Consider the following 46,941-nt stretch of genomic DNA (forward strand, 5'->3'; position numbering starts at 1 on the left):
CGATGATATCGTATTTTTCCGCCAGCTTGAGCGCACCTTGATAGAGCTGCGTGCCGCGTGCCGCCGCGTTCGTCTTCGTGTCTAAACGCAATGTCTCGCTCAGCGTTGCCGTCACAGCCGCCGCGCCAACAGGATGCGCAGAATAGGTATAACCGTGGAAAATTCCGGCCTCGCCCTTGGTGTCTTTCTCAAACACATCCGCCACAGCCTCGCTCATCAAAGCTGCGCCGACAGGGAAATATCCTGAAGTAATCCCCTTCGCCGTGCTCATCATATCGGGCTGCACACCCCAGTGCCGCGCACCGCTCCAGTGGCCTGTTCGCCCGAAGCCCGTGATCACCTCGTCAGAGATCATCAGGATACCATGTCGTGTGCAAATCTCGCGCAAAAGCGGCATCAGGCTTTCATGCGGCACAATAACACCACCCGCGCCCTGAATGGGCTCCATGATAAACGCCGCAATCGTGTTGGCACCCTGAAAGTTGATCTCGTCTTCCATCGCCTGTGCAATGAGTTGCGCCAGAACAGCCGGGTCCGTCTCATTAAACGGATTGCGGTAGGTATAGGGGCTCGGCAAATGGAAACAGCCAGGCAGAAGCGGCTCATAAGCAATGCGGAAGCGATTGTTCCCGTTCACACTCGCGCCGCCAAAATGCGTACCGTGATAGCCCTTCTTGAGGCTGAGGAACTTGGTGCGCGTCGGTTCCCCTTTGATGCGGTGATACTGCCGCGCCAGTCGCAAGCATGTCTCCACAGAGTCAGAGCCGCCCGATGTAAAGAAAACGCGCCCCATCCCGTCGGCCTTAAAGAACTCGCGCACGGCATAAGACGCCTCGATTGCTGTGGGGTTGGATGTGCCCGCAAAGGCCGAATAGTAAGGCAGCTCGTAAAGCTGTTTGGCAATCGCGTCTTTCACCACATCGTTGGAGTAGCCAAGGTTCACACACCAAAGCCCGCCCACAGCGTCCACAACTTCCGCTCCGTCCAGATCAGTGATCTTCACACCGTGCGCACTTTTGATAATCGTCGGCGGATGCTCAAGGCTGTCGCCCGGCGCACCCATCGGATGCCACATATGGCGTGCATTGTTCTCTTTGAGGAAGTTGTCGTCTTTCATCGCGCTCTCCATCGGGCTATTAAAACTGGACTCTACAAGAATTTGATCAAATCTAGCACGCCGCCCGATTCTGTCCAGCGCGATTACGTCCTGTAGCGCTCTACAAATGCTCTCAAGATGCGCTCAGGAACCGTCACGCTCGCTGCATGGCACATTGCAATCAGGCTTTCGGCCTCTTCTGGTGCAAAATACCCCTTATGCTTATAGATATTGATCCGCGCTTCAAACTCGGCCGCATCTGCCTCGGGGTGAAACTACGTCGCATAAACATTCTGCCCATATCGGATCATCTGGAATGGACAGCTTGGCGCCTCAACAAGATGCACACATCCCTCCGGCAAGCTTTGCAGCGCTTCCTTGTGGCCCACAAAAGCCTCAAACCGCTCTGGCAACCCATGACAAAGCGGGTCAGCGCGCCCTGCTTCAGTCAGCCGGCAATCTGCAGTGCCCACAGGCTCGCCATACCGCTCATTGCTGACGTTCTGCGCCAGATGATGACCCAGAACTCCGATTCCATAGCAACATCCCATAAACGGAAAGTCGCGCTCCGTAATCGCTGGCATCAACGACAGCACATCACGCTCGATCTTGGCTTCAATAGAGGTTTTTTCCTCGGGTGAGTCACTTACACATCCGGGCCCACCCCCAACAATCACACCTGAATAGTCACTCAAATTCAGTGTGTCAGGCAAATCTTCACAATCCAACCGCACGCGTCGTACCTCGTCAGGCCCAAGCCCTCCTTTGGCGCAAATCGCAGCAAACTCATTGTCTGCCGCCTCTGCCTCTGGACGCAGTTGCAAGATCAGAAAGGGTTTCATGGGCCATATCCTTTTGCTATGGCTCACTTGCATCGCCTTGACCCCAAAATGCAATCCCTTAGGTTAGTGCGACGCAACACGCAAAGGGGCTGAAAATAGCACAGCGCTGTCTCATAGTCGTAGACTACAAGCGCCACTGCGCACAAGCGCGAGGCCAATAAACTATGAAACCTCTTCTATCAGGTCTCATGGCGCGCCCCCGTCATTCTGGCGGTTCCTCGCGCGAAGAAAAGATTGCTAAGGCACTCACGGTTGATCTTTGGTGTCACGCCACAGAGCCTGCACATGTGCCAGCCTTTGCGCAGCTGCGCCGCAGCATTGCTTTAGAGCGCCCAGACATCACCTGCCTGATAACCACAGATGGCAGCCTCTCAATTCCTGATAGCCTTGATGCGTCGATCAACACAGCCGCGATCCCTCGTGAAGGAAACAGCATCACTGCGTTCTTCGCCCAACACGCGCCACGCCTCTGCCTTTGGGCTGGCGGCTGGATTAATCCAGCTCTCGCGCAAGAAGCTGACAAACGCGGCATCCCTCTTTTTCTGCTCGATGCCCATGCCGAAGGCTTTCAGACCAATGTCTGGCGAGGACAAGGTCTGTCACAGCGCCGCGCGCTCAGACTATTTTCTACTTTTCTCGCCCGCGACAGCGAGGCCGAAACAGCTCTGCGCAAAATGGGCGTAGAAACGGATGATATCTTTGTTGCAGGGCGCATGCAGCAAGGCATCCCAACTCTGCCGTGCAACGAAACGGACCTGAACGACCTCTCCGCAGCACTTAACTCACGCCCCTCATGGCTGGCCGCTTACGTGCGTGCAGAGGAGCTCGACATTGTCCTCCCTGCACATTTCAAAGCCAGCCGAGCAGCTCATAGGCTCTTGCTGATCCTCGTGCCCGATGACGAGAATGAATATGAAGCCTTCAAAGACGCCTTGGAGCAACACCAGCTGCGCTACACCATCTGGCCCGAGACAGACGGGCTAAGCGATGAAACAGCTCAAGTCCTCTTGGCAGAAGATCCGTTTGAGTTGGGCCTCTGGTTTCGCGTGTCTCCAGTGAGCTTCATGGGCGCGTCCCTTGTGTCAGGCCACGGTGGCCACAATCCCTACGCCGCAGCCAACCTTGGCTCAGCGATCCTTTATGGTCCGAATGTCGGCAAACATCTTGAAAGCTATTCCCGCTTTGCTGCAGCAGGCGGTGCGCGTATTGTGCGCGATGTAGATACACTCACAGCTGCTGTCAGTCAGCTTTCCGCTCCTGACCGTGCCGCTCAAATGGCCATGGCTGCTTGGGAAATTGCCACCGAAGGTGCAGATGTCACAGATCGCATCACGTCGCTGGTGCATGACGCCCTAGATCATCTGGAGGAAAGCTGATGCAAACGCCCCGCTTCTGGTTCCGCCCACGCAGCTGGCAGTCGGTGCTTCTTGCCCCTCTGGGAGCTCTTTACGCGCTTGGCACAGCGCGCAGATTGGCGCGTACAGAGACGGTCAATCTGGACACGCCCGTGATATGCGTGGGCAATATAAACGCAGGTGGAACAGGAAAGACCCCGACGGTTATCTACCTTGTTCAAGAGCTTCAGGCACTCGGGCATACCCCGGTTGTTGTCTCGCGCGGCTATGGCGGCGCTCTCCAAGGGCCTGTCTTGGTCGATCCACGCAGCCACACCGCCTCCGATGTCGGCGACGAGCCGCTTTTGCTTGCGGCCTTCTGTACTGTCGTGGTCTCCAAATCACGCCTCCAAGGCGCTGAGCGTGCCGAGCATGAAGGCGCAAGCGTGATCCTCTTTGACGACGGCTTTCAGGATCCTTCCGTTCACAAAGACCTTTCGTTTGTGGTTGTTGATGCCAAGCGCGGCTTTGGCAACGGGCACTGCATTCCTGCAGGCCCTCTGCGCGAACCAGAAAAAATAGGTCTCGCCCGCGCAGACGCCCTCATCACAATCGGCTCAGAGCCCGATCAAGCGCTCTTTGTCGCCCCCAAGTCGCCCCCCCGCTTTCATGCCGCCCTCGAACCCCTTCAAATGGGTATGGACTGGACGGGAACCCGCGTTCTGGCCTTTGCAGGAATCGGCCATCCAGAGAAATTCTTCACAACCTTAAAATACCTCGGCGCCGAGATCATTCACGCGGAAGCTCTGGCTGATCACCAGCCCCTTACGCCCGCCCTGATGAACCGCCTGAGCGCCGACGCCAAACGCCACAACGCCCGCCTCGTCACCACAGAAAAAGATGCCGTCCGCCTGCCCCAAGCCTTCCGACAGGAGGTGCTAACCCTCCCAGTGCGCCTAAAGGTCACAAACGCATCTGCGCTCAAGGGTTTGCTAGAGCAACTGTGCCCCTAGCCTTTTTTTTCTTTCTAAAAATATCCCGGGGAGCGCGAGGGGCTGGCCCCTCGCTTTGGTCGGATTGTGCGCAGCACAATTCGAAGCCGCTTACCCGTCCTCTCCCAGCTTTGGTGAGGGTCGTTTCAAGGCGAGTTCCGCATCTGAAAAAACAAATGGCGAGCGAACACTCGGGATACCATCAAGCTCGATCTGCATCCCACGCGCCTTCACGTGTGGATCATCAAAGACCTCCGCCATGTCATTGATCGGCCCAGCAGGAATCCCCTCTGCCTCACAGCCTGCAAGAAGCTCTGCCTTGGTCCGCTTCGCTGTCTCGGCCATCAATAACGCAATCATCGCGGGCCTATTCTTAACTCGGTCCGCGTTGGTCAAATAGTCCGAATGCTCTTTCATCCAGCCGAGATCCAGGAGATCGCAGAGCCGGCGATACTGCCCATCATTGCCTGTCGCAATAATGATATGCCCATCTGCACAATCAAAAACCTGATAAGGCGTAAGATTAGGGTGATAATTGCCCGTCCGTCCAGGAGGTGTGCCCGTGGTCAAATAGTTCAGCCCTTGATTGGCGGTCACAGAGACAGCCACATCCAGCAAAGCCATATCAAGATGTTGTCCCCGGCCCGTACGTTCGCGCCGATAAAGTGCTGCAAGCACACCAGCAACAGAATAGACTCCTGTAAACACATCGGTGATCGCGACACCCGCACGCTGTGGTTGCCCATCGGGCTCGCCCGTGATCGACATAAGCCCCGACATGCCCTGAATAATATAGTCATATCCCGCGCGGTGCGCATAAGGGCCCGTTTGGCCAAAGCCCGTGATCGAGCAATAGATCATCCGTGGATTGACCTCGGCAAGACTTGCATAGTCGAGCCCATATTTGGCCAAGCCTCCAAGCTTGAAATTCTCGATCAGAATGTCCGCATCCTTCACAAGCTCACGGACCTGCGCCTGCCCCTCGGGCGTGCGAAAGTCGATTACAACGCTCGACTTCCCACGATTACAGGAGTGGAAATACGACGCCGATTTATCCTCGCCACGCTCCACAAATGGAGGCCCCCACTGACGTGTGTCGTCGCCCTGAGGCGCTTCAACCTTGATGACATCTGCACCAAGGTCTGCAAGCGTTTGCCCCGCCCAAGGCCCCGCCAAAATCCGCGCGAGCTCAACAACCTTGAGGCCTTCCAGAGGTGCGCTCATAACTCAGTTACCGAGCTGTGCGTCGATCACTTCACGCAGCTTGGCATAGTTGTTGCCCGCCACACGATCCTCACCAATGATAAATGATGGTGTCGAATCAATCCCGTCAGCTTCTACATTGGCCTGATACCAAGAAATCAGACTCTGCGCCTTGTCCTGATCCTCAAGGCAGGTGTCAATCGTGTCTGATGACAGGCCAGCCACACGTGCAATTTTGCGCAGGCCGTCTGCCATTTGCACAGGATCACCGCCGCCCATCCAGTCGCGCTGGCCTTTATAGATCAGGTCCGTGATTCCGAAGAATTTCTCTTCCCCGCCGCAACGCGCAACCATAGACGCCCAGAGCGCAGCGCGGTCAAAATATACCTCGCGATAGGTAAAGTGGATCTTGCCTGTGTCGATGTAGTTGGCCTTCAGCTCCTTGAAGCCCTCGCGGTGAAAAGCTCCGCAATGGGAGCAGGTAAACGACGCATACTCGACAACCTTCACAGGCGCATCTGGGTTGCCCAAGGTCATTTCAGTGATCTCGGACACCGCCGCGTCACTCGTTTCTGCTACAGTTTCCGTTTCGGCTTCGGCTTGCGCTTGCGGCGCAACATCGACTTGCTTGGCGCCACCGCCGCTCATAGCGAAGAAGGCGGCCCCACCGCCAAGGATTGCAACCAGTGCAATAATAAGAATGTTGCGGTTCATAAAAAAATCTCTCTTCTAGCGTTTGTGTTTGGATAAAACGTTTTGGCCCAGCGCTTCAAGGGCCAGCCGCAAACTCTCGTTACCGACGTCTGCTGCTTGCGCCTTTACCTCTTGCACAACAGCAGGGTCGGGAGCCTTTGACGCAGCCTTGATTTTGCGATGCTCAAAATCCACGCGCCCCTCGGCAAAACCTGTCGCATGGGTCTGAGTGATCCGAATACTAGAGATCGCATTATAGCCGTAAACCGCATTCACCTTCTCGCGCAGCTTGGCTTTTTGCATCTCAAGAACAGGCGCATTTGCCCCCGTCGTGAGCAAACTCAAGGTCGCGCCAAAGCCGCCTTTGCCGTAGCTCATTTCGACAGGGCGGCTCATGCTGGCAATATCTGGGCCGGCAATTTCTTCCCAATGCGTCAAAAGTCGCGATACAGCAAAACCGCGCTGCTGGGACACAGCGTTGATACGCTCTCCCATCAAATTCGCCGCGCGCTTAAAGCCGCGGTTCCGCTTGGTTTGGCTTGCATCTTTGTTCATCAACGCCATGTTACCTGCGCAAAGGCTCCTTGGACAGAGCGATTGGCAAACAGGGAATAAACAATGCGTGAAACGGCGAAAGCCTCAGATCTGCTCGACTGGTATGATACCCACGCGCGCACCCTACCGTGGCGCACAAGCCCGTCTGACAGAGCCGCTGGCATCCTGCCTGATCCCTACGCCGTTTGGCTCTCAGAAATTATGCTCCAGCAGACAACTGTCGCTGCCGTCAAATCCTATTTCACTCGCTTTCTGTTGCTTTGGCCGACGGTTGAGGCGCTCGCCGAAGCGCGCGATGAAGACGTGATGGCCGAATGGGCTGGTCTTGGGTATTACGCCCGCGCGCGCAACCTGCTGAAATGTGCACGCGCCGTCACCGAACTGGGTGGCTTCCCCCGAACACGCGCCGAGCTTGAGGCCCTTCCCGGGATTGGCCCCTACACGTCTGCGGCTATTTCCTCGATCGCCTATGATCATCCCGAGACTGTGCTGGACGGCAATGTTGAGCGCGTGATGTCGCGGCTTTACGCTGTGTTAGAGCCGCTTCCTGATAGCAAAGAGACGCTCCGCGCCCATGCCGCTGGTCTGACGCCTGACCAGCGCGCAGGCGATTATGCCCAAGCTGTTATGGACCTCGGCGCAACGCTCTGCACGCCCAAATCCCCCGCTTGCGGCATCTGCCCGTGGCGTGCGCCCTGCACGGCCCGCGCCGAAGGAATCGCCGATACCTTACCCCGCAAACGCCCCAAGGCGGCCAAGCCCACTCGGCTTGGCATTGCTTATGTCGCTCGTCGCCAAGATGGCGCTTGGTTGATGGAGCGCCGCCCCGACAAAGGCCTCCTCGGCGGAATGCTCGGCTGGCCCGGAGCCGCTTGGGGCGATGAACGCATCGCGGCGCCACCCGTTGAGGCAGACTGGAAAAAGATCAACGCCGAAGCGCTTCACACCTTCACACACTTTCACTTACGCCTTGATATCCATATCGCAACTCTGCCCCAAGACGTCGAAATCGAGGGGCTGGAATTCGTGTCCAAGCATAGCTTTTCACCCAAGGCCCTACCCACTGTCATGCGAAAGGCATTTGACCTCGCGCAAAGCGCGTTCAACACTGCCTCGCAATAATTCTGCCAATTGTCCTGAGTAAAGGTTCGTCAAATGCTCAATGCCCAACAAGTCGCTAGTTTCAGCCGCGCCCTGCCCTTCTGGCTTTCGCTGACTCTCATTCCGCTTGCCTGGATCGGAGCGCTGTATGGCGGTTGGACAGTCGCTCTCCTGCCGCTAGCGACATGGTATCTGTTCTCTGGTCTTGATGCCGTCCTTGGCCTCAACACAGAAAATGCAGACCCTAACATTGGCGAAGAACATCTGACGGCCTACTCTCTCATCACCAAAATCTGGATCCCCCTCCAGTTTCTCACACTCTTCGGCCTGCTTTATTATGTCCCCCGCGCTGAGCACCTCGGGACGCTCGAAACCATCGTGCTGTTCTTTGGTGTCGGGGTGATCACAGGCACGGTCGGGATCAACTACAGCCACGAGCTGATACACCAGAAAAACAAGTTCGAGCGCTGGCTTGGTGATATTCTTCTCTCAATGGTGCTCTACTCGCACTTTCGAACAGAGCACCTGCTTGTGCACCACCGCTATGTCGGGACACCCCGCGACGCTGTAACAGCACGCTACAACGAAGGTTTTTACCGCTATTTCCCCCGTGTGCTTCGCGAGGGCCTAAGCTCTGCGTTCAAAGCCGAAAAAGAAATGCTCGCCCGCAAGGATCTGCCGTGGAGCGATACCTCCAATCCCTTCTTCCGCTACTGGGCGCTCCAAGCGGCGATGCTGCTTCTGGCGCTCATTGTCGGCGGTTGGATGGGTCTTGCGCTCTTTCTGTGGCAAGCTTTTGCCGCTGTCTGGCAGCTTGAGTTGGTCAACTACGTCGAGCACTACGGCCTGACACGCAAACATCTCGGCGATGGCAAATACGAGCACGTGATGCCTCATCACAGCTGGAACGCAGCGCACAAAGCCTCAAACTGGCTTCTGATAAATCTTCAGCGCCACTCCGATCACCACTACAAGCCAGACCGCCGCTTCCCGCTCTTGCAGAACTATGACGCGGCGCAAGCACCCCAGCTGCCCTATGGCTATCCACTGATGACAACGGCCGCGATGGTTCCACCGCTTTGGCGCAAGAAAATGAACCCACGCGTGCGCAAATGGCGCGAAATGTACTACCCCGAAATCACCGAGTGGAAGCCTTATAACAAGGCGACAAACCCGATGCCGCGCTAGGCCTCATTTTGCGGAAGATGCCCTGTCTTCACATAGATCAAACAGCCCTCATCCGACCAAGGCAAATGCTTTGAAAGGTGGGGGCTTCTGATCCAGCTTCCCGTAGGATAGCTACCATGCTCATCCTGAAACGTCCCCTCAATCACAAATATCTCTTCGCCGCCCCAATGCGCATGCTGGTTAAACTGTGTGCCCGCCGCCCAGCGCACCAAAGCAACGTTCTCACTCGCACAAGAATGTAGGGGCAAAACAGAAAGCCCCTCAACCATACCAGGGCGAAACGCGGCCGCGCGCGTATCAATCGCAAATTGCTCTTGGTCGTCGTCATCAAACTGATGCAGCTTCACAAGGATCGTGCAGCCCTCTTTTGTATGCGGTTTATGGCTCGTCCCGATCGGGTTACGCACATATGTGCCAGCAGGATAATCGCCTGTCTCATCCGAAAAAACACCCTCAAGAACAAGAAACTCTTCACCGCCACCATGGGTATGTGTGTCAAACTGCGAATCTGGCGCAAAGCGCACAATCGTCGTCGCCCGCGCGACTTCGTCACCGATGCGATCAAGCATCATCCGTTCGACACCAGCCGCAGGCGAAGATACCCACTCATAGTCCTCAGGACGCACAACCACCCGCTGTGAAAAATCCGCGTTAATATGCATCATGTCTCTCCTCAAAAGGCCTTAGCCATAGCTACCCTTCGAATGCGCCAAGGGGAATAGGTCCGCTCCGTCACATTCCCGTCAGCGCTATTTTTTACCCTTCTTCTTTGGCTGCTTTGAAATGCGTCCAAAGGTTCTGTCTCTCGCACGACGCGGGCTCAGGCTTTCCGAGTTAAACGCGTCTTCCGCGACAAGCTTTTTCCAGCGCTCCAAGCGCGCCTCACCAATCTCACCCGCCGCAAGCGCGCTCTTGATAGCACAGCCCGGCTCGCTCTCGTGCATACAATCCCGAAAGCGACACTGGGTGCTCAACTCTTGCAAATCAGCAAACAATTCGCCGAGCCCCGACGCCGCATCAGTAAGCTGCACCTCTCTCATGCCAGGCGTGTCCAGCACGGTGCAGCCGCTCACCAGCAAGTGGAGCTGACGGCTCGTTGTGGTGTGCCTCCCCCGTGCATCGCCCTCTCGGATGCCTTGGGTCTTGATCTCCTGACCGCCTGACAAAGTGTTGGTCAGCGTCGACTTACCCACACCTGATGACCCGATGAAAGCAACGGTCTTACCAGGTTTGCACCATTCGGCCAGTCTCTCGCGTGGCTCCTCGCCGCGCCCGTCAATAGCGAGCACAGGCACATCCGCCGAGATTGAGCGCGCTTGGTTAAGATAGCTTTCGACATCCTCCGCCAGATCAGCCTTGGTCAGCAAAATGACGGGCGAAGCCTTATCTTCAAGCGCAAGCGCAACATACCGCTCCAGCCGCGCAATGTTGAAATCATCGTTGCAAGACGTAACAATAAAGGTGGTATCAAGGTTCGCACCAATGAGCTGTACCTGCCGCTCAGGCCCCGGTGCGCGCCGCTTGATCAGGTTCTTACGCTCAAGCACCACGCTCTCGGCAGGCTCTTCAGCATTCAACAATATCCAGTCACCCACCGTAGCATCAGGCCGCGGCGGAAGGATCGTATCGATCCCCTCTCCCACGACATGATGACCGCTGCGATGCACTTCCGTTACTCTGACAGGCGGTGTCTCAGCCATCACGGACGCATCAGCTTGCTCTGCAAAGAACGGCCCCCACCCCAACTTTTGCAAAAGCGAAAGAGGCGCATTCTTTGGCCGCAAAGCCTCTGAGTCGTCGTGGGTCATTGAGGAGTGCTTTCCAATAGTGTTGCCGCCCAGTCTATATCAAAATACCGACAAAAAAAGGCCCCGCCTCTGGAGGAGGACGGGGCTTCAGTTAAAGTGCCGTGGAGTCAGGCCACAGGCACCGGCGGTGTTCGGTTACAGATAGAGCTCACCCGCTGGCTCAAATCTGAGCCATGATTTCGGGTGAATTCTCGTTTCAATTTAGTTGCGCATCTCTGCGCGGATCTGTTGGCGGAACAGTTCAATGGGAACTTGTTTGCCGTCCCGCTTGATGCTCCAGTAGGTCCAGCCGTTGCAGCTTGGTGCGCCTTCAAGATGCGCGCCCACTTGGTGAATAGATCCCTTGATATCGTCGCCAATCAGCGTGCCGTCAGCGCGCACTTTTGCCTTGTGGCGGCCATTAAGGGAGTAAAGCTCTTCGCCCGGGCGCAGCATTCCACGCTCCACAAGCTGACCAAAAGGCACGCGTGGCTCGCTGCGTTTGCTCACGCTCACTTCAAGCGCTTCCTTGTCAAACTTACGCACATTGGCGATCCGTTTTTCAGCAACCTTGCGGTAGGCTTCTTCGCGTTCGATCCCGATAAATTCGCGACCCAGCATCTTGGCAACTGCGCCAGTTGTGCCTGTGCCAAAGAACGGGTCCAGAACCACATCACCAACATTGGTCGAGCCAACAATCACACGGTGCAGAAGTGCTTCTGGTTTCTGTGTTGGGTGGGCCTTGTCGCCATTGTCGTCCTTAAGACGCTCGCCGCCATTGCAGATCGGAATGACCCAATCAGAGCGCATCTGAATACCTTCGTTCAAAGCTTTCAGAGCTTCGTAATTGAAAGTGTATTTGCTTGTTTCGGTTTTACCCGCCCAAATCATTGTCTCGTGTGCGTTGGTAAAGCGCTTGCCGCGGAAGTTCGGCATCGGATTTGACTTGCGCCACACCACATCATTGAGGATCCAGAACCCTTGGTTCTGAAGTTCGGCGCCCATGCGGAAAACATTGTGATAGGAGCCAATCACCCAGATCGCGCCATTCGGCTTCAGCAGGCGTCGTGCCGCAGCAAGCCATTCGCGTGTAAATTTGTCATAAACTTTGAAGCTGTCAAACTGGTCCCAGTGGTCATCCACCGCATCCACTTTTGAATTGTCAGGGCGATGCAAGTCGCCCTTGAGCTGCAAGTTATAGGGAGGGTCAGCAAAGATCAGATCAATGCTCTCCGCAGGGAGCGCGTTCATGCGCTCAATGCAGTCTCCGTCCAAAATGGTGTTCAAAGGAAGCGACACCGCGCTCTTTGCGTTCGTTTTCGTTTTCATTTTCTGCCTCATTCACGGTGCGTTTTGCACTCATTGGTTGAGGCCTAAGATGAGTCATTGATGATTCGCGGTCAATTTCTTTTTTGAATCAGTCACTTACATTTTTTTGTTGATACAAGATATTGTGCACTGGTTTGAACGAACGTCTATGGTGTGGGGTCACACCAAGATTTTGCAGCGCCAGTCTGTGACTTTTTGATGGATATCCGGCGTTTGTTTCCCAGCCGTAGCCCGGATACTGTTGCGCCAGTGCCGACATGACACAATCTCGCCTGATTTTGGCCACAATCGAAGCAGCAGAAATGCTCACTGATTTGCTATCGCCCTTCACAATCGCCTCTGCCGAGACGGTGAGGCCCTTTGGAATGAGGTTTCCATCAATCAAACAATGGTCTGGCGGTGTCAAAAGACCCGCGACGGCACGCTCCATCGCAAGATGCGAAGCACGCAAAATGTTGAGCTCGTCAATTTCTTCCACGCTCGCACTCGCCACGCTCACCTCCGCACAAGCCAAAATCGCCTCCGCCAAACTTTCCCTACGCTTCGCGCTCAGCTTCTTACTGTCGTTCAGGCCCTCGGGGATACGCGACATATCAAGCACAACGGCACAGGCTGTCACTGGCCCCGCCAGTGGTCCACGGCCCACCTCGTCAACACCCGCAATACGGGCAAATCCACGGTCCATCGCCGCGCGCTCATAAGAAAAATCTGGGCCTGTCATTCTGCCAGATGACAGAGAGAGCAGGCCCAGATCAAGCAGGTATTATCCGTTCAGGCGGTATCCGTTCCGCTTCAGGCAGCCCGCCTGATAGCCCGTGCGCACACCACGTGGCCCCTTCACTCTGATCTCGCAAGCGCGCGGAAGGCTCTCTGACCAGCGGTAATTGTTCTGCAAACAACGCCCGTTCATATAGCGCAGCCTATCACGGCGCGTCTGAACCGTGGTCAGACACCGCTGCGGCAAAGTCATCTTGCGAACACGCTGGGGCAAAGGCTTCGGATCTACTTGGACATGCCGACGCACACCATGACCATGTTGGTTCTGTGGTTTGGCATGATAACTGTGTTGATCACGACGGTCGTCATTGCGATCACTGATCGCCTTCCCCAGCAACACAAGCGCCGCAATCCCAGCAATAGCGCGTGCAGTATCCCGATCGTCTGCACGGGCGGGTGCAGCACTCAATGATGCGGCAACAAGCGCACTCAGAGCAATCGAAGCAATAAATTTACGTGACATTAGAATATCTCCTTTCGGTTTCAGGGCGGCACGCACTCTCTTGTGCAAACCAGCGATGAAGCCAAAATCAGAAATCCCCCAAAGACAGGCAATAACAGCCCTCTGCTATCAGATAGCATCTGCCTCAAGGGCGCATGGATATTGAATATCAATCCCAAAACGCGCAGTCTGACCGCATGAAAAACATCATACTTGCATCTGCGGCCCTCACGCTCCTCTCCGCCCCGCTTCACGCGGCCGATTGCTATGCCGACTATAAGGCCAAACAAGACAATCCGCTCAAGCTCCACTATGGCGTCGCCCAAATCACAGGCGCCTGCACCGCAGCCTCCGCCCGCTCCCAGCTTACGCCACGCCTTGCCAAAGACGGATGGGTGTTGCTCAATGTTGTTTCGGTGTTTGACGCCAGCGGCCTTAATGAGAGGAAAGAGAGTGCAGGACCCTTCTATCTCCGCTTCTGAGCGTATGAGTAATCCAAACCGCACCGTCTTTATCGGGATCGCGGCAATCGTCGCAATCTTGCTCATCGCCGCCGTCGTGCTGTTCTTCACACTCCCCGATGCTGGCGCTTTCAACGCGCGGGTTGAACAGCTCTTTGTCGAAAACGACAATTTGAGCACACAAGCAGAAATCAAATTGCTCGAAATTCTGGCCCAGTCCGGCACAGCCTTCTCAGACACGCTTTCAAGCTACCGCATGGTGATTTTTGTGCTGCTCGTTTTCGCCGCCGCGATGCTTATCGCCGCGTTCGTCTTTCTCATGATGCTCGCCGCCTTCAGCCGCCGCATGGCCACCATTGAGCGCTCAGGGATTCAAGTCAACTCACTCCTCATCAGTCGTGAAGAAAACACCGTCTATCTGAACAACATGGGGTTCAAGCTCACAGGCGCCGCTATGGAAACCCTAAGTGTCCTCGCCGAAGCCCGTATGGATGACGATGTGCTCAACGGCGCTGAGATAGAGGCCGTCATCTCGGGTCGCCTCGCCTCAGATTGCGACGAAGCGGCAGGCGCCACCCGAATCAAGCGCTTGCGCGATACATTGGGCAATCAACTTGTCTCTGAACTGCTGATCAAAAACATTGCCCGCCGTGGCTATATCCTCAGCATCGACAAAAGCGTGATCCAAGTGCTCTAGACCCCGAAACTGCTCTTTTCTTTCTCTTTCCAAAAGTATCCCAGGGGGTGCGGGGGACTGGTCCCCCGCTTCGGTCGGGTTTTCGCAACACGAAAACCCGAAATCAAATCGCCGCGCGTAGATTAGCCATGAGCGCAGTCAAGTTCTTCACATAGAGCTCGCCCTGCAAACGTCCTTCAGCATCAAACTCACTGTAGCTTGCCGCAACTGTCACTTCAGGACCGGCAACGATTTTGGGCTGAAAGGGTGTCATGCAGCTGTGCAACATAACAAGCCCACGGTCGCCGCCGGAGCGCCCCGCTGCTGATGACATCAGCGCAACAGGCTTACCCGCCCACGCGCTGCCCTCAACACGGCTCACCCAATCCAGCGCATTCTTCAAAACGCCCGAAAGGCCGCGGTTATACTCTGGTGTCGAAATCACGATAGCATCCGCCTCGGCAATCTGCGTCGCAAGCTTTTGCACAGCAGCAGGCACGCCTTCAGCCGCTTCCAGATCCCCGTCATAAAGGGGCAGATTGAGGTCAGCGAGCGTAAGCTCAGCATCGCCCATAAGCCGTGCCGCTTCTTGCAGCAGCAAGGTGTTGGTTGAGCCTTTGCGCAGAGCGCCAGAAAGTCCGAGAAGTTTTACATGAGCCATTGTGGCCTCCATTTATGAAGTCCCCCCGCTCCTAAACTGACGTCGCTCCCACAGCAATTCTCACAAGCGCACAGCCCCTGTGCAAAAAAGAAAAGGCCCCGCCGTTTCTGGCAGGGCCGCTTCATGTCGGTGTCACGAAAGTTATACGCTTGGCGTAATCACAATCTCCACACGACGGTTCAGTTGGCGGCCTTCAGGCGTCAAATTCGTCGCCAAAGGCATGTCTTCGCCGCGGCCCACGGCCTGCATGCGGAAGCTGTTCACACCTTCACTCGCCAAGATAGCCGTAACCGCCTGTGCACGGCGTAAGCTCAGGCTCTGATTATAGCCTGCGTCACCAGTGTTATCGGTATGGCCAACCACTTGCACAGTTGAGTCGCCATAGGTGTTCAGGCTGCTCGCCACCGCGCGAATATCGCTTGTGAGGTCAGGGCGCAGGCTCGCACTGTCTGTCGCAAACAAAATATCCTGCGGCATCGTCACAATCAGGCGCTCGCCCGTGTTCACAATCTTCGCATCATTGCCAAGCTTGGCCCGCAAATCCCGCTCTTGCTGATCCAGCGCTGCACCCGTCAGCCCGCCAAGACCTGCCCCGACAATTGCGCCACGAAAGGCGCCTTTCTTGCCGTCACTCTGGGTCAGTCCACCAATGAGCGCCCCTGCGGCCGCCCCAATCAGCGCGCCTTCCTTGGCTTTGCGGTTGGGATCATCAGGGTTCACAAGTCCAGGGTCCGTACACCCAGCAAGCAATACCATCGCGCTCACAGCGCTCACGCCAATAAATTTTGAAATTATCTTCATATCTGCCTCGTCTTTTTTGCCACACACTCTGTGGCTTGTGGCCTGTATATACGCCTTGCCACCGCCCACAAAGAAGCAACACTCGCGTGATCGGCAGCAATTCGCCCATCCGCTCATGCCTCTTCGCGCGCAGACTCCCAAGCAAGCAGCGCACGTTTCACAGGCAAGCCCCAGTGATAGCCTCCCAGCGCCCCTGATTTTCGAAGCGCACGGTGACACGGGATCAACCAGCTCACAGGGTTGCGCCCCACAGCCGTGCCAACAGCCCGCACAGCCTTGGGATGTCCAATCGCTCCAGCAATCTCGCTGTATGTGGTCACATGACCCGAAGGGACTTGTAACAAAGCCTCCCAGACCTTGATCTGAAAAGGCGCCCCGATAAGGTGCAGCGCCGTTTCGCCGCTTTGCTCCTGTCCCGCCTTGACCCAGCCATGAAGCGCAGCCGGTTTCTCTACAAATCCCGCCTTTGGCCAGCGCTGTGCCAGGTCCTCAAAGCAAGCCTCACGGCCCATCTCTTCGGCAAATCCCATGCCGCAAATTCCGCGCTCTGTACCCATCACAAGCGTTTCGCCAAAAGGCGTGTCAAACCAGCCATAATTTACAGTCAGTCCCGCCCCCTTCTTGGCAAACTCCCCAGGGCTCATTGCTTCCCAACGCAGAAAAAGATCGTGCAGCCGTCCGCCGCCCGACAGTCCGACAGATTGCGCTGTTTCAAGCGTGGTAAACCGCTCGCTCAACATCCGCTTCGCCTGTCCAAGCTGCAAATACTGCTGATAGCGCTTGGGAGAGACACCCACCCATGCGGAAAAGACCCGTTGAAAATGTGCCGCACTCATCTGCATCTCACCCGCCAAAGCCTCAAGCGAAAGCGGTCCCTCAGACGCGTCAATCGCCTCCAAAGCACGGCGCATAAGTTGGTAATGATAGCGGCCTTCGGGCTGATCCATCTTCATCATATGTCTCCTTGGCTGATACCCTAGCGCCCAGAACGCCGCCCCGCGACCCGTTTCCTGCGCAAATCAGTATCTTGCCTGTCGCCCCTCTCGCGGGCATACCTTCCTCATGGCCAAGCAACTCAATTATCAAACGCTCCGAGAGATTTTCACCCGCTTTCACGCAGCAGATCCCGCCCCCGTGGGCGAGCTCGATCATGTGAATGTCTATACCCTTGTCGTCGCCGTGGCGCTCTCCGCTCAAGCCACAGATGTAGGCGTGAACAAAGCCACAAAAGAACTTTTCAAAATTGCCGATACACCCGAAAAGATGTTGGCTCTGGGCGAAGAGGGTCTGATTGAGCATATCAAGACAATCGGCCTCTTCCGCAACAAAGCCAAAAACGTCATCAAGCTCAGCCGTATCTTGGTTGAGGACTATGGCGGCGAGGTCCCCAATTCCCGCGCAGCACTTGTCTCGCTCCCAGGCGTGGGCCGCAAAACGGCCAATGTCGTGCTGAATATGTGGTGGCTCATGCCTGCACAGGCCGTTGATACCCATATCTTCCGCGTCGGCAACCGCTCGGGGATTTGCCCTGGCAAAGATGTCGACGCAGTCGAGCGCGCAATCGAAGACAATATACCCGCGGACTTTCAACTCCACGCACATCACTGGCTCATCCTGCATGGCCGCTACCATTGCAAAGCGCGCAAACCGCTTTGCGCCACCTGTATCATCCGCGATCTCTGTGAATTTGAGGACAAGAACCTATGAAGAAATACCAAGTCGTCGGCATCGGAAACGCAGTCGTTGATGTGATCACCCAATCAACCGATGCTTTCCTCACAGAGATGGGCATCGAAAAAGGCATCATGCAGCTTGTCGAAACAGAGCGCTCAGAAGAGCTCTTTTCTGCAATGGACGAACGCGTCCAGACTCCGGGCGGCTCGGTTGCCAATACAATCGCAGGCATCGGCAGCCTCGGCCTCGCCACCGGCTTCATAGGCCGCGTACGCAACGACGAGCTGGGCCACTTCTACGCTGACGCAATGACACGCGAAGGCATCGACTTTGTAAATGCCCCCGTCGCAGGCGGCGAGTTGCCCACATCGCGCTCGATGATTTTTGTTTCCCCCGATGGCGAGCGCTCGATGAACACCTATCTCGGAATTTCCGCCGAGCTTGGCCCTGATGACGTTGACGAGAGCATTGCCGCTGGCGCTGAGGTTGTGTTCCTTGAGGGCTATCTCTTTGACAAAGACAAAGGCAAAGACGCCTTCATCCGCACAGCCCGCGCCTGCCGTGCCGCTGGCGGTAAAGCAGGTATCGCAATTTCCGATCCCTTCTGCGTCGAGCGCCACCGCGCCGATTTCGTCAACCTTATCGAAAACGAACTTGATTTCGTGATCGGCAACGAAGCCGAAATCCGCTCGCTCTATCAAGACAATGATCTTGAGGCTGATCTTGCCCGCGTCGCCGCCGCATGTCCGCTCGTCGTCTGCACCCGCTCGGGTGATGGCGTCAGCATCATTCACAAGGGCGAGCGCACCGACATCCCCGTGAACAAGATCGTCCCCGTTGATGCCACAGGCGCAGGTGATCAGTTCGCCGCTGGCTTCCTCTTTGGGCTCGTCTCGGGCCACGATATGGCCACGTGCGGCGCCATGGGCAATGTCTGCGCCGCCGAGGTGATCAGCCATGTCGGCCCGCGCCCCGAAGCCGACATGCAGGCGCTGTTCGCCGAGCACGGCCTGCTCTAAAGCCTCACGGGGCTGCAAGTACCAAGTCAAGCAGCCCCGCAAACTCCTGCGCATCCAAAGCATCAAACCGAAGACATAGCGCCCTAATTTTCTCCGCGCGCGCACGGCCCAAAACGGGGTCTGCAAACATATGGTATTTGTCGCGCATCTCATCTTCACTCAAAGGCGCGTCCACATCGCCCCTCGCCGAGCGCGGCTCCGCCTCATATCGAGCGCCGCCTTTGGCGATAATTGTCACAGCCGCCCAGCGTTTCTCCACAGAACGCGCCGTCATCTCATCATCGTCAATAAGTTCTGTCGCTTCACTCACACGGATGATGTCTTGATCTGCCAGAACAGCCGCATCCATCTCGCGCGCGCCAAACCCGCCACGCACAATCATCGTCGCAACAGGAAAAGCGATCGAATATGCGAGCTCGTCCATGCTCGCGGGCCTATGCCCCGCCAGCCGCGTGGCATAGTGAAACGTGCGAATTTCAACCCGCGCCACATCGGCGTGGTGTAGCCCGTTTTCCTCCATCAAAGCCTGCGCCGCATCCATCGAAGGGTGCGCCCAGCGGCAACACGGAAACTTCTTGTAATGCGTGTCCGCGAGCGTCATCCACTCAGAGCCTAAGCCAGCCCAAAACTCTGCCGCCTCCTCACTTTCACACGTGAGCGCAGGTGCGCCTGTGAAGCCGTCCAGCGCCAGATAGGCCGCCGTAATACCACTTGGCGCGCCCCAGCCCACACCGTCGCGCAGCATGGTTGGAAAGTCGATACAGCGCATCATCTGGCTCCTAGGCCCATGATATTCGCCAATCCCCGCCGCGTGTCGCACACGTTCGCCATCAAGCCCAAGCATCCGCGCCACGGCCACAGCCACGCCCACGGCGGTCCAGCTTCCCGAGGTGTGATAATCAGGGCAAGTGGCGTGCTGCGCCTTGCCCGCGCGGCTGCTCACCTCATATCCAATCGCCAGCCAGAGGAGAAAGTCTGCCCCCGTCACGGCACGCCCCTCAGCCCGCATAGCATCAGCAACCGCCAGCAAAGCAGGGAAAACAGCGCTGCCCACATGGCCTTTGTTCGGCGTCGTCCCGTCATGCGCATCGACACTATCAACGGTAAATGCACCAGCCATAGCCGCGCCCACCGGGCTCACAGCCCGCCCATCCATCAGCATGCGTGCAAACCCCGCGCTGCCAGCGCCAAAGAGACGAACAGTGCTCTTGCGGGCCGCCTCGGCCATATCAGTTGTTGCGCCAATCGCAGCCACACCCATCGTGTCGGCAAAGCTCACGCGCAACAAAGCCCGCATCGCCTCTGGCACATCTTCATAGGTCAGCCCCGTGGCAAACTCATGCATCGCTTGTGTCATAAAAAACTCCCCCGCCTTTCAGCGAGAGAGTGACAGAGCTAGCGCGTTTGAGAAGCCCTAAAATGTGGCGTCAGTCACCAAGCTTGGCATGAACCTCATCAAGATCAATCTCGCCAATCGGCATCTTGTTGGACGGATCGTTGAAATCATACTTGAACAGCTCGAAGTCGCGTTTGAAAATCTCGTAGACCAGATGCATCGAAAGATCGTCGAAATAATCTTCAACATTGTGCAGCCGCTTCGGCCCATGGCCTTCACTCTCGTTAAAGCGCGGGATCTTCTTAAGACTGACCCTATGAGGCGTCTCGATTGCGTCGAGTACTTTTTGCATCCCGTCATTGAACTGTTCGGTCCAAAAAATATTGTCATAGCGCCCGCCATTGGCCACAAACGTGCCCACATGTCCCGACATGGCACTCCAGTGAATGTCTGGGTCCATCGGGCGCCGCCATCTGATGGTATCCCGAGCAAACAGCAAAAAGCGCCGGAAGCTCTTGATCTGGTCAAACTCTTCCTTGCCATCGTCCCCACCCACTTCGATCCCGTATTTCTGGATCAGAAGGGGCACAAGGTTGCCGCGATAGCGGCGGCCATTGCGTTGAATCCCACAAATTTTGTCAAAAAAGCTGGAAAGAATGCGCGTATAAAGGTTCCGAACACAGGTAAATGCATATGAATTATGGGTTTTCACATTGGCGTTGATCAGCCCCTGGCTTTCTTCGCGCGCCCATTTGTGCAAACCGTCTGTTGCATCATGGATATCACCATCAAAAAACGCGCCGTGATCAGAATAATACATGATCTGGCCGATGGTCGAGCACGCACACTTTGGTACCACGCGGTACACCACGCTCTCACTTTCGGTCATCCACGTTCCGGGAAAGCCCATATTTCGCCTCCTAAAGCTGCGTTACGCAGCGGTACTCGTTATTTTTAATCGCAAAAAAGCAAATATTTCGTGTTTATTCAACTGCACTTCATCTTTATCAAGTAAACAGTGTGTCTAACTAGGGGTAAATGTTTCGAAAATGGCAAAAATAGCTTTCATACTTCTTTGCCATAAAGACCCAGAGGCTATCATCAAGCAGGCCGAGCGCCTTACAGCTGTGGGCGACTACATGTCGATCCACTTTGATGCGCGCGCCAACCCTGACCATTTCGAAATGATAAAGTCCGCGCTTGAGGGCAATCCAAATGTAGCCTTCGCCAAAAAGCGGATCAAATGTGGTTGGGGCGAATGGTCCTTGGTCCAAGCCACACTTTATGCAGTCGAAGCCGCTGTTGACGCCTTCCCCCGCGCCACGCATTTTTACATGCTGTCAGGGGACTGCATGGCCATCAAATCCGCCGAATACGCCCATGAGTTCCTTGATCGTGCCGATGTCGACTATGTCGAAAGCTTTGACTATTTTGAAAGTGACTGGATCAAGGCCGGCATGAAAGAAGAGCGGCTCATCTATCGCCACTTCTTCAACGAGCGCACACAGAAGCGCCGCTTTTACGCCGCCTTCAATTTTCAGCGCAAACTCGGCCTCACCCGCAAAATCCCCAATGATCTCCAGATCCAGATCGGCTCCCAGTGGTGGTGTCTGCGCCGCCGTACTGTCGAATGGATCCTTGATTTCACAAAAAAGCGCCGCGACGTCATGCGTTTTTTCAAAACAACCTGGATTCCAGACGAGACATTCTTCCAAACGCTGGTGCGCCACCTTGTCCCCGAAAACGAAATCCAGACCCGCACGCTCACCTTCCTTATGTTCACAGACTATGGCCTGCCCGTCACGTTTTATAACGATCACTATGATCTGCTGCTCAGTCAGGACTATATCTTCGCCCGCAAGATCAGCCCCGAGGCCAAATAGCTCAAGCGCCGCCTCGGCCTGCTTTACGCGACCCGCGGATTGGATTTCAAAATCTCCAATGAAGGCGCATCTCTCTTCAAGTACCTGACAGGAAGGGGCCGTGTTGGCCGCCGCTTCGGCCTGCGCTTTTGGGAGAACGAAGGCTCACTTGGCCGCGAGCGCGAAATGCTGATCGTCGTCTGCAAAAAATGGCACGTCGCCAAACGGCTTGTGGAGCGTATCCGCAAGATGACAAACGTGCCTTGCATCGAGTATCTCTTCAACGAAGAAGGGACAGCCCTTCCAGACCTTGGCGGTATCCAGTCCACAATGGACAAGCGCCACCGCCGCGCGCTAGTGCGGATGTTGTTTGACTACTACGAAACCAACCAGCTTGTCGTTTGCATTGATCCGAGCAATCTCGACCTCTTGCAAGACTTCTGCGCCGACCGCTCCAAAACGCGCCTTCTCGAAATCGAGTGCCGCTTCTCTGACGAATACCTGACAGGTCACGCAAGGCGCGTTGGCCTTGCTGGCGAAAAAACCCCTAAGGAAACGCTAGAGCGCCTGCTCCCCACAATCCGCGCAGATATGGTTCACGAAAGCGACGAGCTGCGCGACGCCAATTTCGATGGTCACTTCCGTATTCGCGAAACCGAGAGCATCGAGGCCAATGCCGCAGCCATCGCCCAATTCCTCGCTGCCACGCCCGAGAAAGCTTATGAAATTGCCAATATTGGCTATCTCTTTGCCGATTGATCAGGCCGCACGCTCGCCTTATAGTATCGCCAACATCACGCGCGGTAAGGACAAAGCAGCATGACAACCCAAGCACCAGAAACCAAGCTCGTTGACAGCTACCGCGTGGCCTGCGACGGCGGCGAAGGCGGCCACCCCCGCGTATGGCTCCAAATTCCAGGTGAACACGGCTGGGTCGAATGCCCCTATTGCGATTGCAAATATGTGCACAAAGATTTTGAAGGCAAAATCTGAGTTGACGCTCTTATCGTAAGACACAGGTCGCCCACGGGCGGCCTCTTTGTTTGTCCGCTCAAAAGAGAGGCGCGCATGATCAATTCTTGCAGATTGACCCTAGCCGAAGACTTCGCCCTTTAAGCGCAGCCCGCTTCGTGGCAAACCTTAGGGGCATCCAAGGGGAGACACGCGCATGACATTCGGCAAAGGCTGCCACCTTCATCTGATCGACGGCTCCGCCTTCATCTTCCGCGCCTATCACGCGCTGCCCCCACTCACGCGCAAGTCCGATGGCCTGCCCATCGGCGCGGTCGCGGGCTTTTGCAACATGCTCCACCGCTATGTTGAGGGCAACACAGGCCCCGACGCGCCCACGCATGTCGCCGTAATCTTTGACAAAGGCTCCCATACCTTCCGCAACGATATGTATGAGCTCTACAAAGCCAACCGCGAGGCCATGCCCGAAGACTTGCGCCCGCAAATGCCCCTCACCCGCCGCGCAACCGAAGCGTTCAACATCGCCTGCAAAGAGCTAGAAGGCTATGAAGCCGACGACATGATCGCCACGCTGTCTGTACAAGCCCGCGAAGCTGACGGCCGTGTGACCATTATCTCCTCTGACAAAGATCTGATGCAGCTGGTCGGTGGCGGTGTCGAAATGCTAGACGCAATGAAAAACCGCAGGATCGACCGCGACGGCGTGCATGAAAAATTCGGCGTCTACCCGGAGCGCGTTGTAGATGTGCAGGCCCTTGCGGGCGACGCGGTCGATAACGTCCCCGGCGCGCCCGGCATCGGCATCAAAACCGCCGCGCTCCTGATAAACGAATACGGAACCCTCGAAGAACTCCTCGACCGCGCGGGCGAAATCAAACAGCCCAAGCGCCGCGAAACCCTGATCGAGCACCGCGCCCAGATCGAGCTGTCAAAACGGCTCGTTCAGCTCGATTGCGAAACACCGCTCGACTTTGGCCTTGATGATCTTGAAGTCAAAGACCCTGACCCAGACACGCTCCTGAGCTTCCTTGCCGAAATGGAGTTTCGCACGCTGTCCAAGCGCATCGCCGACCAGCTCGGCGCCGAAGCACCAGAGATCGTCAAGCCCGACGCGCCCAGCGCCCCCGCAGGCACGCCCGAGGCGCCCGATTTTGGCGAAGCAACCTATGAGAAGGTCAGCACAGCAGAAGAGCTGCAGCGCTGGATCGCCCTCGCAAAAGCCCGCGGCTACGTCGCCGTAGATACCGAAACCACAGGCCTAGACGAAATGCGCGCCGATCTTGTTGGCGTCTCGCTCTGCGTTGAGGCGGGACACGCCTGCTATATTCCACTGGCCCATAAAGAGGGCGAAGAAGGTCAGCTCTTTGGCTCTGACGAATTGACAGAAGGCCAGATCGGGCTGGAACAGTGCCTATCCCTGATCAAGCCATTGCTCGAAGATCCGTCCGTGATAAAGATCGGGCAGAACATGAAATACGACGCCAAGATGCTCAAGCGTTACGGCATCGATATCGCACCGATTGATGACACCATGCTCATGTCCTACGCGCTCCACGCAGGTGAGCATAATCACGGCATGGACGCCCTCTCAGAGCGCTACTTGGGCCACAACCCCATCCCCATCAAATCACTCCTCGGCGGGGGCAAATCCGCGATCACATTTGACCGTGTCGGGATCGATGACGCCGTGACATACGCATCCGAGGACGCTGACATCACCCTGCGCCTCTGGCAAATCTTCAAGCCACAGCTTCATGCGCAGAAAGTCACGTCTGTCTACGAACGTCTCGAGCGCCCGCTTGTGCCTGTGCTGGCGCAAATGGAAATGCACGGCATCAAGGTCGACCGCGACACGCTCAGCCGCATGTCCAACGCCTTCGCACAGAAAATGGCGGGGCTTGAGGCGGAAATTCACGAGCTCGCAGGGCGCAGCTTCAATGTCGGCAGCCCGAAGCAGCTTGGCGAAATCCTGTTTGACGAAATGGGCATAGAAGGCGGCAAGAAGGGCAAGACAGGCGCTTACGCCACGGGCGCAGATATCCTGGAGGAGCTCGCCACAGAACACGAGCTTCCCGCCCGTGTTCTCGATTGGCGCCAGCTCTCCAAGCTAAAAAGCACCTACACAGACGCGCTACAGGACCATATCAACCCCGAAACAGGCCGCGTCCACACCTCCTATCTGCAGACAGGAGCCACCACGGGCCGCCTCGCCTCCTCCGATCCAAACCTACAGAATATTCCCATTCGCAGCGAGGAAGGCCGCCGCATCCGTGAGGCCTTTGTGGCCGAAGAAGGAAAAACGCTCATCGCGCTCGACTATTCACAGATCGAGCTGCGCATCCTCGCGCATATCGCAGGAATCGACACTCTGAAGCAGGCCTTTAAAGAGGGCCACGATATTCACGCGATGACCGCCTCGGAAATCTTTGATGTGCCGCTTGAAGATATGACCCCAGATATCCGCCGCCGCGCCAAAGCAATCAACTTCGGAGTGATCTATGGCATCTCGGGCTTCGGCCTCGCGCGCAACCTGCGTATACCGCGCGGCGAAGCGCAGAGCTTCATCGACCGTTACTTCGAGCGCTTCCCAGGTATCCGCACTTATATGGATGAAACGACCGAGTTTGCAAAAAACCATGGTTATGTAGAGACGCTTTTTGGCCGAAAAATCCACACACCCGAGATAGCGGCCAAAGGTCCCCGCGCAGGCTTTGCCAAGCGAGCGGCCATCAACGCGCCCATTCAAGGCACAGCCGCTGACATCATCCGCCGCGCCATGATCCGGATGCCAGAGGCGATTGCCGGCTTGCCTGCGAAGATGCTTTTGCAGGTTCATGACGAGCTTTTGTTTGAGGTTGAAAATGAGGCCGTTGAACAAACGATTGCAGTGGCGCGTGAGATCATGGAAGGCGCAGCAGAGCCTGCTGTGAAAATTGACGTGAAGCTGATTGTCGATGCTGGTCAGGGCGCGAACTGGGCCGACGCGCATTAATCTGTTTAGAATTGTGCTTCGCACAATCCTATCCGTTGAGGGGGACCAGTCCCCCTCAAACTCCCCCTGGGATATTTTTCGAAAGAAAAAGGGCTAGGCCTGTTTAGCTGCGTGTTGGCCAGCCCATTTGCCTGTGGCGAGGCAGGCTGTGATGAGATAGCCGCCAGTGGGCGCTTCCCAGTCGAGCATTTCTCCTGCGGCAAAGACATTGGGCTGGGATTTGAACATAAGGCCCGCATCCAGCACATCAAAGCGCAGGCCACCTGCTGTCGAGATCGCTTCATCCATCGGCCGTGGACCCGCGTGAATGAGCGGTAGATTTTTTAGCGTTCTAGCAACAGAAACGTCTCTATCTTTGCCAAACTCGAAGAACAGAGCGCGCTTCACTGGATCAAGCTTGAGGCGTTTGAGAACATTCGGCAAGCTCTGCTTGCCTGCTTTGGCAAGCCGCGCCTCGACTTCGGCCAAAGACACATCTGGCATCAGGTCAAGCCATAGCGCTGCGCCTTCGCGCATAGCTTTGGAAAGTACATATATGCCGCCGCCCTCCAAGCCGCGCTTAGAGACAACAAACTCGCCACGGTGTTTTATGCCGCCTGCCCGTAACTCAACCTGTTTGACGGGCGCGCCAAAGTGCGACTCCATATGCGCCGACCAGTCCACAGCAAAGCCCATGTTTGCGGGCTTGAATGGCGCGGCAAGGTCGGGCATCTGGGCGGCCCACGCGCCATCGGAGCCAAGCCGCGCCCAGCTCGCTCCACCCATCGCCAAGACAGTCACATTCGGCGCAAAACTAACGCGCCCTTCCGGTGTTTCAAACTCGGTGCCACCGATCCAGCGCCAGCGCGTCTTGAGCTCAACACCTAGCGCATCGAGCCGCCTGAGCCATGCACGCAAAAGGGGTGAGGCCTTCATCGCCTTGGGAAAAACCCGGCCCGAGGAGCCAGTGAAGACTTCCTGCTCAAGTGCCTGCGTCCAACGCTTCACATCCTCTGGCCCAAAGGCTTCAAGCATTGGCCGAAGCGCCGGAGCGTCATAGGCCGCAACAAAATCTTCGAATGCCTCGTCTTTCGTCAGGTTCAGCCCAGACTTTCCCGCCATAAGAAACTTGCGCGCAGGCGAGGGCTTGGCCTCCGCAACAACAACTTTCAGACCCGCCAGCGCAAGCTCTTCGGCCGCCATCAGCCCCGCAGGCCCCGCTCCTATCACCAAGGCTTGCTTCATGGTGCACGCTTGTCATGAAGTTCCACAACGCGGTGGGGATAAGGGATCGTGATGTCGTTGTCTTTCAGCGCGTTCCAAATGAGGAAGAGCACATCTGAGGTAAATTTGTTCTCGCCGTCATCCAGCCCATTGACCCAAAACTCAACCGCAAAATCAACCCCAGACTCACCAAAGCCGCGCAGCTCGCAGTCAGGTGGATAGGGCAACGCGAGTACTTTCGGATGCTTGGCCACTGCCGCTTCAACAATCGCAGGCACAAGATTGATATCGGTGTCATAGCTTACGGAGAAAGGCGCCTCATAACGGTTGGCGCTGCCAGCGTCGGAGTAATTGACCACCCGCGTGGTGATGAAATCTTCGTTAGGAACCATAATCCAGCTGCCATCAAACGTCTCTAATATGGCGGCGCGGGCCGTCATCTTGACAATCTTGCCCGCCTCACCACCGTCAAGTTCGACAAAGTCGCCCACAGTGGCTTGTCCTTCCAACAGAAGGATCACACCCGAGATAAAATTTGATGCAATCTTCTGAAGCCCAAAGCCAAGCCCCACGCCAATCGCGCCGCCAATCACAGCAAGCGAAGTAAGTGAGATGCCCATGATGTTCATCAGAAGCAGGAAGGCGACACCAAAAATCACCAGCTCCGCTGTTTTCGCCGCTATGGTGCGCGTCGCTGCAGGCATTTCTTTTTGCTTTTCGATAAAAGCGTTGGACTGATCATTTGACCAGCGCCCAAACCAAAACAGAAGCGAGCCAGCAATCAGGCCCCGCACAACCGACATGAGCGAGAAGCTGATGTTTCCAAGGCTGATCACTGTTGCGCTCAACTTGGCACTCACAACATCAAGCAGCCCGACTGCATAAATCGCCATGACGGGGATCAGAACATAGCGCCCCAACAGCTTCAGGAAGGGATCGCGCAGCGCCTCATTTACAAATGTGCGTGCCGCTAGAAATAGAAACACCCGCTTGCCAAAAGCAATCACAGCACCCGAGTCAAAGAGTGAGCGGACCACACTTTCGCCAACCGCTGTAAAAACATAGGCTAGAAGTGGCAGGATAAGTGGCACAAAAACCAAGAGCCAGCGCCGTCCGCTGGCCAGTATGTTTTGCTGCGCCGCATCAGGCGTCAATAGCTGCGAAAGCTTTGGACGCAGCCGCTTTGTCACGATCACAGCCAGCACGTAGGCCAAAATCAACAGACCAAACTGAGACCAAGCCGCTGGGCTCAAGAGCCAGCTCTGCGCTAAGACCCAGCCTTGTTCCGCATAAGTTAACGCGGTTTTGATGATCTCCGGCTGCCCGTCCATCTCTACATCCCTTACCAACTGGGTTACGACTTCGTCTAATGCCCCGTTCGGCCCCACTTTACAACTGAGCAACTCACCATGGATGACATCGCCCCGATCTGTCCGCTCTGCCTCCGCCCGATTCCTGCGGGCGTGCCACAGAGCCGGCATCACCTTATCCCGCGTCTACGTGGTGGCAAAGGCGGCGAAACGGTGCTGCTTCACCAGATTTGCCACAATGAAATCCACGTCAGCTTGAGCGAAACAGAACTCGCCCGCAGCTATAACACGCCAGAAGCCCTGCGCGCACATCCACGGCTGGAAAAGTTCATCCGCTGGGTTGCTAAGCGCCCGCCCGATTTCAAATCAAAGACTCCAGGCAAGCGGCGGGGGCGATAAGCGGATTTGCGCTGGCTCAATGCGGATAGAGGCAAATGCGCCTATATTGGAGATTGAAGGGAGGGTCCCATGACACTCACATATTCTGAAGACGACAGTACCAAAACCGCCACAATCGCGGTGTCTGGCAAAATCACCAAAGAAGATTATGATGCAGCTATCACTCCGATGCAGGCCTTCACAGACAAACACGGCAGCGTAAACTTCATCGAGATAGTCGAGAGTTTCGCAGGTTTCGAGCCGTCAATCATCTGGCCGGGCTTCAAGTTTGACATGGCCAATCTCAAGCATATCGGCCGCGTAGCCGTCGTCTCCGATATTGGCTGGATCAGCCCGATAACAAAAGCGGCGGGCTATTTCATGTCCACAAAGCTGCGGATGTTTGACATGTCCGAGCTTGAAGAAGCGCAGGCCTGAGTTAGATCATCCGCTTGATCCCCGATATAATCTCAGGTTTCGCCGCCAGCACATCCGCGGCGAGCTCGCGCGCCTGATCCATAAGCGCGTCTGGCGCAACAATGCGATCAATCAGCCCAAAGGCCAGCGCCTCCTCTGCCATGATTTTCTGTCCGCCCATCAAAACAAGCTTGGTCCGCGCGGGGCCGATCAGCGCGCTCATCCGTGCAGGGTCCGACGGCTGCGGCAAAAAGCCAAGCTTCATCACAGGGTAGAAAAACTTTGCGCTCGGCACAGCAAGTCTGATGTCACACGCCAGCGCCATGCCCATAGCGCCGCCAGCCAGTGTGCCGTTGAGCGCGGCAATGCTCAGGCCTTCAAAAGCCGCAACAGCGCCAGACAGCCGCTCCCACAAAGGAGATGTTGCAAGTCCTGCGCGCGCCTCATCAAGGTCCGCGCCAGCCGAGAAAACTTTCCCCTCGCCAGTCAGCACAAGCACCCGCGCCTCACCCGCGCCCTCGATGATCTCGCAGAGCTCTTCAAGCATAGCCGCTGTCAGCGAATTGGCCTTTTCAGGACGGTTTAGAGACACAACCCAAAACGTGCCGTCTTTTGTAAGCGTAATCATATCAAGCCCACCGTTCTGCGAAGCCCCTCGTCGCGCAAGGCCAGTTCCTGTCCAAGAAACGGGTCCGCTGCAGCGCTGCACATCCAGAGCAGTGTGCGCGCGGGCCATTCCGCAGGAATATGGTCTTCCCAGTTCATTTCACTGACGGGGTTTACACCGCTCGCCTTGATCTCGCGTTGCATCTGCGTCGCCACGGTTCCGGGCGAAAGGCCCATCACGCGCAGCCCTTTCGCTGCGCCTTCCACATGGGCCGCTTTGGTCATCATCGCCGCACCCGCCTTGGAGGCGCAATAGTGGCTCCAGCCTTCGAGCGCATTATGCGCGGCACCAGAGCTGATGGTGATGATTGTGCCATGGCCTTGCTTCAGCATATGAGGCATCGCCGCGCGCATCCCATGATAAACCCCCTTGAGGTTGATATCGATTGCGTCGCCCCATGCCTCTGGATCGCTCTCTGCCAGCATCGCCACAGGCTCAATCACGCCCGCGTTGCCAATCAGGATATCAAGGCGACCAAACCGCCCAATGGCGTGCTCCACAGCGTCGCGCATATGGCCGTATTTAGAGACATCACACGGGATGGACATAGCGTTTTCGCCAATATCTAGCGCAATCTCGTCAATCACCGCTTCACTTCGCGCGGTCAAAACCACATTCGCCCCCTCACGCGCAAAAAGCCGCGCCGTGGCTTCGCCAATCCCGCGGCTCGCGCCCGTAATAAGCACAGTTTTGCCCGTTACATCACCCATGTCATCCTCCTGTTTTCAATTATTGGTAATCTGCTGATATGCTAAGGTCCAGCAGGATCACCTCTTGACCCCGCTCCATGCGCACCGACATTAAGACCAACACATTCCCCGAAAGGTTTTTCCATGTTTACCCGTTCCTTGCTTCTCGGAAGCACCGCTCTCGTCTTCACAGCCACATCCGCTCTCGCTGACCTAAAGGCGCAAGATGTCTGGATGGATTGGAAAGATTACATTCAAGGGTTCGGCTATACTGTCCAAGGATCAGAAGCCACATCAGGCGATACCCTTACAATATCAGACCTGAAGCTTTCTGTACCAATCCCCGAACAAGGCGGCAGCGTTGGTCTTGGCATGGGCGAAATGTTTTTCTCAAACCTCTCGGACGGCACAGTCGAAATCAGCCTGCCCGACACGTTTCTAATCACCTTTGATGTGGTCTCAGGTGGCGAAACAGAGATCGCGGGAACACTCAATTATGACACAACGGATCTGTCCATCATCGTCTCGGGCAGTCCCGACGACATGAACTACGCTACCACAGCGTCCACGCTTGATATGAGCCTCGCCGACCTCGTGGTTGAAGGGAAGCCACTCGACATCGGCACAGTGGCCTTCAACATGACGGGCCTCGCAGGCACCTCCAATATGAAGCTCGGCAATATCCGCAATATTATGCAGTCCTTTTCTGTCGATAAACTGAGCTACACTCTCGATATCAATAGCCCCGAAGAAGCGGACGGGCTTGAGGCTTTCAAAATGATCGGCGCGCTCAATGCCTTGTCTTTTAATGGCACAGGCGCATACCCGAACGCTGGCGGTTTTGACGCGCAGAACGTCTCGGCCATGCTCAAAGCGGGCTTCGCGTTTGACGGCGGCTTTGCCTATACTGACGGTAGCACCACTTTCGAAATCACAGAAAACGGCGGGCAAACAGTTGGCGTCTCATCCTCCGAGACAGGCCTCCTCAAAGTCGCAATCAGCGAAGCGGGCCTGCACTACGGCGCCGAGGCCACAGGGCTCAAATCCAACATGACGGGCACCCAAGTTCCATTTCCCATTGAGTTGACCGCTGAAAAAAGTGCCCTCTCTCTGACCATGCCCATCAGCGCATCTGAAAACGCGCAAGACTTTGGCCTTACGGTCCAGCTCGCCAATTTCACCACTTCCGAAATGCTCTGGGCCATGGTTGACCCGACAGGCCAGCTCCCGCGCGATCCTGCCACGCTTCATCTGGACGTCTCAGGAAAAGCGACACTCTTGTTCGATATGATGGACCCCGAGAGCATAACAGGCGTTGGAACAGGAACGCAAAAGCCAGGTGAAGTGAACTCTATCGATATCAACGCAGTTGAGCTCACCGCAGCCGGCGCATCCCTGACTGGCACAGGCGCGTTTCAGATAGACAACTCTGACACCCAGACATTTTCAGGCATGCCAAAACCTGTGGGCGCTGTTGATCTGAAGCTCGTCGGCGGCAACGGCCTCATCGACAAGCTCGTCGCCATGGGCCTGCTCCCCGAAGACCAAGCCATGGGCGCACGCATGATGATGGGCCTCTTTACCATCCCAAGTGGGACACCCGACACCCTAACCTCAAAGATCGAGGTGAATGATCAAGGCCACGTCCTCGCAAACGGCCAGCGCCTGCGCTGACGCACGCTAAAATTGATCCTAACAAGGCGCGCCCCTGTATAGCTTGCAACAGCAACTGACAGGGGCAAGCAAATGCCTGACAAACCCGTCCTCATTATGGGCAGCGCCCCAAATGTCACCGCCTGCGCCGCTTGGCCAAGCTCGCGCTTTTCAGCCATCGTAGCGATCAACAATGCATGGCAAGTCCGCCCCGATTGGACTCACCATATTGCCCCGGATGATTTCCCTCTCGATCGCGCGCCCAAAGCGCTTGAAACAGGCCAGATACGGGTGACTTCCTCCTCCTATGTCCCCGCCAACAACCGCTACGGCGGTATTCTCTATGCGGGCGGCACAATGGCCTTCACGGCGGGCTACTGGGCCCTTGCCGCTCTAAAGCCCTCTGCCATGATCTTTGTCGGTTGTGATATGATCTACCCACAAGACAAGCGCACACACTTCTACGGCACAGGTACAGCCGATCCCCTGCGGGATGACATTTCACTGCGCAATCTTGAGGCAAAATCAGCCCGCCTCATGCTCCACGCCGTCGCCCAAGGCTGCATCTGCCTGCGCGCCGACACGCCCGAAAGCCGCCTGCTTTTTCCAATTAAAACACCCGAAGCCCTCGAAGAAACGGCCTCTCTGCCAGATGCCAAAGCCTTCAACTTCGTGAAAGCCCAAGAAAAAGAACTCGCCTATCATGTTGCCTCAGGCCGCTACTGGGAAAGCGAAACACCTTTCTCTCCCGCAAAGCTCGATGCCATCGATGATCTCTGGCTCGCCGCCCTCGCAGCCTGAGAAACGCAGTCGTGACTTGAACGCACCGTGCTTATGGCCCACAACAGTCTCATGAAAAACACGCTTGAAGCTCTCGCCCAATCCGCTCTCGCCGCCGCGCTCAAAGCTGGCGCAGACAGCGCCGATGTGATCACCCTGGAGGGCCGCTCTGTCTCTCTCGATATTCGCCAAGGCAAGCTGGAACAAGCCGAGCGCGCCGAAGGCACAGACCTTGGCCTGCGCGTCATGGTCGGACAACGCCAGGCAATGGTCTCCTCTTCCGACATACGGCCCGAGTCGATCGCCCAAGTCGCCGAGCGCGCCGTTGCCATGGCGCATGAAGCGCCCGAAGATCCCTATATCGGCCTTGCCGCGCACGAAGAGCTGGCCACATCGTGGGATATCTGTGCATTCGAGCTTTATGACGACACACCCGAGCCAAGCCCCGAAACGCTCCAAGAAGACGCGCGCCGCGCCGAAGCGGCCGCCCTCGCCAACCCGGGTGTTTCTCAGGTCCAATCGGCCAGCGCAAGCTATTCCCAAACCACAGTCCAGCTCGCCACAAGCACCGGCTTCTCTGGTGGCTACCAACGCTCTTCCCGCTCGCTCTCTTGCGTGGCCATCGCGGGCACAGGCCTTGGCATGGAGCGCGATTATGATGGCGACGGCCGTATCTTTCAGGCTGATCTGCGCTCCGCTGACGAGATCGGAGCACTCGCTGCCGCCCGCGCCATCGCGCGGCTCAACCCCAAAAAGCCCAAGACAGGCAGCTACCCGATCCTCTTTGACGAGCGCATCTCAAGCACGCTCGTGGGCCACCTGCTCGCCGCTGTCAACGGTGCTATGGTGGCGCGCGGCTCCTCGTGGCTGCGGGACGCTCTGGGCGAAGAAGTCCTCCCCAAACACCTTTCAATCGTAGAAGACCCACACCGCCCCCGCACCTCTGCGTCGCGCCCGTTTGACGCCGAGGGTCTGCCCACAGCCCCTCGTCACATCGTCCGCGACGGCGTGCTTGAGGGCTGGACACTTGACCTCGCCAACGCGCGTAAGCTCGGGATGAAAAGCACAGCCAACGCCGCACGAGGCACAGGCAGCGCACCCTCGCCAAGCGTCTGGAACATTGCTCTCACCCAAGGCACGCAAACACACGCCGAGCTTCTGCGCGACATGGACACAGGCTTCCTCGTCACCTCGCTGATCGGCTCCACAATCAACCCGAACACAGGCGACTATTCTCGAGGCGCATCGGGATTCTGGGTCGAAAACGGCGAAATCACCCATGCCGTCAACGAAGTCACCATCGCAGGTAATCTGCGCGATATGCTGCGCACCATCGTCCCCGCCAATGATGCCCGCACACATCTCTCGCGCGTTGTGCCCTCCCTGCTTCTAGAAGGCCTGACTCTTGCAGGATCCTGACCTAGAGCTGCTCATAAAAGCCGCGCAAAGCTCAGGCAAAATCGCCACAGGCTTTGCCATGGACCGCCTCAAAAAGTGGGACAAAGACGAAGGCGCAGGCCCCGTCACAGAAGCAGACCTCGCCGTCAACGCCTACCTAGAAAATACACTTCAAGCCGCACGCCCAGACTATGGCTGGCTGTCTGAAGAAACCGAAGATTCAGAGGCACGCCTCAAAAAATCGCGCGCTTTCGTAATTGATCCCATCGACGGAACCCGCAGCTTCATTGAGGGTTCAACAACATGGGCGCATTCCATCGCCGTGGTGGAAGACGGCCGGCCCATCGCCGCCGTAGTCTATTTGCCCTTGCGTCAAAAACTCTATGCTGCCGCCCTTGGCCAAGGCGCAACGCTCAATGGCAAAGCCATCATGGCGTCCCGGCGCAGTAAACTTGAAGGGTCCGAGCTTCTGGCCGCCCGCCCCGCCTTTGAGCCACATCACTGGAAAAGCGCACCCCCCGATCTCAAGCGCGCTTACCGCCCATCACTGGCCTACCGCCTCGCGTTGGTTGCCGAAGGCCGCTATGACGGAATGCTCACCCTGCGCCGCTCTTGGGAGTGGGATATCGCCGCCGGCGCCCTTCTCATCACAGAAGCAGGCGCACAGGTTAGCGACCGAAAAGGCGCAGACCTACGCTTCAACAAAAGTGATCCCGCCTCAAACGGAGTTGTCGCTTCAAGCGCAAATATTCACGCCGAGCTGATCAAAGCTCTGGCCTGACCCGTCCTTCTTCTTTTCAAAAATATCCCGGGGAGCGCGAGGGGCTGGCCCCTCGCACCGGTCGGATTTTCGCACAGCGAAAATTCGAGCCTAAATACCCGCCTCGACAATTGCTTTCGCCAGAAGCGGAACAGTCTCTTTGTTCAAGCCGGCAATATTCATCCGGCTGTCAGGGATCATATAAATGCCGTTCTTCTCGCGCATGAGTTCAACCATATCTGGCCCTGTTCCAAGCAGCGAAAACATCCCGCGATGTTCACGCAAAAAGTTGAAACGGTCCGAGTTGGTGAGCCGTGCCAGTTCGCCCGCAAGCTGCTCGCGCAGACCGAGCATTCCAAGGCGTACCTCTTCCAGCTCACTCATCCACTCCGCTTTCAGCGCATCATCGTTCAGGATCATGCTGACAAGCCGCGCGCCGTGATCAGGCGGAAAGCTGTAGTTCTGACGGTTGAGAAAGGCGAGGTTCTCCTGCGTTAGCGGCGTTTTGGCAGCGTCTTGAGAGACACACATCAAAAGCCCAGTGCGTTCGCGGTAGATCCCAAAGTTCTTGGAGCAGCTTGCCGCAATCAAACACTCGGGCACGCTCGACGCAACAAGCCGTGTCGCCGCCGCATCTTCCTCCAGCCCGCCGCCAAAGCCTTGGTACGCAATATCCACCATCGGGATCGCGCCCTTGGCATTCATCACCTCGATAACGGCTCCGAACTGTTCCAAAGTCAGGTTTGCGCCGGTCGGGTTGTGGCAGCAACCGTGCAACAGCACGATATCGCCTGCGCGCAGCCCGTCCAGGTCCGCCATCATACCGGCAAAGTCCACAGAGCGCGTCTCGGCGTCAAAGTAGCGATACTGCACACATTCCAGCCCGACATAGTCCAGAATACTGATGTGGTTCGGCCATGTCGGATTGCTCACAAAGACTCGCGCCTCAGGTGTCGCCATCTTGATCATTTCAAACGCCTGCCGCACAGCTCCAGTGCCGCCCGGTGTCGCTGCTGCACCAATGTTTTCGCGCGCCACTGCGTCGCCCAAGACCAACTTGATCATCGCATCACTATACGCAGGATCACCCACAAGCCCGACATAGGCCTTGGTTTCCTGCTCCTCCCAGAGCTTATGCTCCGCCTGCTTGATCGCACGCATCACAGGCGTAACGCCCAGCGCGTTTTTGTAAACACCAACACCAAGATCAATCTTATTGGGCCGTGGATCAGCCCTAAATTTGGCCATCACTTGCATGATCTTATCGACAGGTTGGTTTTTTAGGTTTGAAAACATCAGGCTTCTCCCGTTTTCACTGGCAACGTTCCAAACGCGCCCCACTCGGCCCATGAGCCATCATATACTGCGTGGTCTGTCTTGCCGATCCGCTCAAGCGCGAGTGAGAGGATCGCCGCTGTGATCCCCGATCCGCAAGAGGTGATCACAGGCTTGCTGAGGTCGACACCTGCCGCTTCAAAAACACTGCGCAGCTCGTCTGGTGACTTCAAAGTTTTCTGCTCTGTCAAAAGCTCGCCAAACGGAACGTTCTTTGATTTCGGAATATGCCCGCCGCGCAACCCCGCGCGTGGCTCTGGCTCTGTCCCCGCAAAGCGTCCGCGCGAGCGCGCGTCAACGATCTCGTAATCGCCAAGTTTGCTCGCCGAAGAGACCTGCGTCACATCCTTCACCAGATGGTTTTGAACGCGCACTGTCATATGCCTGTCGCGCACCATCGGCGGAAGGTCTTCGGTATTGCGGCCTTCAGCCACCCACTTGGGCAAGCCACCATCCAGCACCGCAATATTCTCCTGTCCCATGAGTTTGAAGAGCCACCAAACCCGCGGCGCCGAACTCACGCCCACTTGGTCATAAACGACAACCTGATGCCCATCGCCGACACCCATGGCACGCATCCGGCTCATAAACTTCTCAACCGGCGGAACCATGTGCGGCAACTCGCTGCGATGATCGCTGATTTCGTCAATATCAAAGAACCGTGCACCTGGAATATGCGCCGCGTTATAGCCCGCCACAGCGTCAAGCTCGACATGTGGCAAAACCCAGGTTGCATCCAAAATCCTCAGATCAGGATTTTTCAAATGTGCGGCCAGCCACTCTGTGCTCACCAACGTCTTGGGATCATCTTGCGCCATCTTCACCCTCATCTTTCATCTCCCAAATCTCTAGCGCGCAAGGTCAAAAGGAGCAAGGCCGAGCACAGTTTCCTGTACCCGGCCCTCGTTTTGTTTCTCTGAAAAGAGACTTATTTGCTCATCATGTTGCGCACGACACCAACAATCGCCAGCACAGCGCCACCACCAACGCCGCCGCCAGCAACTTGGCCAATGATCGCGCCAATATCGAGGCCTGCCGCTTCGCCAGCAACACCCGCCATGTCAGGCGCGCCCAACATACCAAGGATGGAGCCACCAAGCCCGCCGCCCACAACGCCCGCCAGCGAGTTGATCAGCGTACCTTGGTTGAGGTTCTTCAAAACGCCGCCGGCGACGTTGCCGCCCACAGCACCTGAAATCAAACCGATAATAAGTTCCATACGAAAGTCCTTCCCTACCCTTTAAAATCCAAGCAATTCACTCTGCTTTGGTGGGGTCAGACTAGCGCAAAGACTGAAAATGTCAGAATGGGAAATACCACACGGATTTCCCATGTTAGGGCGGCTCAGTCGCCGTGGCGCAAGAGGCGTTGTTTCTGGCGGCCCCAATCGCGCTTGGCGTCAGAGGCGCGCTTGTCGTGATTCTTCTTGCCTTTGGCGATCCCGATCTTGAGCTTCACCATGCCCCGATGGTTGAAATACATCACCAGTGGAACAAGCGTCATACCCTTGCGGTTGGTCGCGCTCCAGAGGTTGGCAAGTTCCTTACGGCTGACCAGAAGTTTACGGCGGCGGCGCTCTTCGTGCTTGAACTGTCGTGCCTGTTTGTAGGGCGCAATATAGCCGTTCACGAGCCAGAGTTCGCCGTCTTCGACAGTCGCGTAGCTTTCGGCAATATTCGAGCCACCCTCGCGGAGCGACTTCACTTCCGATCCCTCAAGCATGATCCCGCATTCGAGATCATCCTCGATCGCATAATCATAGCGCGCCCGCCGGTTCTCGGCGATCACCTTGTAGTTCGGATCAGATTTTCCATTGCCTTGTGCCATGATCGCCAGATAATCACCTGCGCCGCAAAAGTCGAGAGCGCTTGATGCCCGCTCACAGGATCCGCCTTTACAAAGCGCTGATCCTGCCGATGCCTGAACATTTCGTTAAAATATCTATTTTTGTGTTAACGGGAGTGAAAACCTGATTCAGCCGGTGCACGGGTTGTGCACGCAGTGTGCACGGGTTTCACCCCCCCCCAAATCAGGAATTAACCTGACCGTCCGCTGCGTTCATATCTACGATTTCTGCATCGTCGATTTCGGCGATCGCCTCCTCCGATTTATCCTCAATCGCTCCGACAATCAGCGGCAACATCGCAGCGCTCGAAAGGGCCTGCAATTCGCTCTGTGGCGGGCGCTTCCAAGACAGCGTATCGAGTGCGCCGCAATTGTCACAAGTCGGCGTCCACTCTGCATGAATATGCTGGCAGTTATCACAGACCCACTGTGGCCCGCGCGGTGCGCTCAAAGCTCTGGCAAGCCAGCCTTTGACCACAGTGTCAGACGCTCCCTCGCCCCGCTCGACAGCCGCCATTATCGTCAGTGCACGAGCGTCGGCGTTTGTCTCCACAAGGTCGCCCAGAGCGCGCCGCGCATCAGGAAAGTTTTCGGCCGCAATGTTCAGCTCGGCGAGCAGCATTTTTGTCTCGGGATCATTCGGGTTGGTCTTCGTCAAAGCACGGAAGCGCTTGATACGTTTGTCTGGTGTTTCGTCAGGAACAATTTCAGCAAATGCGCCCGCAAGTTCAGGGTGTGGGCGCGCAGCCCAAGCTTTAGAAATAACGCGCGCCGCGTATTTTGGCTTGCCCTGCTCAATATAGCTTTTCGCCGCCATAACAGCCGCAGGAATTAGGTCTGGCGAAAGCTTATTGGCCTCAATCGCGCGCTCTTGCCCGTCAATGCCACTGTCCTCAGATAGCACGCCTTTCGCCTCACTCAGCGCCAATACAGCATCACGGCGCTTATGGACATCACGCGGCAAAGAGCCGTGCTTGAGCTTGGCTTTCAGTGTTTCGCGCGCACCCTTCCAATCAGCCCCTTGAGCCTGAAGTTTAAGGAGCACATCCTGTGTTTCTTCATGTGCGGGCTTAAGGGCAAACGCCGTCTTCGCCAGCGCAAGCGCTTTATCCGTATCGCCTGCAGTGAGGCGTTGTTTCATGATACCACGCACGCCAACAAACCGCGTACGATCCTCCGTGAGTAGCCGCTTGTAAGCCTCCTCGGCCTTGCCTTTGTCTCCCGCCATTTCCGCAGCTTGCGCTGTCAAAAGATCGGTAAGATCAGGTCGGTCGAGATACTTGTTTGCTCTCGCTGCCTTGGCCATCGCCAGACGCCCCTCACCAGAGGCTAACGCCAACATTCCATCCGCCAAAGCCTGAAAGCCCTTGCGCTCTCGGTTGCGAACAAAATACCGCGAAATCGCAGTTTCATCCCCATTGAGAAAACGGAATGTTGCCAGCAAAAGGCCCATCAGCTTTAGGAAAATCCAAACTGCGATAACAAGCAAAACCAATACGATAACAGCTTGCAATGGCGTCAGGCTATATTCCTGCCCCGCTATAGCGATGCGGATACCGCCCTCCAGGGCAAGCAATTCAAGTGCGCCAAAACTGGCCCCCGCGATAAGGGCAAAAAACAGAAAAATCTTTATCAATGACCAAAGCATGTCTTTACCCTCAATTCGTATTCATCTTCTGGTTCAGCGCCTCAGCAGCCTCTGTCGCAGCTTGCCGCGCTTTCGCCGAATCTAGCCAGTCCTGAAGCGGCGCTTGGGCCTCTTCAGGCAGGCCTTCTGCCTCAGCCATAACATCTCCCAAGCGGCCTTCACGCGCCGCAGCTTCCATCCGTGAAAGCACAGCGTCAGGGTCGGTGCCCTCGCGCGGCTCAAGCGAACGTGCGCCCAGTTGTGACTTCAAGAAAGCGCCAAAACCTCCGCTCTCGCTGCCCTCTGCGGTTCTTGCCGCAGCCAAAGCCTCTCGCGCAGCCTCTGGAAAGTCCGCGCTCAACCCCGCAACCGTGGGCACACCCGCCGCTTGCGCGACAAGAGCTTCAGGCACATTCACACCCGTCGCACTCAGGCTCTCGATAGCCTCCGCAAAGCCCGAACCCGTCTCAAGCGATGTCAAAACTTGACTCATCGCAGAGCGCCGCAAAGCCTCTTGCGCAGTCATCTCTGCCGAGGCCCGCTTGGCTTCCGCTTCAACCGTCATCGCGCCAATCTCCGCGCGCAACTCATCCATCTCACGCTGATACGCCTCAACCGCGACGGGCGACGCATTGGCGACCGGTGCTTTTTCCAAGGCGTCAAGGCGCACACCAAGCTCGGCAATCGCCTCAACAGAGGCTTTCAACGTCGCGATCTCGCCTGCGAGCCCAGAGACCTGCCCACTCACATCGGTAACACGCGCTTCGAGCGCCTCATTCACGCCGGCATCGGCCAGCTCGGCTTTCATGTTGGCAATCTCTTGGCTCTGCGCTTCAAACTTTTGCGCCAATGCTTCCGTCGGGTTTTCGCCCTGCGAGGGCAGCCAAGCGGCTGGCAAATTAGGCAATAAGTACAGCGCAGATCCAAATCCGATCCCAGCAGCGACAACACCACCAAGAACCATCGGCACAAACCCTCCCTTGCGTACAACTGTGGTCTGCTGGGTAGAGGGTTGCGTCTCTGCTAAAGTTGCATCTAGCTCAATCGCACCTACGATTTCTTCAGACGGCTCTTCCAGAGTTTCAAGCGCGGGCTCTATAGCCTCGAACGCCTCTGCAGATGTCTCAACATCCGCCGCCTCGATCACTGCGTCTTCAGTCTCGGGTTTGGCCTCTAGGGTTGGTCTTTTGGTTTTAGTTGTCTTGCGTGCCACGGCGCACGGCCCTCCCGAATCTCACCAGATCTACTATACCAAACCGAGCTTAAACGCCCCTTGCACGAGCCTCAAGCAATCAAACCTTATCAATAAGCTTCAAGGTCGCGGCAACCATACCCTGCGCATCGGGCGTTTCGGCCGTTTCGGCCGCTATAGAAGGCAGTTCCCCCGCCGCTTTCGCCGCCTCGCTGATATATGCGGCATATAGCCCATCAGGCCGCACTGCCTCGGCCGCGAAGGCTCGCACACTGCGCTGCGAAAAGAGCGGTACAACCACAGGCCGACCGCTTGCCAGTGCACCTTTTGCGGCGGCACTCAGCCCAACGCTCGGCTGATCATAAACAATTACACGCGTCACATGGCCAAACTCCGCCACAAGATCAGATGTCGCATGGACACCGCGAACCTGCAAAAGGCTACGTACTTCCTGCCCCAAAACAGGCTTCAAACGCTCAAGATCAGGCGCAATCTGCAAAACATCAAATCCAGCGGCATAAGCACACTCACCTGTCGCAACACCGATACAATATGCCTGCGCAGGTGCGCCACCCGCCGCAATGTAGCCCTTTACCCCATGCGTAGAGCTAAAAATAAGCACTTCTGCCTGCGGCAAGACCTTGGGCTTGAGATACACAATCTCCATAATCGGGCTTATCATTATCTCAATATCAGGCCGCTCAGCCCAAAGCATCGCCGCAAAGCGCTCCGCCGCCGCACGCGGGCGTGTCAGAAGAACGAGAGGCAAACTTGTTTTAACCATGGCTAAGGTGTTACCTGCAGCAAAGCACCCATGCAACGAAAAGACCCATGCAAAAGACACTGACCCTTCTCGGTATAGAAAGCAGCTGTGACGACACGGCCGCAGCCGTAGTGCGCGGCACATCGGGCGCAGCGTCAGTGCTTTCTTCGGTGGTCGAAGGCCAGACAAGCCTGCATGCCGACTTCGGCGGAGTCGTTCCCGAGATCGCCGCGCGCGCGCATGCCGAAAGGCTCGATGGCTGCGTGGCTCAAGCACTCTCTCATGCCAGTCTGACACTCGCCGATATTGACGCAATCGCCGTTACAGCTGGCCCTGGCCTCATCGGCGGAGTTATGTCTGGCGTGGCGCTTGCCAAGGGCCTCTCCGCTGGCTCAGGAAAGCCCTTGATCGGCGTCAATCACCTTGCTGGCCATGCACTCACACCGCGCCTCACAGACGCGCCAAGTTACCCTTACCTCATGCTGCTGGTTTCAGGCGGACATTGCCAATTTCTCGTCGTGCGCGGCCCCCAAGATTTCACCCGTCTCGGCGGCACAATTGATGACGCCCCAGGCGAAGCATTTGACAAAACCGCGCGTCTCCTTGGCTTGCCCCAGCCCGGCGGACCCATTGTCGAAACCGAAGCGTTGAAAGGCGACCCAAAGCGCTTCTGCCTGCCCCGCCCTCTGCTTGACCGCGCAGGGTGTGATATGTCTTTTTCTGGACTCAAAACAGCACTTCTGCGCGCACGTGATACTATCGTTGCCGAGAAAGACGGGATCACGCGCCAAGACCGCGCTGATCTCTGCGCTGGCTTTCAGGCTGCAGTTGGCGATGTCATGGCCGAAAAGGCTCGTCGCGCCATGGCGCTCTACAGTGAGCTGGGCCCTATTCAGCCTGTACTCACCGTCGCAGGCGGTGTTGCCGCCAACAAGAGCATCCGCGCCGCGCTAGAAACTGTTGCCGCAGAGTTTGGCGCCCAGTTTCTCAGCCCGCCTCTTGCGCTCTGCACAGACAATGCCGCAATGATCGCCTACGCGGGCCTTGAGCTTTTTGAAATGGGCCAGCAAAATGACCTAACACTTGCCGCACGCCCGCGCTGGCCGCTTGATACAAGTAGCCCTTCAATGCTCGGCTCAGGCAAGAAAGGAGCCAAAGCATGATCACCATTCTAGGCGCAGGCGCTTTTGGCACATCCTTGGCGATCTCGCTCGCGCGTTCAGGCCAGCCCGTGACCCTCTGGGCGCGCAATGGCGGGGCCGATATGCAAGCAAGCCGCCAGAATGCACGCCGGCTGCCAAAAGCACCCTTCCCAGAGAGCCTCACCGTCATTGAAGTGCTGTCAGACATTTCTCATGACGGGCCAATCATTCTCGCCGTGCCAATGCAGCAGCTGCGGCACTTTTTGACCGAAAACGCAAAGCCCTTTGCAGACCGTACCTTGATCGCTGCCTGCAAAGGCCTTGATCTTGAGACACACTTCGGTCCTGTCGAGACAATCCGCGCATGCCTTCCTCGTGCCAGCGCTGCCCTTCTTACAGGACCAAGCTTTGCGGCCGATATTGCGCGCGGCCTGCCAACCGCGCTCACCCTCGCTTGCAAAACCACACAGCTTGGCAAAACATTGCAACTGGCCCTTACGACGCCCAATTTACGGATCTATCGCACCGCCGACACAACAGGCGCAGAGCTTGGTGGGGCTTTAAAAAACGTGATCGCTATCGCCTGCGGAGCCTGTATCGGAAAAGGTATGGGCGACAGCGCCCGCGCCGCCTTGATGACTCGTGGCTTCGCTGAAATGCAGCGCTTGGCCCTTCGCCGTGGCGCGCAACCGGATACGCTTACAGGCCTCTCAGGCTTCGGTGATCTCGCTCTCACCTGCACGTCTGAGCTCTCGCGCAACTATCGTTTCGGCCTCGCTCTCGGCCGCGAAGAGCCTTTCGATACATCTGTCACAGTCGAAGGCGTGCCCACAGCCAACGCCGTTGTTGCATGGGCCGAAGAACTTCAAATCGACATGCCTATTTGTACAGCCGTTGCAGCCCTCAGCAACGATGACTATAGCGTCTCCGAAGCTCTACAAACGCTCCTTTCACGCCCACTCAAGGAAGAATAACATGCTCATCGCCCTTATCTGCACAGACAAAAAAGGCGGGCTCGATACCCGCAAAGCCAACCGCGACGCGCACCTTGCCTATATTGCCGAGACTGGCGTTGTCGCCATGGCTGGGCCCCTTCTTGACGAGGTTGGCGAAATGGTCGGTTCCCTCGTGATCCTCGATGTGGCCGATGCCTCCGCCGCACAAAGCTGGGCTGACAATGACCCATACGCCAAAGCAGGTCTCTTCTCTGACGTGCGCATCCAACCTTGGAAAAAAGTAATCGGATAATGCGCTATTGGCTCTTCAAGTCAGAGCCCGACACATGGGGCTGGCCCGCCCAAGTCGCCAAGGGCGACGCAGGCGAGGAATGGGACGGTGTGCGCAACTACCAAGCGCGCAACTTCATGCGTGAAATGCGTCTGGGCGATCTTGGTTTCTTCTATCATTCTCAGTCTGACAAAGCTGTCGTCGGGATTGTTGAAGTGATCAAAGAAGCTCACCCGGATAGCAGCACAGAAGACCCCCGGTGGGAGTGTGTCGATATCAAAGCGCTGCGCCCCTTTTTGCAGCCCGTCACACTCGCGATGATCAAATCTGATCCGCGCCTTGCAGAGATGCCACTTGTCAAAAGTCCGCGTCTTTCAGTTCAGCCCGTCGCCAAAGATGAATGGGACATCATCTGCGCGATGGGTAAAACGAAAAGCTAAAATGAAAAGAGGGTTCAAGCCGGACAAACTCTAGCTGAACCCTCTTTCTCCCCACGTGCTCCCGAACCACCACACGCGAATATCAATCTGGGTTCGGCCGTACTGACTCGAACAAGTTATGATTATCGCAAGTTTGGTCCAGACCCAAACCCCAACTGTCTAAAACATAACTCAAATAGCAAACGCCCGCCAAATTGGCAGGCGTTATCTTCTCTGGCGTGTCTGCTTACTTGTAGACAGACTCTTTGCCAAAATGCTTGGTGAGCATGTAGTACACAACAGCGCGATACTTGTTCCGCTCTGATTTTCCATATGTCTCCAAGACAGAGTCGATGGCTTCCATAAGCTTGGGGCTGTCCGCCAATCCAAGCTTTTTCATCAAGAAGTTTACTTTCACAGTCTTAAGTTCGCTCGCTTGCGACCCTGCCACTGTTGAGGCATCTGCGTTATAAATCGCGGGTCCGCACCCAATAGTCACCTTTGTCAAAAGGTCCATTTCTGGCGTCATGCCGCATTTTTTTTCAGATCGTCCGCGTACTTTGCGATCAAATCGTCTCTCTTACCCATCGTAATCTCCCACCAGTTATTTTCACTACAGTCGTAGGGCCCCGATCAGGGCGCTGAAAAAAGCCTAGCGCGCCTCTCGCTTATAAAAAAGAAAAATCTGGGGGAAGGGCGGCCCTCTGTTCCCCTACAGTTCCCGTACCGAGCACATCTTGATTTCAAAACGTTCCCTCACCATCTCAATTCCAAGATGCGTAAAAGTTTGTCTTTTTTGATAGGGTCACAGATGAAAAAGAAGGTTTATACCAAACCAGGCAGCGCCTCCCTCACAATGCCTTGCGGGAACACAGTTGATCTCGCCCGCCCTCGCAGCGACGGTATCATGACGGAACAAGAGCTTGCGTTCTGCCGCGCCAAAGGCGTGTCTCTCGCCTATGATCCTGTGCAGATCGGATGGATTTCCGCTTTGGCAGAAGATGACTTTTCGCCCATATTCCGCAAAAACGAGCGCACCCCGCGCAACACGGTCGCCTATAAGCCTCAGGTTAATGCGCTGCACCCTCAGTACAGCCTAAGACCCTGGAGCAGTGGTGATTTGCCTGTCTACATGTCCCTCCTAGATGATCCAGGCGTCTGGACCTACATGACAGAGGAATACCCAGACCCGCTCACAGAAGAAGAGGCCGCCGCTTTAATCGAGCTGTCCAATGCGAGCAATCATCATCAGGTGTTTGCAGTGTTGCGCGATGCCAAACCAGTGGGGCAAGTGCGCCTCCTGTTTGATGTCGATCCGCTCAATCCTGCCACAGCAGAAATCAGTTATTGGCTTGGCCGTGAGCACTGGGGAAAGGGTATTGGCTCCGACATCGTTCGCCTCTTCACAAAGCGCTGCTTTGCAGACAACATCGGGATCACCAAACTGATCGCTCGCGTCCATCGCAACAATGGCGCCTCAAGCGCGATCCTTACAAAGGCGGGTTACCTGCTCCAAGGCCATGACCCAAAAGGCCAAGGCTGTACCCTCTTCGCCAAGCATCGCACCACATAAAAAAGCCCCACGAGTCTCAAGACGTCGCGGGGCTTAAGTGTCTCGTTCTGTAACGCTTAGTATCGGTAGTGCTCGGGCTTGAACGGCCCTTCTGTGCTCACACCAATATAATCAGCTTGCTCTTTGTCGAGTTTTGAGAGCTTCACGCCGATACGATCGAGGTGCAGACGCGCAACTTTTTCGTCCAGATGCTTGGGCAAAATGTAGACACCGGGCTGATACTCTTCGCCTTTCAACCAAAGTTCCATTTGCGCCAAAACTTGGTTTGTGAACGAAGCAGACATCACAAACGAAGGATGTCCCGTCGCATTGCCAAGATTCAAAAGGCGGCCCTCAGACAGGAGGATCAGGCGGTTACCGTTGGGCATCTCGATCATATCGACCTGCTCTTTAATATTGGTCCACTTGTGGTTCTTCAGGCTGGCAACTTGAATCTCGTTGTCAAAGTGGCCGATGTTCCCGACAATCGCCATGTCCTTCATTTCGCGCATATGCTCAATGCGGATCACGTCTTTGTTGCCTGTCGTGGTCACAAAGATATCAGCAGTCGCCACAACATCTTCCAATGTCGTCACCTGATAGCCGTCCATGGCAGCTTGAAGCGCACAGATCGGATCAACTTCTGTCACAATCACACGCGCACCAGCGCCGCTCAGGCTTGCCGCAGAGCCTTTGCCAACATCTCCATAGCCCATAACAACCGCTACTTTACCCGCCATCATCGTGTCGGTCGCGCGGCGGATACCGTCAACAAGGCTCTCTTTACAGCC

General features: G+C 56.4%; 47 protein-coding genes and 3 pseudogenes. 22 read left to right on the forward strand and 28 right to left on the reverse strand.

Features of this window, described 5'->3' with window-relative positions; all coding sequences use genetic code 11:
* Window positions 1–1,117: aminotransferase class III-fold pyridoxal phosphate-dependent enzyme (locus P8O11_RS01740; RefSeq protein ID WP_300291004.1), on the reverse strand; the 1,117-nt coding region annotated here is incomplete at its 3' end.
* A gap of 83 nt (window positions 1,118–1,200) precedes the next feature.
* Window positions 1,201–1,938 (reverse strand): annotated as a pseudogene (locus P8O11_RS01745) (glutamine amidotransferase).
* A gap of 164 nt (window positions 1,939–2,102) precedes the next feature.
* Here P8O11_RS01745 and P8O11_RS01750 point away from each other — a divergent pair.
* The gene (locus P8O11_RS01750) at window positions 2,103–3,314 is read left to right on the forward strand and encodes a glycosyltransferase N-terminal domain-containing protein (RefSeq protein WP_300291006.1); all 1,212 of its coding nucleotides are present in this window, start codon (window positions 2,103–2,105) and stop codon (window positions 3,312–3,314) included.
* Complete coding sequence (gene lpxK, locus P8O11_RS01755) at window positions 3,314–4,285, forward strand: tetraacyldisaccharide 4'-kinase (protein ID WP_300291008.1); 972 nt, start codon at window positions 3,314–3,316, stop codon at window positions 4,283–4,285. Before P8O11_RS01750 ends, lpxK begins: the two co-directional genes overlap by 1 nt.
* A 90-nt stretch (window positions 4,286–4,375) precedes the next feature.
* Here the strand turns inward: lpxK and P8O11_RS01760 are convergent, their stop codons facing one another.
* Genes P8O11_RS01760 through P8O11_RS01770 form a run of 3 tightly spaced genes read right to left on the reverse strand, consistent with a single transcriptional unit; the run spans window position 4,376 to window position 6,715 of the window.
* Window positions 4,376–5,488: a CaiB/BaiF CoA-transferase family protein gene (locus tag P8O11_RS01760; RefSeq protein WP_300291010.1), complete on the reverse strand. Its 1,113-nt coding sequence runs from the start codon at window positions 5,486–5,488 to the stop codon at window positions 4,376–4,378.
* A gap of 3 nt (window positions 5,489–5,491) precedes the next feature.
* Complete coding sequence (locus P8O11_RS01765) at window positions 5,492–6,181, reverse strand: thioredoxin domain-containing protein (RefSeq protein ID WP_300291012.1); 690 nt, start codon at window positions 6,179–6,181, stop codon at window positions 5,492–5,494.
* Window positions 6,182–6,196: 15 nt separating this feature from the next.
* Window positions 6,197–6,715, reverse strand: coding sequence for a DUF721 domain-containing protein (locus P8O11_RS01770; protein WP_300291014.1), 519 nt, complete (start codon window positions 6,713–6,715; stop codon window positions 6,197–6,199).
* Between the two features lie 63 nt (window positions 6,716–6,778).
* Here P8O11_RS01770 and mutY point away from each other — a divergent pair, with 63 nt between their 5' ends.
* Both mutY and P8O11_RS01780 read left to right on the forward strand, forming a co-directional pair.
* The gene (gene mutY, locus P8O11_RS01775; protein WP_300291016.1) at window positions 6,779–7,837 is read left to right on the forward strand and encodes an A/G-specific adenine glycosylase; all 1,059 of its coding nucleotides are present in this window, start codon (window positions 6,779–6,781) and stop codon (window positions 7,835–7,837) included.
* 33 nt (window positions 7,838–7,870) lie between these two features.
* Window positions 7,871–9,004 (forward strand): alkane 1-monooxygenase, encoded by a 1,134-nt coding sequence (locus tag P8O11_RS01780; protein ID WP_300291018.1) that lies wholly within the window; start codon window positions 7,871–7,873, stop codon window positions 9,002–9,004.
* On the opposite strand, the gene P8O11_RS01785 is transcribed toward P8O11_RS01780, so the two are convergent.
* The 5 genes from P8O11_RS01785 to P8O11_RS01805 form a co-directional block, all read right to left on the reverse strand.
* Window positions 9,001–9,666, reverse strand: coding sequence for a cupin domain-containing protein (locus tag P8O11_RS01785; RefSeq protein WP_300291091.1), 666 nt, complete (start codon window positions 9,664–9,666; stop codon window positions 9,001–9,003). The genes P8O11_RS01780 and P8O11_RS01785 overlap by 4 nt on opposite strands.
* A gap of 87 nt (window positions 9,667–9,753) precedes the next feature.
* Entirely contained in the window at window positions 9,754–10,812 is a 1,059-nt protein-coding gene (gene rsgA, locus P8O11_RS01790) for a ribosome small subunit-dependent GTPase A (RefSeq protein WP_300291020.1), read from the reverse strand.
* Window positions 10,813–11,013: 201 nt separating this feature from the next.
* The gene (locus tag P8O11_RS01795) at window positions 11,014–12,120 is read right to left on the reverse strand and encodes a site-specific DNA-methyltransferase (RefSeq protein WP_300291022.1); all 1,107 of its coding nucleotides are present in this window, start codon (window positions 12,118–12,120) and stop codon (window positions 11,014–11,016) included.
* Window positions 12,121–12,208: 88 nt separating this feature from the next.
* A complete protein-coding gene (locus P8O11_RS01800) occupies window positions 12,209–12,841 on the reverse strand; it encodes a ribonuclease HII (RefSeq protein ID WP_300291024.1) in 633 nt (210 codons plus the stop codon).
* 42 nt (window positions 12,842–12,883) lie between these two features.
* Window positions 12,884–13,360 (reverse strand): hypothetical protein, encoded by a 477-nt coding sequence (locus tag P8O11_RS01805; RefSeq protein ID WP_300291026.1) that lies wholly within the window; start codon window positions 13,358–13,360, stop codon window positions 12,884–12,886.
* A 176-nt stretch (window positions 13,361–13,536) separates the two neighbouring features.
* Here P8O11_RS01805 and P8O11_RS01810 point away from each other — a divergent pair, with 176 nt between their 5' ends.
* Both P8O11_RS01810 and P8O11_RS01815 read left to right on the forward strand, forming a co-directional pair.
* A complete protein-coding gene (locus P8O11_RS01810; protein ID WP_300291093.1) occupies window positions 13,537–13,821 on the forward strand; it encodes a hypothetical protein in 285 nt (94 codons plus the stop codon).
* On the forward strand, window positions 13,793–14,497 hold the full coding sequence (locus tag P8O11_RS01815) for a helix-turn-helix domain-containing protein (protein WP_089893310.1): 705 nt from the start codon (window positions 13,793–13,795) through the stop codon (window positions 14,495–14,497). Before P8O11_RS01810 ends, P8O11_RS01815 begins: the two co-directional genes overlap by 29 nt.
* Window positions 14,498–14,600: 103 nt before the next feature.
* On the opposite strand, the gene P8O11_RS01820 is transcribed toward P8O11_RS01815, so the two are convergent.
* The 3 genes from P8O11_RS01820 to P8O11_RS01830 form a co-directional block, all read right to left on the reverse strand.
* Window positions 14,601–15,137 carry an NADPH-dependent FMN reductase gene (locus P8O11_RS01820; protein ID WP_300291030.1) on the reverse strand — a complete coding sequence of 179 codons (537 nt, stop codon included), beginning with the start codon at window positions 15,135–15,137 and terminating at the stop codon, window positions 14,601–14,603.
* Between the two features lie 141 nt (window positions 15,138–15,278).
* Complete coding sequence (locus P8O11_RS01825; protein ID WP_300291032.1) at window positions 15,279–15,938, reverse strand: OmpA family protein; 660 nt, start codon at window positions 15,936–15,938, stop codon at window positions 15,279–15,281.
* 113 nt (window positions 15,939–16,051) lie between these two features.
* Window positions 16,052–16,885, reverse strand: a complete 834-nt coding sequence (locus tag P8O11_RS01830; protein WP_300291095.1) for a bifunctional helix-turn-helix domain-containing protein/methylated-DNA--[protein]-cysteine S-methyltransferase — start codon at window positions 16,883–16,885, stop codon at window positions 16,052–16,054.
* Between the two features lie 115 nt (window positions 16,886–17,000).
* Between P8O11_RS01830 and nth the strand changes: the two genes are divergently transcribed.
* Together nth and P8O11_RS01840 are read left to right on the forward strand one after the other, a co-directional pair.
* Entirely contained in the window at window positions 17,001–17,645 is a 645-nt protein-coding gene (gene nth, locus P8O11_RS01835) for an endonuclease III (protein ID WP_300291034.1), read from the forward strand.
* Complete coding sequence (locus P8O11_RS01840; RefSeq protein ID WP_300291036.1) at window positions 17,642–18,631, forward strand: adenosine kinase; 990 nt, start codon at window positions 17,642–17,644, stop codon at window positions 18,629–18,631. The genes nth and P8O11_RS01840 overlap by 4 nt, the downstream gene beginning before the upstream one ends.
* Before the next feature lie 4 nt (window positions 18,632–18,635).
* Here the strand turns inward: P8O11_RS01840 and P8O11_RS01845 are convergent, their stop codons facing one another.
* Together P8O11_RS01845 and P8O11_RS01850 are read right to left on the reverse strand one after the other, a co-directional pair.
* Window positions 18,636–19,988: an MmgE/PrpD family protein gene (locus P8O11_RS01845; protein ID WP_300291038.1), complete on the reverse strand. Its 1,353-nt coding sequence runs from the start codon at window positions 19,986–19,988 to the stop codon at window positions 18,636–18,638.
* Window positions 19,989–20,058: 70 nt separating this feature from the next.
* Entirely contained in the window at window positions 20,059–20,877 is an 819-nt protein-coding gene (locus P8O11_RS01850; protein ID WP_300291040.1) for a sulfotransferase family protein, read from the reverse strand.
* Between the two features lie 139 nt (window positions 20,878–21,016).
* Here P8O11_RS01850 and P8O11_RS01855 point away from each other — a divergent pair.
* From P8O11_RS01855 to polA, 3 genes and pseudogenes are all read left to right on the forward strand, one after another.
* Window positions 21,017–22,588: pseudogene (locus tag P8O11_RS01855) on the forward strand (DUF5928 domain-containing protein).
* A gap of 60 nt (window positions 22,589–22,648) precedes the next feature.
* The gene (locus P8O11_RS01860) at window positions 22,649–22,822 is read left to right on the forward strand and encodes a zinc-finger domain-containing protein (protein ID WP_300291043.1); all 174 of its coding nucleotides are present in this window, start codon (window positions 22,649–22,651) and stop codon (window positions 22,820–22,822) included.
* A gap of 175 nt (window positions 22,823–22,997) precedes the next feature.
* On the forward strand, window positions 22,998–25,793 hold the full coding sequence (gene polA, locus P8O11_RS01865) for a DNA polymerase I (protein ID WP_300291045.1): 2,796 nt from the start codon (window positions 22,998–23,000) through the stop codon (window positions 25,791–25,793).
* A 93-nt stretch (window positions 25,794–25,886) separates the two neighbouring features.
* Here the strand turns inward: polA and P8O11_RS01870 are convergent, their stop codons facing one another.
* Entirely contained in the window at window positions 25,887–27,017 is a 1,131-nt protein-coding gene (locus P8O11_RS01870) for a TIGR03862 family flavoprotein (protein ID WP_300291047.1), read from the reverse strand.
* Entirely contained in the window at window positions 27,014–28,327 is a 1,314-nt protein-coding gene (locus P8O11_RS01875; RefSeq protein ID WP_300291050.1) for a mechanosensitive ion channel domain-containing protein, read from the reverse strand. Before P8O11_RS01875 ends, P8O11_RS01870 begins: the two co-directional genes overlap by 4 nt.
* Window positions 28,328–28,405: 78 nt before the next feature.
* Between P8O11_RS01875 and P8O11_RS01880 the strand changes: the two genes are divergently transcribed.
* Both P8O11_RS01880 and P8O11_RS01885 read left to right on the forward strand, forming a co-directional pair.
* Window positions 28,406–28,705, forward strand: a complete 300-nt coding sequence (locus tag P8O11_RS01880; RefSeq protein WP_300291052.1) for an HNH endonuclease — start codon at window positions 28,406–28,408, stop codon at window positions 28,703–28,705.
* A gap of 69 nt (window positions 28,706–28,774) precedes the next feature.
* The gene (locus tag P8O11_RS01885) at window positions 28,775–29,122 is read left to right on the forward strand and encodes an STAS/SEC14 domain-containing protein (protein ID WP_300291054.1); all 348 of its coding nucleotides are present in this window, start codon (window positions 28,775–28,777) and stop codon (window positions 29,120–29,122) included.
* A gap of 1 nt (window position 29,123) precedes the next feature.
* Here P8O11_RS01885 and P8O11_RS01890 read toward each other — a convergent pair whose 3' ends face one another.
* Together P8O11_RS01890 and P8O11_RS01895 are read right to left on the reverse strand one after the other, a co-directional pair.
* Window positions 29,124–29,729: an enoyl-CoA hydratase/isomerase family protein gene (locus P8O11_RS01890; protein WP_300291056.1), complete on the reverse strand. Its 606-nt coding sequence runs from the start codon at window positions 29,727–29,729 to the stop codon at window positions 29,124–29,126.
* Window positions 29,726–30,478, reverse strand: coding sequence for an SDR family oxidoreductase (locus tag P8O11_RS01895; RefSeq protein WP_300291058.1), 753 nt, complete (start codon window positions 30,476–30,478; stop codon window positions 29,726–29,728). The genes P8O11_RS01890 and P8O11_RS01895 overlap by 4 nt, the downstream gene beginning before the upstream one ends.
* A gap of 123 nt (window positions 30,479–30,601) precedes the next feature.
* Between P8O11_RS01895 and P8O11_RS01900 the strand changes: the two genes are divergently transcribed.
* The 4 genes from P8O11_RS01900 to P8O11_RS01915 all read left to right on the forward strand — a co-directional run bounded on the left by P8O11_RS01900 (window position 30,602) and on the right by P8O11_RS01915 (window position 35,069).
* Entirely contained in the window at window positions 30,602–32,131 is a 1,530-nt protein-coding gene (locus P8O11_RS01900; protein ID WP_300291060.1) for a DUF2125 domain-containing protein, read from the forward strand.
* Between the two features lie 72 nt (window positions 32,132–32,203).
* A complete protein-coding gene (locus P8O11_RS01905) occupies window positions 32,204–32,911 on the forward strand; it encodes a hypothetical protein (protein WP_300291062.1) in 708 nt (235 codons plus the stop codon).
* A gap of 51 nt (window positions 32,912–32,962) precedes the next feature.
* Window positions 32,963–34,309 carry a TldD/PmbA family protein gene (locus P8O11_RS01910; protein WP_300291097.1) on the forward strand — a complete coding sequence of 449 codons (1,347 nt, stop codon included), beginning with the start codon at window positions 32,963–32,965 and terminating at the stop codon, window positions 34,307–34,309.
* Window positions 34,296–35,069 (forward strand): 3'(2'),5'-bisphosphate nucleotidase CysQ, encoded by a 774-nt coding sequence (locus P8O11_RS01915; protein WP_300291064.1) that lies wholly within the window; start codon window positions 34,296–34,298, stop codon window positions 35,067–35,069. The genes P8O11_RS01910 and P8O11_RS01915 overlap by 14 nt, the downstream gene beginning before the upstream one ends.
* Before the next feature lie 90 nt (window positions 35,070–35,159).
* On the opposite strand, the gene P8O11_RS01920 is transcribed toward P8O11_RS01915, so the two are convergent.
* From P8O11_RS01920 to P8O11_RS01950, 7 genes are all read right to left on the reverse strand, one after another.
* On the reverse strand, window positions 35,160–36,344 hold the full coding sequence (locus tag P8O11_RS01920; protein ID WP_300291066.1) for an amino acid aminotransferase: 1,185 nt from the start codon (window positions 36,342–36,344) through the stop codon (window positions 35,160–35,162).
* Window positions 36,344–37,213, reverse strand: coding sequence for a 3-mercaptopyruvate sulfurtransferase (gene sseA / locus P8O11_RS01925; RefSeq protein WP_300291068.1), 870 nt, complete (start codon window positions 37,211–37,213; stop codon window positions 36,344–36,346). Before sseA ends, P8O11_RS01920 begins: the two co-directional genes overlap by 1 nt.
* Before the next feature lie 98 nt (window positions 37,214–37,311).
* Window positions 37,312–37,602 (reverse strand): hypothetical protein, encoded by a 291-nt coding sequence (locus P8O11_RS01930; RefSeq protein ID WP_300291070.1) that lies wholly within the window; start codon window positions 37,600–37,602, stop codon window positions 37,312–37,314.
* A 125-nt stretch (window positions 37,603–37,727) separates the two neighbouring features.
* Complete coding sequence (gene smpB, locus P8O11_RS01935) at window positions 37,728–38,210, reverse strand: SsrA-binding protein SmpB (RefSeq protein ID WP_089893373.1); 483 nt, start codon at window positions 38,208–38,210, stop codon at window positions 37,728–37,730.
* Window positions 38,211–38,412: 202 nt separating this feature from the next.
* Window positions 38,413–39,876: a heme biosynthesis HemY N-terminal domain-containing protein gene (locus tag P8O11_RS01940; protein ID WP_300291073.1), complete on the reverse strand. Its 1,464-nt coding sequence runs from the start codon at window positions 39,874–39,876 to the stop codon at window positions 38,413–38,415.
* Window positions 39,877–39,886: 10 nt separating this feature from the next.
* Window positions 39,887–41,068: a hypothetical protein gene (locus P8O11_RS01945; protein ID WP_300291075.1), complete on the reverse strand. Its 1,182-nt coding sequence runs from the start codon at window positions 41,066–41,068 to the stop codon at window positions 39,887–39,889.
* A gap of 79 nt (window positions 41,069–41,147) precedes the next feature.
* Entirely contained in the window at window positions 41,148–41,831 is a 684-nt protein-coding gene (locus P8O11_RS01950; protein ID WP_300291077.1) for a uroporphyrinogen-III synthase, read from the reverse strand.
* Window positions 41,832–41,878: 47 nt separating this feature from the next.
* Here P8O11_RS01950 and tsaD point away from each other — a divergent pair, with 47 nt between their 5' ends.
* Genes tsaD through P8O11_RS01970 form a run of 4 tightly spaced genes read left to right on the forward strand, consistent with a single transcriptional unit; the run spans window position 41,879 to window position 44,619 of the window.
* Complete coding sequence (gene tsaD, locus P8O11_RS01955) at window positions 41,879–42,973, forward strand: tRNA (adenosine(37)-N6)-threonylcarbamoyltransferase complex transferase subunit TsaD (RefSeq protein ID WP_300291079.1); 1,095 nt, start codon at window positions 41,879–41,881, stop codon at window positions 42,971–42,973.
* Window positions 42,970–43,926, forward strand: a complete 957-nt coding sequence (locus P8O11_RS01960; RefSeq protein ID WP_300291081.1) for an NAD(P)H-dependent glycerol-3-phosphate dehydrogenase — start codon at window positions 42,970–42,972, stop codon at window positions 43,924–43,926. Before tsaD ends, P8O11_RS01960 begins: the two co-directional genes overlap by 4 nt.
* Window position 43,927: 1 nt before the next feature.
* Window positions 43,928–44,200, forward strand: a complete 273-nt coding sequence (locus P8O11_RS01965; protein ID WP_300291083.1) for a YciI family protein — start codon at window positions 43,928–43,930, stop codon at window positions 44,198–44,200.
* On the forward strand, window positions 44,200–44,619 hold the full coding sequence (locus P8O11_RS01970) for an EVE domain-containing protein (RefSeq protein ID WP_300291085.1): 420 nt from the start codon (window positions 44,200–44,202) through the stop codon (window positions 44,617–44,619). Before P8O11_RS01965 ends, P8O11_RS01970 begins: the two co-directional genes overlap by 1 nt.
* 226 nt (window positions 44,620–44,845) lie before the next feature.
* Here the strand turns inward: P8O11_RS01970 and P8O11_RS01975 are convergent.
* A pseudogene (locus P8O11_RS01975) lies at window positions 44,846–45,186 on the reverse strand (DUF2853 family protein).
* A gap of 223 nt (window positions 45,187–45,409) precedes the next feature.
* On the opposite strand from P8O11_RS01975, the gene P8O11_RS01980 reads away from it, so the two are divergent.
* Window positions 45,410–46,171 (forward strand): GNAT family N-acetyltransferase, encoded by a 762-nt coding sequence (locus P8O11_RS01980; RefSeq protein ID WP_300291087.1) that lies wholly within the window; start codon window positions 45,410–45,412, stop codon window positions 46,169–46,171.
* A gap of 56 nt (window positions 46,172–46,227) precedes the next feature.
* Here P8O11_RS01980 and P8O11_RS01985 read toward each other — a convergent pair.
* Window positions 46,228–46,941: adenosylhomocysteinase (locus tag P8O11_RS01985; RefSeq protein ID WP_300291089.1), on the reverse strand; the 714-nt coding region annotated here is incomplete at its 5' end.

Origin of the sequence: Lentibacter sp. (genome assembly GCF_029254145.1) — a bacterium.
Taxonomy (GTDB): domain Bacteria; phylum Pseudomonadota; class Alphaproteobacteria; order Rhodobacterales; family Rhodobacteraceae; genus Lentibacter.

Bases quoted from the DNA above. Each gene is read 5' to 3' on its own strand.
- P8O11_RS01750 (WP_300291006.1), top strand. From the start codon at position 2,103: ATGAAACCTCTTCTATCAGGTCTCATGGCGCGCCCCCGTCATTCTGGC.
- lpxK (WP_300291008.1), top strand. From the start codon at position 3,314: ATGCAAACGCCCCGCTTCTGGTTCCGCCCACGCAGCTGGCAGTCGGTG.
- P8O11_RS01760 (WP_300291010.1), bottom strand. From the start codon at position 5,488: ATGAGCGCACCTCTGGAAGGCCTCAAGGTTGTTGAGCTCGCGCGGATT.
- P8O11_RS01765 (WP_300291012.1), bottom strand. From the start codon at position 6,181: ATGAACCGCAACATTCTTATTATTGCACTGGTTGCAATCCTTGGCGGT.
- P8O11_RS01770 (WP_300291014.1), bottom strand. From the start codon at position 6,715: ATGAACAAAGATGCAAGCCAAACCAAGCGGAACCGCGGCTTTAAGCGC.
- mutY (WP_300291016.1), top strand. From the start codon at position 6,779: ATGCGTGAAACGGCGAAAGCCTCAGATCTGCTCGACTGGTATGATACC.
- P8O11_RS01780 (WP_300291018.1), top strand. From the start codon at position 7,871: ATGCTCAATGCCCAACAAGTCGCTAGTTTCAGCCGCGCCCTGCCCTTC.
- P8O11_RS01785 (WP_300291091.1), bottom strand. From the start codon at position 9,666: ATGCATATTAACGCGGATTTTTCACAGCGGGTGGTTGTGCGTCCTGAG.
- rsgA (WP_300291020.1), bottom strand. From the start codon at position 10,812: ATGACCCACGACGACTCAGAGGCTTTGCGGCCAAAGAATGCGCCTCTT.
- P8O11_RS01795 (WP_300291022.1), bottom strand. From the start codon at position 12,120: ATGAAAACGAAAACGAACGCAAAGAGCGCGGTGTCGCTTCCTTTGAAC.
- P8O11_RS01800 (WP_300291024.1), bottom strand. From the start codon at position 12,841: ATGACAGGCCCAGATTTTTCTTATGAGCGCGCGGCGATGGACCGTGGA.
- P8O11_RS01805 (WP_300291026.1), bottom strand. From the start codon at position 13,360: ATGTCACGTAAATTTATTGCTTCGATTGCTCTGAGTGCGCTTGTTGCC.
- P8O11_RS01810 (WP_300291093.1), top strand. From the start codon at position 13,537: ATGAAAAACATCATACTTGCATCTGCGGCCCTCACGCTCCTCTCCGCC.
- P8O11_RS01820 (WP_300291030.1), bottom strand. From the start codon at position 15,137: ATGGCTCATGTAAAACTTCTCGGACTTTCTGGCGCTCTGCGCAAAGGC.
- P8O11_RS01825 (WP_300291032.1), bottom strand. From the start codon at position 15,938: ATGAAGATAATTTCAAAATTTATTGGCGTGAGCGCTGTGAGCGCGATG.
- P8O11_RS01830 (WP_300291095.1), bottom strand. From the start codon at position 16,885: ATGGATCAGCCCGAAGGCCGCTATCATTACCAACTTATGCGCCGTGCT.
- nth (WP_300291034.1), top strand. From the start codon at position 17,001: ATGGCCAAGCAACTCAATTATCAAACGCTCCGAGAGATTTTCACCCGC.
- P8O11_RS01840 (WP_300291036.1), top strand. From the start codon at position 17,642: ATGAAGAAATACCAAGTCGTCGGCATCGGAAACGCAGTCGTTGATGTG.
- P8O11_RS01845 (WP_300291038.1), bottom strand. From the start codon at position 19,988: ATGACACAAGCGATGCATGAGTTTGCCACGGGGCTGACCTATGAAGAT.
- P8O11_RS01850 (WP_300291040.1), bottom strand. From the start codon at position 20,877: ATGGGCTTTCCCGGAACGTGGATGACCGAAAGTGAGAGCGTGGTGTAC.
- P8O11_RS01860 (WP_300291043.1), top strand. From the start codon at position 22,649: ATGACAACCCAAGCACCAGAAACCAAGCTCGTTGACAGCTACCGCGTG.
- polA (WP_300291045.1), top strand. From the start codon at position 22,998: ATGACATTCGGCAAAGGCTGCCACCTTCATCTGATCGACGGCTCCGCC.
- P8O11_RS01870 (WP_300291047.1), bottom strand. From the start codon at position 27,017: ATGAAGCAAGCCTTGGTGATAGGAGCGGGGCCTGCGGGGCTGATGGCG.
- P8O11_RS01875 (WP_300291050.1), bottom strand. From the start codon at position 28,327: ATGGACGGGCAGCCGGAGATCATCAAAACCGCGTTAACTTATGCGGAA.
- P8O11_RS01880 (WP_300291052.1), top strand. From the start codon at position 28,406: ATGGATGACATCGCCCCGATCTGTCCGCTCTGCCTCCGCCCGATTCCT.
- P8O11_RS01885 (WP_300291054.1), top strand. From the start codon at position 28,775: ATGACACTCACATATTCTGAAGACGACAGTACCAAAACCGCCACAATC.
- P8O11_RS01890 (WP_300291056.1), bottom strand. From the start codon at position 29,729: ATGATTACGCTTACAAAAGACGGCACGTTTTGGGTTGTGTCTCTAAAC.
- P8O11_RS01895 (WP_300291058.1), bottom strand. From the start codon at position 30,478: ATGGGTGATGTAACGGGCAAAACTGTGCTTATTACGGGCGCGAGCCGC.
- P8O11_RS01900 (WP_300291060.1), top strand. From the start codon at position 30,602: ATGTTTACCCGTTCCTTGCTTCTCGGAAGCACCGCTCTCGTCTTCACA.
- P8O11_RS01905 (WP_300291062.1), top strand. From the start codon at position 32,204: ATGCCTGACAAACCCGTCCTCATTATGGGCAGCGCCCCAAATGTCACC.
- P8O11_RS01910 (WP_300291097.1), top strand. From the start codon at position 32,963: ATGAAAAACACGCTTGAAGCTCTCGCCCAATCCGCTCTCGCCGCCGCG.
- P8O11_RS01920 (WP_300291066.1), bottom strand. From the start codon at position 36,344: ATGTTTTCAAACCTAAAAAACCAACCTGTCGATAAGATCATGCAAGTG.
- sseA (WP_300291068.1), bottom strand. From the start codon at position 37,213: ATGAGGGTGAAGATGGCGCAAGATGATCCCAAGACGTTGGTGAGCACA.
- P8O11_RS01930 (WP_300291070.1), bottom strand. From the start codon at position 37,602: ATGGAACTTATTATCGGTTTGATTTCAGGTGCTGTGGGCGGCAACGTC.
- smpB (WP_089893373.1), bottom strand. From the start codon at position 38,210: ATGGCACAAGGCAATGGAAAATCTGATCCGAACTACAAGGTGATCGCC.
- P8O11_RS01940 (WP_300291073.1), bottom strand. From the start codon at position 39,876: ATGCTTTGGTCATTGATAAAGATTTTTCTGTTTTTTGCCCTTATCGCG.
- P8O11_RS01950 (WP_300291077.1), bottom strand. From the start codon at position 41,831: ATGGTTAAAACAAGTTTGCCTCTCGTTCTTCTGACACGCCCGCGTGCG.
- tsaD (WP_300291079.1), top strand. From the start codon at position 41,879: ATGCAAAAGACACTGACCCTTCTCGGTATAGAAAGCAGCTGTGACGAC.
- P8O11_RS01960 (WP_300291081.1), top strand. From the start codon at position 42,970: ATGATCACCATTCTAGGCGCAGGCGCTTTTGGCACATCCTTGGCGATC.
- P8O11_RS01965 (WP_300291083.1), top strand. From the start codon at position 43,928: ATGCTCATCGCCCTTATCTGCACAGACAAAAAAGGCGGGCTCGATACC.
- P8O11_RS01970 (WP_300291085.1), top strand. From the start codon at position 44,200: ATGCGCTATTGGCTCTTCAAGTCAGAGCCCGACACATGGGGCTGGCCC.
- P8O11_RS01980 (WP_300291087.1), top strand. From the start codon at position 45,410: ATGAAAAAGAAGGTTTATACCAAACCAGGCAGCGCCTCCCTCACAATG.